The sequence below is a fragment of the Bacteroidota bacterium genome (genome assembly GCA_017303905.1).
Lineage (GTDB): Bacteria > Bacteroidota > Bacteroidia > B-17B0 > Aurantibacillaceae > JAHEYG01.
Genome location: JAFLBH010000003.1, coordinates 1 through 57,671 on the forward strand (window position 1 = coordinate 1; position 57,671 = coordinate 57,671).

The 57,671-nt window shown below is 37.4% G+C and carries 41 protein-coding genes (1 of these 41 running past the window's edge); 18 read left to right on the forward strand and 23 right to left on the reverse strand.

Features of this window, described 5'->3' with window-relative positions:
• From J0L69_10830 to J0L69_10890, 13 genes are all read right to left on the reverse strand, one after another.
• The coding region (locus J0L69_10830) for a hypothetical protein (GenBank protein ID MBN8693682.1) at window positions 1-3,137 on the reverse strand (3,137 nt) is incomplete at its 3' end.
• A 95-nt stretch (window positions 3,138-3,232) separates the two neighbouring features.
• On the reverse strand, window positions 3,233-5,914 hold the full coding sequence (locus tag J0L69_10835; protein ID MBN8693683.1) for an OmpA family protein: 2,682 nt from the start codon (window positions 5,912-5,914) through the stop codon (window positions 3,233-3,235).
• A 41-nt stretch (window positions 5,915-5,955) separates the two neighbouring features.
• Window positions 5,956-6,900 carry a type IX secretion system membrane protein PorP/SprF gene (locus J0L69_10840; GenBank protein ID MBN8693684.1) on the reverse strand — a complete coding sequence of 315 codons (945 nt, stop codon included), beginning with the start codon at window positions 6,898-6,900 and terminating at the stop codon, window positions 5,956-5,958.
• Between the two features lie 9 nt (window positions 6,901-6,909).
• On the reverse strand, window positions 6,910-9,789 hold the full coding sequence (locus J0L69_10845) for a gliding motility-associated C-terminal domain-containing protein (protein ID MBN8693685.1): 2,880 nt from the start codon (window positions 9,787-9,789) through the stop codon (window positions 6,910-6,912).
• Between the two features lie 3 nt (window positions 9,790-9,792).
• On the reverse strand, window positions 9,793-10,575 hold the full coding sequence (locus tag J0L69_10850) for a gliding motility-associated C-terminal domain-containing protein (protein ID MBN8693686.1): 783 nt from the start codon (window positions 10,573-10,575) through the stop codon (window positions 9,793-9,795).
• Between the two features lie 10 nt (window positions 10,576-10,585).
• Window positions 10,586-12,661 carry a hypothetical protein gene (locus tag J0L69_10855; protein MBN8693687.1) on the reverse strand — a complete coding sequence of 692 codons (2,076 nt, stop codon included), beginning with the start codon at window positions 12,659-12,661 and terminating at the stop codon, window positions 10,586-10,588.
• Window positions 12,662-12,663: 2 nt separating this feature from the next.
• A complete protein-coding gene (locus J0L69_10860; protein MBN8693688.1) occupies window positions 12,664-15,090 on the reverse strand; it encodes a hypothetical protein in 2,427 nt (808 codons plus the stop codon).
• 1 nt (window position 15,091) lies between these two features.
• Complete coding sequence (locus J0L69_10865) at window positions 15,092-16,948, reverse strand: hypothetical protein (GenBank protein ID MBN8693689.1); 1,857 nt, start codon at window positions 16,946-16,948, stop codon at window positions 15,092-15,094.
• Window positions 16,949-16,952: 4 nt separating this feature from the next.
• The gene (locus tag J0L69_10870) at window positions 16,953-19,718 is read right to left on the reverse strand and encodes a hypothetical protein (GenBank protein MBN8693690.1); all 2,766 of its coding nucleotides are present in this window, start codon (window positions 19,716-19,718) and stop codon (window positions 16,953-16,955) included.
• 149 nt (window positions 19,719-19,867) lie between these two features.
• Window positions 19,868-20,263, reverse strand: coding sequence for a nucleoside triphosphate pyrophosphohydrolase family protein (locus J0L69_10875; protein ID MBN8693691.1), 396 nt, complete (start codon window positions 20,261-20,263; stop codon window positions 19,868-19,870).
• A 5-nt stretch (window positions 20,264-20,268) separates the two neighbouring features.
• Window positions 20,269-20,913, reverse strand: coding sequence for an OmpH family outer membrane protein (locus tag J0L69_10880; GenBank protein MBN8693692.1), 645 nt, complete (start codon window positions 20,911-20,913; stop codon window positions 20,269-20,271).
• 30 nt (window positions 20,914-20,943) lie between these two features.
• Window positions 20,944-22,032, reverse strand: coding sequence for a hypothetical protein (locus J0L69_10885; GenBank protein ID MBN8693693.1), 1,089 nt, complete (start codon window positions 22,030-22,032; stop codon window positions 20,944-20,946).
• 61 nt (window positions 22,033-22,093) lie between these two features.
• Window positions 22,094-22,636 carry a C40 family peptidase gene (locus J0L69_10890; GenBank protein ID MBN8693694.1) on the reverse strand — a complete coding sequence of 181 codons (543 nt, stop codon included), beginning with the start codon at window positions 22,634-22,636 and terminating at the stop codon, window positions 22,094-22,096.
• A 160-nt stretch (window positions 22,637-22,796) separates the two neighbouring features.
• Here J0L69_10890 and J0L69_10895 point away from each other — a divergent pair, with 160 nt between their 5' ends.
• The 3 genes from J0L69_10895 (at window position 22,797) to fumC (ending at window position 27,802) form a co-directional block, all read left to right on the forward strand.
• Window positions 22,797-24,887, forward strand: a complete 2,091-nt coding sequence (locus J0L69_10895) for a tungsten formylmethanofuran dehydrogenase (GenBank protein ID MBN8693695.1) — start codon at window positions 22,797-22,799, stop codon at window positions 24,885-24,887.
• On the forward strand, window positions 24,888-26,339 hold the full coding sequence (locus J0L69_10900) for a hypothetical protein (protein MBN8693696.1): 1,452 nt from the start codon (window positions 24,888-24,890) through the stop codon (window positions 26,337-26,339).
• Window positions 26,340-26,404: 65 nt separating this feature from the next.
• The gene (gene fumC / locus J0L69_10905) at window positions 26,405-27,802 is read left to right on the forward strand and encodes a class II fumarate hydratase (GenBank protein ID MBN8693697.1); all 1,398 of its coding nucleotides are present in this window, start codon (window positions 26,405-26,407) and stop codon (window positions 27,800-27,802) included.
• A gap of 63 nt (window positions 27,803-27,865) precedes the next feature.
• Here the strand turns inward: fumC and J0L69_10910 are convergent, their stop codons facing one another.
• Window positions 27,866-28,408, reverse strand: a complete 543-nt coding sequence (locus tag J0L69_10910; GenBank protein ID MBN8693698.1) for a Crp/Fnr family transcriptional regulator — start codon at window positions 28,406-28,408, stop codon at window positions 27,866-27,868.
• Between the two features lie 62 nt (window positions 28,409-28,470).
• The gene (locus tag J0L69_10915; GenBank protein ID MBN8693699.1) at window positions 28,471-29,172 is read right to left on the reverse strand and encodes a DUF1275 domain-containing protein; all 702 of its coding nucleotides are present in this window, start codon (window positions 29,170-29,172) and stop codon (window positions 28,471-28,473) included.
• A 69-nt stretch (window positions 29,173-29,241) separates the two neighbouring features.
• Here J0L69_10915 and J0L69_10920 point away from each other — a divergent pair, with 69 nt between their 5' ends.
• A complete protein-coding gene (locus tag J0L69_10920) occupies window positions 29,242-29,937 on the forward strand; it encodes a 16S rRNA (uracil(1498)-N(3))-methyltransferase (protein MBN8693700.1) in 696 nt (231 codons plus the stop codon).
• A gap of 53 nt (window positions 29,938-29,990) precedes the next feature.
• On the forward strand, window positions 29,991-32,090 hold the full coding sequence (locus tag J0L69_10925) for a T9SS type A sorting domain-containing protein (protein MBN8693701.1): 2,100 nt from the start codon (window positions 29,991-29,993) through the stop codon (window positions 32,088-32,090).
• Here the strand turns inward: J0L69_10925 and J0L69_10930 are convergent, their stop codons facing one another.
• Window positions 32,091-32,798, reverse strand: coding sequence for a (d)CMP kinase (locus J0L69_10930; GenBank protein ID MBN8693702.1), 708 nt, complete (start codon window positions 32,796-32,798; stop codon window positions 32,091-32,093).
• 99 nt (window positions 32,799-32,897) lie between these two features.
• Window positions 32,898-35,351, reverse strand: coding sequence for a T9SS type A sorting domain-containing protein (locus tag J0L69_10935; protein ID MBN8693703.1), 2,454 nt, complete (start codon window positions 35,349-35,351; stop codon window positions 32,898-32,900).
• 135 nt (window positions 35,352-35,486) lie between these two features.
• On the opposite strand from J0L69_10935, the gene J0L69_10940 reads away from it, so the two are divergent.
• The gene (locus tag J0L69_10940) at window positions 35,487-38,636 is read left to right on the forward strand and encodes a SpoIIE family protein phosphatase (GenBank protein MBN8693704.1); all 3,150 of its coding nucleotides are present in this window, start codon (window positions 35,487-35,489) and stop codon (window positions 38,634-38,636) included.
• Window positions 38,637-38,694: 58 nt separating this feature from the next.
• On the opposite strand, the gene rplT is transcribed toward J0L69_10940, so the two are convergent.
• From rplT to thrS, 4 genes are all read right to left on the reverse strand, one after another.
• Window positions 38,695-39,039: a 50S ribosomal protein L20 gene (gene rplT / locus J0L69_10945; GenBank protein ID MBN8693705.1), complete on the reverse strand. Its 345-nt coding sequence runs from the start codon at window positions 39,037-39,039 to the stop codon at window positions 38,695-38,697.
• 113 nt (window positions 39,040-39,152) lie between these two features.
• On the reverse strand, window positions 39,153-39,353 hold the full coding sequence (rpmI, locus tag J0L69_10950) for a 50S ribosomal protein L35 (GenBank protein MBN8693706.1): 201 nt from the start codon (window positions 39,351-39,353) through the stop codon (window positions 39,153-39,155).
• A gap of 29 nt (window positions 39,354-39,382) precedes the next feature.
• Window positions 39,383-40,012 carry a translation initiation factor IF-3 gene (infC, locus tag J0L69_10955; GenBank protein MBN8693707.1) on the reverse strand — a complete coding sequence of 210 codons (630 nt, stop codon included), beginning with the start codon at window positions 40,010-40,012 and terminating at the stop codon, window positions 39,383-39,385.
• A gap of 15 nt (window positions 40,013-40,027) precedes the next feature.
• On the reverse strand, window positions 40,028-41,974 hold the full coding sequence (gene thrS / locus J0L69_10960) for a threonine--tRNA ligase (protein MBN8693708.1): 1,947 nt from the start codon (window positions 41,972-41,974) through the stop codon (window positions 40,028-40,030).
• Between the two features lie 182 nt (window positions 41,975-42,156).
• Between thrS and J0L69_10965 the strand changes: the two genes are divergently transcribed.
• The 8 genes from J0L69_10965 to J0L69_11000 all read left to right on the forward strand — a co-directional run bounded on the left by J0L69_10965 (window position 42,157) and on the right by J0L69_11000 (window position 54,104).
• A complete protein-coding gene (locus tag J0L69_10965; GenBank protein ID MBN8693709.1) occupies window positions 42,157-44,898 on the forward strand; it encodes a T9SS type A sorting domain-containing protein in 2,742 nt (913 codons plus the stop codon).
• Window positions 44,899-44,908: 10 nt separating this feature from the next.
• On the forward strand, window positions 44,909-47,635 hold the full coding sequence (locus J0L69_10970; GenBank protein MBN8693710.1) for a T9SS type A sorting domain-containing protein: 2,727 nt from the start codon (window positions 44,909-44,911) through the stop codon (window positions 47,633-47,635).
• A gap of 92 nt (window positions 47,636-47,727) precedes the next feature.
• Complete coding sequence (locus J0L69_10975) at window positions 47,728-50,493, forward strand: T9SS type A sorting domain-containing protein (GenBank protein ID MBN8693711.1); 2,766 nt, start codon at window positions 47,728-47,730, stop codon at window positions 50,491-50,493.
• A gap of 32 nt (window positions 50,494-50,525) precedes the next feature.
• Window positions 50,526-51,176 carry an NAD(P)-binding domain-containing protein gene (locus tag J0L69_10980; protein ID MBN8693712.1) on the forward strand — a complete coding sequence of 217 codons (651 nt, stop codon included), beginning with the start codon at window positions 50,526-50,528 and terminating at the stop codon, window positions 51,174-51,176.
• A gap of 86 nt (window positions 51,177-51,262) precedes the next feature.
• Complete coding sequence (locus J0L69_10985; protein ID MBN8693713.1) at window positions 51,263-51,715, forward strand: winged helix DNA-binding protein; 453 nt, start codon at window positions 51,263-51,265, stop codon at window positions 51,713-51,715.
• A 41-nt stretch (window positions 51,716-51,756) separates the two neighbouring features.
• Window positions 51,757-52,635, forward strand: coding sequence for a pirin family protein (locus J0L69_10990; protein ID MBN8693714.1), 879 nt, complete (start codon window positions 51,757-51,759; stop codon window positions 52,633-52,635).
• 31 nt (window positions 52,636-52,666) lie between these two features.
• On the forward strand, window positions 52,667-53,200 hold the full coding sequence (locus J0L69_10995) for a YceI family protein (GenBank protein MBN8693715.1): 534 nt from the start codon (window positions 52,667-52,669) through the stop codon (window positions 53,198-53,200).
• Between the two features lie 55 nt (window positions 53,201-53,255).
• Window positions 53,256-54,104: a pirin family protein gene (locus J0L69_11000; protein ID MBN8693716.1), complete on the forward strand. Its 849-nt coding sequence runs from the start codon at window positions 53,256-53,258 to the stop codon at window positions 54,102-54,104.
• On the opposite strand, the gene J0L69_11005 is transcribed toward J0L69_11000, so the two are convergent.
• Together J0L69_11005 and J0L69_11010 are read right to left on the reverse strand one after the other, a co-directional pair.
• The gene (locus tag J0L69_11005) at window positions 54,101-54,391 is read right to left on the reverse strand and encodes an antibiotic biosynthesis monooxygenase (GenBank protein ID MBN8693717.1); all 291 of its coding nucleotides are present in this window, start codon (window positions 54,389-54,391) and stop codon (window positions 54,101-54,103) included. The two genes, J0L69_11000 and J0L69_11005, sit on opposite strands and share 4 nt — an antisense overlap.
• Window positions 54,384-55,202 (reverse strand): SAM-dependent chlorinase/fluorinase, encoded by an 819-nt coding sequence (locus J0L69_11010; protein ID MBN8693718.1) that lies wholly within the window; start codon window positions 55,200-55,202, stop codon window positions 54,384-54,386. Before J0L69_11010 ends, J0L69_11005 begins: the two co-directional genes overlap by 8 nt.
• Window positions 55,203-55,300: 98 nt before the next feature.
• Between J0L69_11010 and J0L69_11015 the strand changes: the two genes are divergently transcribed.
• The 4 genes in view from J0L69_11015 to J0L69_11030 are tightly spaced (at most 33 nt apart) and all read left to right on the forward strand, a layout consistent with a single transcriptional unit that may run on beyond the window.
• A complete protein-coding gene (locus J0L69_11015; GenBank protein ID MBN8693719.1) occupies window positions 55,301-56,245 on the forward strand; it encodes a PhoH family protein in 945 nt (314 codons plus the stop codon).
• A 33-nt stretch (window positions 56,246-56,278) separates the two neighbouring features.
• Window positions 56,279-56,860 (forward strand): D-sedoheptulose 7-phosphate isomerase, encoded by a 582-nt coding sequence (locus J0L69_11020; protein MBN8693720.1) that lies wholly within the window; start codon window positions 56,279-56,281, stop codon window positions 56,858-56,860.
• 12 nt (window positions 56,861-56,872) lie between these two features.
• Window positions 56,873-57,598, forward strand: a complete 726-nt coding sequence (locus J0L69_11025; protein ID MBN8693721.1) for a nucleotidyltransferase family protein — start codon at window positions 56,873-56,875, stop codon at window positions 57,596-57,598.
• Window positions 57,573-57,671, forward strand: partial view of an HAD family hydrolase gene (locus J0L69_11030; protein ID MBN8693722.1) — the beginning only. The gene runs 447 nt beyond the window's last position; only the first 99 of its 546 coding nucleotides appear in the window; it begins with the start codon at window positions 57,573-57,575; its stop codon lies off the right edge, out of view. The genes J0L69_11025 and J0L69_11030 overlap by 26 nt, the downstream gene beginning before the upstream one ends.

The window sequence follows — 57,671 nt, forward strand, 5'->3', positions numbered from 1 at the left end:
TTTCCACTGTTTCCACTGTTTCCACTGTTTCCACTGTTTCCACTGTTTCCACTGTTTCCACTGTTTCCACTGTTTCCACTGTTTCCACTGTTTCCACTGTTGTTATTGTTGTTATTGTTAGAAGGAGCGCATTCGCCTTTAGTATCGCCGTGAGCTTGATGCGCCGGCCATGCGCTTTCAGGAATCTCAATCGTTTGAGGATTGCCTGCGTTTCCGGGAGGAATGTGACAAATTGTTATTTTCTTTTCGGGAGTGTTTCCTCCTCCCGAATTATTATTGCCGCCACCTGTATTTCCGTTAGGGAATCCACCGCCCATACTTCCACTGGTATTACAAATACCATTGTAGTCGCCATGAGCCTGATGTGCCGGCCATGCACTTTCAGGAATTTCAATAGTTTGAGGATTAGCAGTATTTCCAGGAGGAATATGGCAAATTGTTATCTTCTTTTCTTCTGCAGGAGGTGAAACTCGCGGACAAACTCCCATTTCATCTCCGTGCGCCTGGTGTTGTGACCATTGACTTTGTTTAATTGTCAGTGTTTGCTTACCGTTATTTCCATCATTATGACAAATCACGATATCAGGATCAGGAGTTGTGTTATTCGTATTTCCTACTGCTTTCGGACAAGGACCTTTTGAATCACCATGGGACTGATGTTGTGCCCACTGACTTTCTTTAATAGTCATAGTAATTGGTTCTCCTGTTAACTCAATATGACATATCACAATATCCGGATCAAATACAGGTTCCGCGTTTACCACTTTAGGACATGTTCCCTGAACATCGCCATGCGCCTGGTGTTGTGCCCACTGACTTTGCTTAATTGTAATTGTTTGTTTTCCTCCATTACCATCGTTGTGGCAAATAACAATATCCGCATCTTCAACTTGACCCGGATCTTTTACCGGCTTGCAAGCACCTTCGTAGTCACCGTGTGCCTGATGTTGCGGCCATTCACTCACATTAATTGTTATGGTCTCGTACGAAATTCTACCTGTACGATGACAGATAACCATTGTTTGAGTTGTTTGTCCGATTACCTTTTGCTCGTGTTTTACAATGGCACTTGCCGTATTAGAACCATTCGGATTAGTCACTTTTACTTCAAATAGGTTATTACTATTCGGATTAAGTGTGGCATTATATTCGATAAAACCTGCATTGTAAATAAAATTGCTTACAATGGCGCCGTTAAATTTAACCTCCGCCTGTGATGCATTATCAATGAAATTGGTAGTTGCTTTAAACAGATAAGTTAATGCACTTGTAGTGTATGGTGATGGCTGAGGATTTGTTATAACAACTGAAGGGGGCGGAGACTTCTTAATAATCTCATAATTAATAATAACAGATTTCGCATCGGCAGAAACACTATTCTTAGCGCTTACAACAATGCTGTTATTGCCTTGCATAAGATTTACCGGAAAAGTAACATTTCCTGCATTATAGTTAAACGGAATTGAAGCTCCATTTAATGAAACGGTAACTTGAGCAGCTGAAGTTACACCGGTAACCACTGATACAACATTGTAGGAAGGCGAATTTACTTTGGTAGGTGAAGTGGCAGGGTTTGTTATGGTTACCTTAACAGGGCGTGTTGTTACACCCGTATTTGTACCAACAGCGATTGGTTGATTATAATTAATCACCATTAATTTATTGTCGCTACCAAATTTATTTACAGCATTAATCTCTAAAACATTACTTCCCTTTTGAAGTGGTAACATTACAGAGAATTGTCCGTTTAAGGTACTATAAGAATAATTACTTAATGGCGAGTTATTGAACTTAACTGTTACATCGTAATTGGATTTCACATTATAAATGGTGGCATTCACTTCTGTTTCTGCTACCGTTGTTAAATAAGGATTAGCGGCAGGTTTGGTGTAAACAATCTGCGGTGGTTGCCCTGCTAAACTTATGATGGTTGTTTTAGAATCTGTACCTGCCTTATTGGTTGCTTTTACTGTAACTGTATTATTACCCGGTACTAATAGCGCTTCAAAATTCACATCCTTACCCGAGAAACTGAAATTATTTACCGGTACACCGTTCACGGTTACAAACACCTGAGAAGAATTTGTTACATTGAATACGTTTGCCAACACGTTATACGACTCTAAACGTTGTTCACTGTAAGGAGAAACGGATGGATTTACAAAATTCACAATTGGAGGATTTACCTGTTGCGCATTCGTATTAGTAATAGTTTGTACCGTGTTTGTTGGCTGAGTGGTTAATGAATTAGTTGGAGGCGGAACATAATTATTATTTGTAGTTGAAGTAGTTTTGGTTTTACCTTTTCCTAATGTAAATAACAAGTTCAATCCGGTATAGTGATAGTAATCGTTACTTCCGACAATGAAATAATTGTTTTTACCTACAATTCCATCCATAAAGTCGGCATTCGCCCCCATTGGCCAGGTTATTTTGTATTCATAAACAATGGCAAATCCTCTCGAGATTTGATAACCTAATCCAATTCCTGCCGATGGAGCAAACGTAATTAAATCACCACGCTTACTTCCGTTCGCATACGACTCATATGATTTATCCAATAAGTTTTTATGACTTGAAAGAATTGATGATGAACCGCCCGTAGAATCAACTAAAGCATAATTATACATTAAACCATCATTCGTTAAATTTGTTTTAGCTCTAAATCCTGCAATCCCTACTCCTCCCCATAGATTTAAGATGACGCGTGTTTTCTCGCGCAAGCGATTAAAACTTATTTGCAACTCGAGAGCACCTTCACTTACTTGTGTTAAATAATTATTATATACATAAGGCACTTTTAAACTTGTATCGGCGTAATTAATATTAGGGTCATACGTTCCGTTTAATGAAGGATTGTTTGATACATTATAATTTCTTTTTGAATCCAATCCATATGTATTCCCAAAAAGACCACGTCCGCGTATTGCCAGACTAAAAAAGTTCTCGGGTTTTTCGAAAAGTCCTTTTTCAAGAGTAAAACCTCCTGCTACACCGGCTGTACTTCTTACGTCGGATGTTTGCCACATCCCGCCTATATTTAATCCAAATCGCCAGGAATTATATTTATAGCTTATAGATTGAGAAAACAATTCAGCTACAGCTAAAACAAAAATGATTGTAAATATTTTTTTCATAGTACTAAGTTTTAAATAAAAAACACAGAAAGAATCTGTGCTTTTCATACCAATTATTTTGCCAAAGTCTTTTTAATATGTTAAAAGACGTTAAGCTATAATTTTGGCGCCTCAACAATTTTAAACTCGGTTCGTCTGTTCTTTGCGTGTTCTTCATCCGAACATTCTACATTATTAGAACAATTATTCAGCAGTCTTGTTTCGCCGTAACCCACCGCCTTTAATCTTTTTTTATCAACGCCCTTTGCAATCATATAATCAACAGCTGTTTTAGCGCGTTTTTGAGATAATGCCAAATTAAATTGATCACTACTGCGAGAATCGGTATGAGAGCTTAATTCAACCATTAAGTTCGGATTTGATAACATTACAGCAATTACCTTATCCAATACTTTTTGTCCGGCTGCATCGTATTTATGGTCACCGAAAGCATATAGAATGTTTTCTACAATGGTAATTGAATTAATACTATCCTGTTTGGCTTTGTTCTTCATTTCTAAAACCTGTAACCATGGATCATCAACTGTATATTCTCCCATAGCCACTTTATCAACCGACAATACTTTAAACTCAAACTTTCCTTTTAAGGTTTTTATGAGCTCTTTATAAATTCTTCCTTTGTTATCTGCGATGTATAACTTCTTAATATTTGCCAAACGAGAATCAGATTCATCCACATCGAATAAATAATCTAAGTTTGCCTTGAGATTTTTAAACTCGAACTTACCGTTTCCATCAGTAGTAATTGTTTGGTTCAATTCATTATTGGTGTTATACAATTTGAGTTTTGCATTACCAAACGGTTTTTTATCCTGATCGTAAACATAACCATAAAGCTGCATAATTAAATCAGCATCGCTTACATCCAGATCGGTTAACATCACTTTTTCACTTGCTAACACATTAAACTTAAACTTACCCTGACCGGTAAAGAAGCTTTTAATTTCCTTTCCGCTTTTATTTGTTAAGGTAATTTTAGTATTAGAAGGGAATTCCAAATCCGACTCTACTAAACTGATGATATAATTCTGGTCGGAAGGAAGGCTTCTAAAAGCAAAGGCACCGAATTCGTTTGTAGTTGTCGTCTCTATAACATCGCCCGATTTATTTGTTATGCTGATTTTTGCATTCTTAATTGGCTTACTTGGATTTTCACCAAACAATAAGTTACCGGCAAGTGTTAAATCACCATCCGCATACAAATCAGGCAATCCATTCGGATCTAAAGGTAAATTTTTAAAGGCGTATTTATTTCCGTTTACATTATTAGTTACACGTGAAATAACACCATTTGAGTTTGCCATGTAAAAACGTGCCTTATCTTTGAACATAGGATCATCAGAATCAACTGCCGCTAAATATTTCTTATCTGAATCTAAATTCTTGAATTCAAAATAACCCTTTTGATCGGTACGTGTTGAATCCATTTTTTTCTCATCCTGACCCAACAAATACACTTTCACATTTTTAGCAGGATCGTTGATGTTTTCAGTTAATAAAATGGTTCCGTTGACACTAATGTATTTATTTGTGTATTTAAACCAATAAATATCATCTTTACCCTTACCACCTTCACGGTTAGAAGTAAAGTATCCGGTTGAATCATTCAAGAAACATATCGAAAAATCATCAGCCTGACTATTTAATAACATACTTTCATTACGGCTCACAATCCATTTACCTTCCTTTTCCTTCGCTGAGAAAACATCCAATCCTCCAAATCCGGCTAAGCCATTCGAAGAGAAAAACAAGGTTCCGTCTTTACGCATGTAAGGGAACATTTCGTCGCCACTTGTATTAATATCAAATCCTAAATTCACGGGCTTATCCCATCCATCACCATTCTTTTTACAATACCACAAATCTTTCCCACCTTGTCCTCCCGGCATATCAGAAGTAAAAAACAAATAATTACCATCCGCACTTAAACATGGATGCGCTACAGAATAAGCATCGCTATTGTATTGAAATGGTTTGATCTTTGACCAATTAGTGCCTTTTCCGTTTGCAAAATAAATCTTTGCTCGGTTCACAAAGTCCTTGTCTTTCTTTTTTGTAATATATTCAACTCGTGTGAACAAAAGTGTTTTTCCGTCTGCACTAAAATTAACCGGACCATCATGATAGTTCGTATTAATTTTACTACTGAATGATTTTTGGCCTTTTGATTTATCTACATCCACTTTAGATATAAACACATTCATATAAGGTTGTCCGTTTGCTTCATCTATAGGATATTCAATAAAATCAGCTTGCTTTTCACCCACAAAAACAATTTTATTATCAAGTATAGCAGGACTAAACTCTGAACGAGGTGTATTGATGCCTTCCACATTTTTTATTTCGTACTCAATAGCTTTAGTTTGCCAATATTTAATTTGCTGACATGAACGAATAGCATTTTTTGCTTTAGAATCATTTGGTTTTTCCTCTAGATAAGCATAAAACTGATTCAGGGCTTCGTTATAATTATTATTTGTCTTCAGAACATACCCATAATGATAATGAACATCAGCAGGTAAGTTACCTTTAAGATCCACCGCCTGCTTATAGCTGCTTTCTGCCTTTTTAAATTCATTTAATAGACGGTAGCAATCACCCAGCTTAACTAAGGCATCTTGCTTATCCGGTCCATTCTTTTGAGATGCTTTTACATACAACGGAATTGCTTTCGCATACAATCCTTTGGAATAATACGCATCCGCTTTACCCTTTTGCGCCATTATAACTCCCGTTGCTAATACCAGTGTAACTATTACTAAGAACTTCCTACTCATATAATCTCTGTTTCTATTTTTAAAATTGTAATATTATTTTTTTATAAAGTACGTGGTGACACCATTTTTGATTTATACTTTCCAAAATCAAAACCTAACATGATTTCGTGTGCACTACCTAAAACTCTTTGTTTTCCTAAGCCAGCGTCAAACGCATAACCTATACGTAATTGTTTGGTAGCGTACACCTGAAACAAGGCTCCAAAACCATAACCCTGACGAATAAAACCACCTAACCAAACACGCTTGGCTACAAAGAAATTCAGATTTAAATCTGCTGAAGTTCTTCCTCTCACCGTCTTTACCATTAATGAAGGCGCGAACAAAAAGTTTTCATTGATTACAAAAGAATATCCCATTGTTAAGAACATATGAGGACGCAATACATAACTTACCGAATAATCATTGGTAACACCATTGGTATCTAAAGCCTGGAAATTCCCTTTATAAATTTGCCCGTTATTTAAGTGAGTGGCACTTAAGCCAACAAAGAATTTATTGGTGCGCAGGTATAATCCGGCGTCCACATCTAATGAACCTCTATTGGCATTATTTAAATCCGTATATGCTGTTTCATCGGCATCCTTATACTTTACTTCATTAAAATTGAATTTATACATAGCATACCCGGCGCGTGCTCCAAAAGCTAACTTTGTAGTATTTCCGATCTTTAAGATATAAGAAATGTTACCATAAAATGCGCTAACTGTTTTCGCTCCGATTTTATCGCTTACAATATTTAAGCCTACACCTAGCTTATTATTCATAATCGGACTATGCACACTGAAAGCTGCTGTGGTTGGCGCGCCGTCGATTCCTGCCCATTGTTTTCTTACATCTGCAACAATTGCAATAGCATCGCGAGCTCCTGTGTAACCCGGATTAATTACCAATTGATTAAACTGATACAAACTGTATTGAGGGTCTTGCTGCGCAAAGGTTTTTACAGTTGCAATAATTAATATTAAAATCAAGTTCTTCTTCATATTCACTTCTTATTTCAATGTTAGTTCTATATATCCTTTTAATGGTTCATTACCGTTTTTTAAATCAATTAAATAATAATATGTGCCGGCAGGAGCATTCACTCCGTTGTTATACATATTACCATTCCATTTTCTGTTTACATTATCGTAATTTTCAGCTTCAAATATCACCTGACCCCAACGATTGAAAATGCGCACCATGTTATTTGGGTACTGATCAATGTTCTTAATAAAGAAAACATCGTTTTTCCCATCACCATTTGGTGTTAAGCCATTAAACACTGTAATTTCACATAATGGATCAACCTCCACATTAATTGCTTGTACAAATTTGCATCCATACGAATCAATCGCATCTACCATAAAAGTTTCTGCAGTAACCGGACTTACTACAATTGAGCTATCATTGCTACCGTTACTCCAGGTATAAGTGATAGCACCGGTTGCCGATAAGGTTACTGATTGTCCGTTACAGATAGTAGTAGAGGAAGCTACAGCATTAAAGTTACTTGGCCAAACGTTTACGGTGATAAAATCAACTGCATCACATCCCGCTACTAATGATCCGGTGACAGTAAACACCGTATTAGCACTGACGTAAATTCCTACCGAAGCACCTGTATAGCCACCCGGCTCCCACGTATAAGTTCCGGCACCGCTTGCATTAAGCGTTACCATATCATCTTTACAAACTGTATTACTAGAACTAGTAACCGATAATGTAGGAGTGTTAACGACCGTTACATTCACTAAATCGAAATTACCACAACCTATGGCATCAATTCCGTAAACAGTGTATGTTATTGTTGAAGCAGGAGAAACTGTTTGCGCTGCTCCTATTAAATTCCCAGGCAACCATAAATAATTAACTCCACCGGAAGCGTTTAAACCTATGCTTTGTCCACTACATATTGTTGTTCCGGTAAGATTTGCAGAGATGGTTGGTGCAGGATTCACATTAATCGTAATGACTTCATCATCCTTACATCCTGTTGTTGATTCACCATTTATTGTATAGGTAGTTGCAATTAGCGGGTTTACTGAAAAAGAACTTCCGGTTTGAGCACCGGGCTGCAAAGTATAGGTTGCGGCTCCTGATGCTGTCAGAACAGCAATAGTACCTTGACATATAGTTGGAGTATTAGAACTAATAGCCACTGTTGGTGCACCGATAACGTTTAGCGACATAGTTGTACTTGTTTTACAACCGTTAGCATCTGTACCATAAACCGTATATGAATTTGCCGGCGGATTTACAACAGGAGAAGCACCATTATAATTCCCGGGCTGCCACGTATAAGTTACGGCGCCGCTTGCATTAAGAGTTACAGGTGCATTTGAACAAACTAAACCGGCAACGGCTGTAGTTGTTAAGGGTGTTGGGTTGTAACCTGCAACGTTAATTGTATCGGATTTAATGTAACAAGATACAGTTCCAAAATTAATTGAATAGGTTACAGAAACCGAGCCTGAAGTAGTGATCCAATTAGTCACGGTAGTGTCGCCTGTTGACCAATTATATGTTACAGTGGAAGTATTATTTGTTGTGGCAGTGAGTTGCACTGAATCAGGTGAACAGAAAAAAGGATTTAATGGAGAAATACTTAACGAATACGATTTATTACTGATGTAAATTAATTGAGAATCTCCACCATCCACTTCTCCCGGATTAAAAATAAAATCTTTATACCCGTTTCCATTAAAATCATAAATATGTGTGAATTGAGGGCCAACTGAATAGGGTAATGTATTAGTTATTGTATCAAAGTAAGGGACAGAATTACTCTTTCCTACATATAAAGCAATTCCGCCCCAATTAATTCTACCAATTAATTCGTTCTTCCCATCATTATTTAAATCATCTATTTCGAAGTATTCACAAGAAGCGCCTAATGGCAAATTGTAATTAAGGGCGGCGGAGCTATATGAAAATGGCGTTGTAGTTGCGTAGTGGAAACGAATACTTTGTTGTCCTGCCGCGTTTTCAAATAAACACAAAATATCAGGTTTAGCATCCGCGTTCATATCCTTAACATAAACACGCTTTACATAATTGCCGGAAATTCCTGTAACAGGCATTTTTATTTCCGTAAGAGCAAAACTACCAACGCTGCTATTATTTCTTAAAACAGAAACCGTATCATTTCCCGAAAAATCATGAAAAGAAACAACAAAATCCTTTTTTGAATCTCCGTTTAAATCGGCCATTGCATATTCAAAATGCCCACCAAAATCTTTTATACTCTTTGTGTTGAAACCTGTATAAACAGGATTAGTTGTATTAAAAACAAAACCTCCGTTGTTTGGTACAAACTTAATTTTATATCCTATAGCTCCAATTGCCGCATTTTGATCATAGGCCATTTCAATTAAATCAACTTGTCCGTTTCCATCAAAATCACCAGCTTCGAGATGAACTGAAGGAGAAGTATATTGCGGACCCGCGGGGACTTTGCAAACAAATGTAGCTACATTGGTAAAACTAATTGTACCAATAGTGCTGATGTTTTTATAAATTGAAATTGTAAAACTTGTATCTATAATGGCATAATCCGGTTTTGAATCGCCATCAAAATCACCTACAGCAAAATCAACTCCATTAAATGAATTTGGTGACGGAATTGAATTTGAATATGACAAGGTAAAGGTTGGGAAAATCCCTCCCGTATTTCTGTATGCCTCCACATCATTATTAGAGAAATGTAAAGCCATGAAATCCATTTTACCATCACCATCAAAATCACTAATTACAGATTTTGACCAAAAACCGGCTGTTGAAGATGGGTATTCTTCAGTACTAAAACAAAATCCTCCTGAATTGAATACACTTTGCCCATTAAGCGTAATTATAGCTATTAAAACAAATATTATACTATAAATATATTTCATCAATTATTTATTTAATAATTCAATCCAGCCTTTAATAGGCTTGGAACCATTACCTAAATCAATTACGTAAAAATAAGTTCCTGAAGCAACGACTTGACCGTTGGCTACCCCACTCCACTTTCTATCTGCGTTATTATACCCATCCATCTCAAAAATAATTTGTCCCCATCTTGTATAAATTCGAACTGAATTCTTCGGATACTGATCTATATTCCCAATAAAGAAAAAGTCGTTTTTATTATCACCATTTGGTGTTACACCATTAAAAATTTCCAACAAACATGGCTCTGTACTGTCGTTGATAGTAATATTATTAACTTCAACGGTATCTGATTTTGTTCCAAAAGTCGCTATAACGGTCACCGAATATACCCCAGCGTTTAGATTACTTACACTCTGACAATCGTTAGTTGAACAAAGCGTAGATGGCGTCCAGAAATACTGATAACTTGGAGTTACTGCAGTACTAATACCCGAAACCGTAGGTGTTAGAACAATGGCTCCATCTGTTTTACCCACGCAACTCACATGATTGATTGCGGTAGTAACACTCAAACCAAAATTGCCTAATACATCGGGTTGTAAAAAACCTTGCGTTATCGTATTAGAAGAACTATTTATGGTATTGATAACAGTTTCACCAATATTATAATAAATGGTAGTAGTTCCGGCAGTACCTTCTCCTCCTGCCGAATTGATGACCTTATTACTTATTGTTGGTTGTGCGAGAGAAATAAAACTCCAGCCCAAACAAACTAGCATTATTGAAAATACTTTTTTCTTCATTATCATTAATTTATTCAATTACTATATAATTAAATTCAAATGGCGTAGCTGTATTAACCGGCACACCTGAATTAGATTGATTTCTTACATGAATCACAAAACCCGCGTTACCGGCCATGATGGTTGTAAAATAAGTAAGACCCATAATGTCGTTTTTTGGACTCACCACTACTGTTGGAGGATTTGCATAAGGGCGATTGAAAAGAACAGTCATGGAGAGCTCATCCGATGAAGATGAATACATTTGAAACACTAAAGAAAACGTATTAACAGCTCTTAAACTTCCTTTAATATCATTGTTATTTCCTCCGGTTAATGTTGCCGTAAAAGGGAATGATGTTAAGTTTGTGCCGGATGTACTTACTGAAACTGTTGGAGTTGGTCCCGCAGCTTTTAGATGTCCGTCAAAAACAATACTGGCTTGTGATGGTCCACTTACAATTAAATCATTCGTTGCTCCGGGTCCTCCCTTGATAAAACCCAAACCTGTAGCAACACCATCACTGCCGGGATAAAATTCGCCTGTTTTCTTAAAAGTAAAATAATGATTTGTTACAAGTGAAGGGTCGCTTATGCGGAAGTATTCTTGTACACCGAGTTTTATATATCCCAATCCAACACCACTCCCCGTTCCTTCTCCTAAAAACATTCCGGCAGGACCGGTACCTGAACCTGATAAATTAACCAGTTTCAAAATCGGACGTGAGCCCGCAGTTAAAACTGAATCGTATACAACAAGCTTAGACAAAGAAGAAGCTGACGGTGGTACTTTTCCTAAATGCAATGAGCCAATATTCCCTTCATGATTCAAGACTAATTTTCCGCCAACACGGTAAGATAAGTTATTGTTAGAATTATCAAAACTCATAAAGGCATGGCTCCAATTTGTGCTCTCTCCAAACACTAAACCAACACGGCCGAAATTGCTCGACGTAGATAGATTTATATAAGCGTCGCCGCTTGTATTATGAATATGAACTTTTTCATTAGCAGAAATACCGCTTGGCAAACCAATGTTTAATAAATCAGAATTTGTGTTAAACTGCACATTTTGACTTCCTGAAATTAAATTGCGTACCCAAGGACCAGCGCCACCAGCTCCCCAATATGCTTTTCCTCCTACACCGCGAACCAAAACATCACCAACCGAACCTGCAATATCATATTGCAAGGAGTCGCGAATAATTACTTTTCCTTTCTCAAAAATAGCGGCGTATGAATTATAAGTATTGGTACCGACAGCTGTAGCGTATAAACCTACAGAGATTCCTGATGCAGTTGAGCTAGAAGATCCTATTGCAACTAAACCTACCGCATCACCCGACGGAGAAGTACCCTGACTTAGCACACCAAGCGCTGTTCCCGAATTATTTCCATTGTATCCAACAAAATGTCCTCCCATAATCGGGTTAATTGTAATGGAACCTGAATTAGCCGAGTTTCCTGATGCTATACCTCTAACGGCCGCCGCATTGCCGTTACTGTTTGCTTTATAAGCTAAAATGGCGGAGCTATCTGCCCCGCTATAACTTACTACTTTTAATTTATTATTTGTGATAAACGGATCTCCAATGGTCACCTTATTACCGTTATTTGATAAATTATTATCTACCTCCCACTTATTTCCTAATTGATTCCAATACATAGTTTGACCGGTTGTTGTACCGGTAGGCATCGCTGAACCTCCTCCGGCTTTTGCGGCATACAAAGCATATGGTACTGATAATAATTGTGAAACACCAACAACAGAATAAGATGTTCCTCCCGCAGGATCAACACTCACTTCAATATAATAAGGGCCATTCGCCCAATCCACTGTTGACATAGAACCACTCACAGGAGTTCCGGCGCCAATGGCAACAGTAAATATACCCGACGAACTTGAAGTTGCGGTATTGGTTTCCTCATAAGATACACTGCCTGTTGGTGTACCTTGAATGATTTTAAATTTAAGACCAATATTTGCAGAAGCAATGATAGTACCACTTGCATCACGCGCTATAGCTTGATAATTAATTAAGTTTGGAGATTGGGAAAACATTCCCAAACTAATTGCACATAATATTAATATGATAAACTTTCTCATAGTTATTTTGTTTCTATCACTATATAATTAAAACTGTGTACTGTACTAGCGCCTGGCGCAGTATTATAAGTGATGGTAAATCCGGTGGTAGTAGAAGTTACGTGAAAATTTGCTTGAGAGGCAGAAGCTGATGTTGGAGTTAAAATAACAATTGGTGCAACCGTATAAGGTTTATTAAAAACCACTCCGGCGTATGTTGCAGCGGTAAATGGACCGGTTCCAAAGTTTATTGTGAGTCTTCCGGCAACATCTGTAGATGTGGAAAGAAGTGTTGCTGTTCCGCCAACTAAAGAAGTAATAACAGTTGTTGTTGGTACAGTACCAATAGAAGCTACGTGACCTGCTTCTAACAATAACGCTAAGGCTGAAGTAGCGCCAGGTCCGGAAGCTGCATGCACCGCTGCACCTTGTCCATTTGTAGATGAAAACAAAGCATCTGCTGTATTGGTAGCTACTTGATTCTCTATACGAGCTACTATACCACTTCCTGCGCTGGCATCCTTTCTTGCTAAAAACGCAATACCGGTATGGGTGTTAAAACTATGCGCAAACATTCCAATTGAATTTCCGGCAGTCGCATCGGCTTGTACACCAATGTTAGTTGTTCCTGTTCCCAATGTTAAGCCATAAACGCCGGCCGTTCCTGTAAATGTAGTGGCGGTACTAATTCCTGAAACCCCATTTCCTCCTCCGGAATGAGTGGCATAAACCGCGGCAGATGAATTACTAGGATTACTTGCAGAAGCGAATATTCCATGAGAGGAGCCAACAGCAGTAGCATTATAATTATTGATGGCCCCAATAGCAGCATTGGAATTTGTTTCAACAACATGCAATTTATAAGAAAGTGTTGTAGTTCCTAAACCAATTCGTTCACTTACAAAATCACCATAAATTAAATTAGTTGTTGGTGTGTTTGCAATGATAAATTTATTAGAACCCGTTTCATTTTGACCTGCTTTGTACCCTAAAAAAAGATTACCAGAACCATTATTAAATTGTCCGGCGGCAAAACCAACAGCGGTATTATTTATTCCATTTACATTAGTAGAAAAAGTTGCATTACCGATTCCAACATTAGCTGTACCTGAGGTAGAACCTATTAATGCCTCAGCTCCGATTCCAATATTAAAGCCGGCATTATTATTTTTTAAAGCATTGTATCCGAAAGCATTTTGGAAAAGACCTCCTCCATTAGAGGATAAAGCAGAATAACCATAAGCAGCGTTATACGAGCCTGTTGTTGCCCCCAACATGGCTAGCGAACCAACAGCAGTGTTGGCGAATCCGGTAGAAAGATTTCGCATTGTCCAATTTCCCATAGCAGTGTTATCGCTACTGTTATTATTTTGTAAGGCATAGGCGCCCAAGGCCGAATTATAATTACCGGATGTGTTAGCCAATAAACTATTATAGCCAAATGCCGCATTTTCGAATCCGGCTGTATTATTTCTTAAAGCATTAAATCCATAAGCCGCGCCTGCAGTACCGGTTGTGTTGGCCATTAAAGCTTGATATCCTACAGCAGTTGAACCCAAATCCGTATTGGATAATCCTGCCTTGTAGCCTAAATGCGTTCTTCCAATTGTATCTACACGTCCTGCCTTTACATTATTTACTCTCAAATTGAGTGGCTGATTATCCGTTGTTCCCACAAAGTTGGTACCATCAGTAGTTCCTGCATTCCCTAATATTGACCAGCCGCTAACGCCTGATGCAGGAGTGCTGATAGTATAAGATGGAAATACCCCACTAACGGTTGTCGAGCCTACCCCAACTAAACTAGGCGTTTGAACAGCCACATTAAATGTGTTTGTTCCGGCTGCTGTTACAGTTGCGATTCCTGTACCTGTAACACTTGTATTCGGAACGGATGTAGATGCCGATCCTGTGCTAGAAATTGTATAGGAAGGATAGGAGCCGGAAACTGCAATGTTCGATCCTGAAGTGATGCTTACAGTTTGATTAGGTGCGGAGTTACTTAATGTACCCGATGTAAGTGATAAACCGTTTCCGATACTTAAGTTTAAGTTCCCCGCCTTCTCTGCATACAAAGCATAAGGAACCGAAAGCAATTGGGTAGTTCCCACAACAGAATAACTGGTTCCGCCCGCAGGATCTATGCTTACCTCTAAAAAATATGGACCGTTTTGCCAAAGTATTCCGGAAAACGCACCACTTACAACCGATCCGGCACCAATCCCAACATTAAAAACTCCGGCTGTTGAAGGAGCCGTTGTATGCGTTTCTTCATATACTAAAGTTCCACTTGTGCTTCCTTGAAGAATTCGGAATTTAATCCCGATTGAATTGGTGACAATATTTCCGCCAGCATCACGAGCAATGGCTTGGTAGTTTATCACCTGCGGTGCTTGAGCAAAAACACCAAGTGATAAAAAAACAATTAGTAATAGTAAAACTCTTTTCATTCTATCTTAATAAATAGCCGGTGAAATAATCCATTTTATTCGTTTGCGGATACGCGTTGGAAATTGTTCCAGCTGTGGCAGTTGATCCCATTACGCGCAAAATAATAATATCGTTCTTTGTAAGAGTATAGGCGGTGCCGGTTTTCAAAACTGTATTCATTGTGCTTGCATTATCAGGATTTGATTGCATAGTTCGTGATAAAATGGTTGCGGTTGTTGAATTATAAATTTCAAGGGCAACATAATTATTACCTGTGGCAGATGAGTTAATGGCCACCATTAATGAAGCCTCTAAAAAATAGACACCTGTTTCAGGAACTGTAAACCGCATGCCGCTGGTTAAGAAAGAAATTCCACCTGTTGGTGCATAATTAAAAACTGCACCACTTGAATAACCACCTGCTGTATTACCGATATTGGATTGGACTACGGTTGAAATGGCAATTGGTGTTGCAGGAGCAAACTCACCTCTAAAACTTATGCCTGCCGACCACTTCGCATTTCCGATATTATCACGCGATACAAGAACGGCTCCTGTAGTTGGAGTACCTGAACCGCTAATCTGAATACTATCAGTGATTGTCTTACCTGTGACATCAAGAGGTGCAGATGGCGCAATATTCCCAATACCTACAGCTCCTGTTGGAGAAATGAATACACGTGTACTATTACTGGTTCTGAAATTTAAAGGTTGTGCATCGGTAGTTCCAATAAAATTTACAGAACCATTGGTTGCGGTATTTCCATTGGTATTCCATGCAGTGCTAGTGCCGGTTGAACTAATTCCCATTGAAAATGCGGGATAAGAACCTGAAACAGTAACACCATTCGTACCTGTGAATGAAGGTGCGGGTACATTGATATTCATATTGTTCCCTACAGTTGGGGTAACCACAGCAATACCTGAGCCTGTTATTGTTTGAGCCGGCGGTGCAGGTAAGGTAACGGAATTACCACCTGATATGCCAAGAATGTTCCCTCCTAAGGATAATGTTTGTGCCGGAACCGTTACATTAAAATTTGAACCGGTTGTTGGTGTAACTGTTGCCAGACCTCCGCCGGTTATTGTTGTAATGGGTGCAGTTGGTAATGTCACTGCATTTCCACCTGAAATACTCAAAACACCGGCAGATAAGCTTAATGTTTGCGGTGCAACTGCAATGTTAAAAGTATTCGTACCCGTTGTTGTTACGGTTGCGTTCCCGGTAGTTGTTATGCTCGTATTGGGAGTTGCAACGAATGTACCACTACTTGGAATTAAGACACCATTACCACCACTTATACTTAAACTGTTTCCGGTAATTGCTAAGGAAGGCGTTGAATTAACTGTAAAGTTTGGATAGGCTCCATTAACACTCACATTCGTTCCCGGTGCAAGAGTAACAGTTTGGTCGGGGGCGGAATTAGTAATACTTCCTGAAGAAATTGAAATACCGTTTCCTGCCAAATAATTTGTTGCATTACCGGCTTTTTCGGCATACAATGCGTAAGGAACAGAAACCAATTGAGTCGTTCCGATTGTAGAATAACTTGTACCTCCTGCAGGATCGATATTTACTTCTAAGTAATAAGGTGAGTTTTGCCAATTAATGGTCGAGAAATTTCCGCTAACAACCGTACCGGCCCCAATACCTACATTAAATATTCCGGCCGATGACGGAGTTGAAGTATGCGTTTCTTCATACACCAAAGTGCCACTGGTGCTTCCTTGAAGAATTCGGAATTTAATCCCAATAGAATTGGTGACAATATTTCCACCGGCATCCCGCGCGATGGCTTGATAATTTATGACTTGTGGAGTTTGTGAAAATGACAAACTCACAAATAATAAAAATAATATGGATAATTTAAATTTCATAAAACTAATCTGCATAAACTAAATGTCCGCTAAAAGAAGACTTATCGTGATAGATACTGCAACCACCTCCTGTACCTGTGCTTACTTCAATAAAAACATATTCTCCCGGATTAAGATGAACACTTGCATGCAGGTTGCCGGAATACCAGTTAGCCGCAATACTATTGAAAGATCCGTTATGCTCAATAATAGTAGCACCTGAACTATGCTTTAGTTTAATTGTAAAAAATGGAGAAGTCCCCCCTGCAAATACCAAATTTGCATTAAACTGATATACACCACCTATCGGAGCTGTGAAACGACCTGTCGCAGCTGTATATGCACCACCTTGATTAAAAGCAAAAGTAGATGCACCTGAGTTAAGTAAAAGTGTAAGCGTAGTATTATTTGCCAAAGCCGTGCTTGTACCACTAGTTGGGTGTGCTCCGGCAAAAAAAGCAATTTGATTAGTTTTCCAAGTTGCATTACCGACAGCGTCAGAGGTTAACACTTTGCCGGCACCTTGAGAGCCATCTTGTAACTGCAAAGCATAATTTAAATCCGCACCGGTCGCTAAAACTTTTATTCCCACGTTGGGCTGACCCGTTGTTGGTGCCCAAGAACCGGTTGAATTAACTTGTAATCCTATTTTAGTACTTCCTGAACCTCCTGCCTTTGTAACAAGATTATTTACAATAACTGCACTATTACCAATACTTCTTTGTCCGGTTGAATTAAAAATGGCAGCGCCGGCATCAATAGCACCCGCATTATTACTTGTAACTAATAAGGAAGAACCATTCATTGAAGCGTCTGTAATTTCCAATTTACCGTTTGGTGTATTAGTGCCGGTTCCAATACCAACGCTACCACCAGAGCTAATCCGCATTCTGTCGATTCCTGAAGTATAAAATGCCATTGGAGCCACATTGGGTTGTTCAATTCTCATTTCGGTGGTTCCTCTTCCTCCTGCTTTTAATAATGAAATGCCTGGTGATGGTGTTGCAATCAACCAACCTTCATCGGCCGATAAATTACCGGCAGCAATTCTTAAATAACCAATTAAATCCAACTTCTGTTGTGGGGACGTTGTTCCAATACCAACATTTCCTGTTGTGTTTTTGATAGTCACAGCATCTAAAGAGTTTCCACTTGCAAAAGGTGCATTAGATGGGGCACCTGAGCTAAATACGGCGAATTTCAAATCACTACTTGATTCATAAATTCCGGTATAACCTGAATTAATACCCCCTACGGCTCCTAAAAATATACGGCTTCCTCCTAAACGCAAACTACCATTCACATCTAATTCAGAAACCGTAGTTGTATAACCTATGGCTGTTCTTCCGCTTTGGTCAAAGAATAAACGATTCTGAATATTGTTACTGGTAAATGACATATTATTAGTTCCTGTATGGTAACTAATTCCTCCTAAAAAATGATTTACATTTGAACCAAGGTTCAAAGTTGCACGATTAGAACCGGTGGCTACGATTGAAATATCTGCATTCGCTCCACTTTGTACCTGTAATATTTCTGTTGGAGAAGTTGTTCCTATTCCAACATAATCAGAAGTATTTGAGAGTGTAGTCGCAGTAGCGGTTAGTCTGCTCCAAAGTCCGGTTCCACCAATTGTTGTGGTGTTAGACCCTACAGTTAAAACATTATTGGTGAACGTAACATTTGGACTAATATTTAGTGAATTAACTCCCGGTGCGGGAGAATAACTTAAAATTCCGGTCGCAGGTGTGAAGCTCATTCCAACAGGAGCAACGTTAATCGTATGATTATTTGCCGCTGTTGTAACGGTTGCAGTTCCTTGTCCGATAAAATTAGGTGCAGGTGTTACAGTTGGTAAAGGAGCTGCTATTGTAAAGTTCGGGTAGGTTCCGGTAACAGTTGTTGAACCTGCACCTGTAATGGATACTGTTTGATTAGGTGCTGTGTTAATGATAGAACCCGAAGCAATTGAAATTCCAGCACCGGCCGAATAAGTCGTACTAGTTGACGTAATGGTGAAATTAGGCCAAGTGCCCATTACCATAGTTGCTCCTTGTCCGGTTATTACCGGTGATTGCACGTTTACAGTAAAACTGCTTCCTGCCCCTGCGGGTGAAACGTTTGCGATGCCGGTTCCTATCATACTCACTGTATTACTACCGGAGCCGGAAAGTGTAGCTGTTGATGAAGTTCCTCCCTGAGTAATTGTTAATTCACTTGTACCGGTGTTATAATTCAATTTTGGCGAATCAACATTAACTGTATAACTAGGATAGGTTCCACTAACGGTTGTTATACCTGCGGCATTTAAGGTAACCGTTTGATCAGGTGCCGAGTTTGTAATACTACCTGATGAAATAGATATTCCGTTTCCTGCTGAATAATTGGTGGCATTTCCGGCTTTCTCGGCAAATAAAGCATATGGAACAGAGACTAGCTGTGCTGAACCAACAGTTGAGTAGGATGTTCCTCCGGTCGGGTCGATACTAACTTGCAAAAAATACGGGCCGCTTCCCCATGCAATAGTTGAAAAATTACCTACAACAGGAACACCTAATCCGATTCCAACATTAAAAACACCGGCACTACTTGGTGTTGCTGTATTAGTTTCCTCATAAACTAAAGTTCCTCCAACACTACCCTGATAGATCTGAAATTTAATTCCAATAGATGTTGTAACAATATTACCACCCGCGTCACGCGCGATGGCCTGATAATTTATAGACTGCGGTGCTTGTGACTTTACAAAAAATGAAATGAAAACGAAGGTTAAAAGTATATGATATCTCATTCTTTAAAAATTTATTAAAGATACTAAATAAACGCATAAAGACAAAAGGCTCAGTATGTTGAAAAACAATCAATTACAACTTTAACAAATAAAAATAGCGACCAAATTGGTCGCTATTTTAAGGGCATTTATAGGGCAAAAAACAGGATTTATTCTGCGTCCAAAACCGATTTAATATTGGGTTTAAAATACAAATTGCTTTTTAAAATTTTACCGTCTTCTCTAAAGATGGGCTGACCCTTTTCATCCAACTTACTCATATTACTTCTATGAATTTCGTCATACACTTCTTCGATTTTATGCTGGAGTCCATGTTTTAAAATGGTGCCAAACAAAATATATAATTGATCGCCCAAGGCGTCGGCTATCTCGTGTATATCTCCATTTTTACAAGCCTCCAAATATTCTTCGTTTTCTTCCTTAATAAGATTATAACGCAAAGTGTAATCACGTTCACTGATTAAAGTAATGCTCTTAGCATTTCCTATTTGGAAAACATCGTGGAACTCTTCCACTGACTTAATTTTTTCGTATAATTTCGACATGATAATTATTTACCTGATTTCTTATTTTTATATTCCGTATTAAGCGCATCTAATACTTGAGCGGTAATCTCTAACTTAGGATTGGCCAATAAAATTGTAGGTACTGTATTCGTATATGCCATGATATAATCGTACTTCCCATCATTAAAACGAATTAAAAAATCTTTAACCTGCTGTTGTAATTCCTCATTTTTTTCTTGCATCTCAATCGCCAATTTATCCATTTGAATTTGCTTATTTTCGAGTTCTCTTTGCTGTCTCTCTAGGTCGCGTTTTTTATTTTCCAATTCGGCCGGAGGCATAATTCCTGACTGCGCGGATTGCTGCGCCGATTCATAATCCTGTTGGAATTTAATACTCAAACTTTCCAATTGCGATTCTAAAGCCAGACGTTTATTTTTTAAAACTTTTACGTAATCGCTTATAAAAAGATAGTTCTCATTCAGCGTATCAATATTTACAAAAGCGATTCTGGCTTCAGGCAATTTTTCTGATGAAGCATCCATCACAACCGGCTTTTTTACAGTTTCTACATTTCCCTTCGGCTTTACATCACCGGAAACTTTTGCTTTTAAATCTTGTACCTGATAAAACAGCACACCAATACACAATGCTAATACGGCTATCACCGCGTATAAAATATTTTTCATAAGAATAAATTAAAGGACAAATATACCAAGCTACGGTTGGCCTGCAAAGATTTTTTGCTTCTCGATATAAACAAGTTTTACATCCTCGGCAGAGGTTGATGTGAGCTTTTGCAAATGGTATGTTACTTTATCAAAGATGCGGCGCTCAGGATACATGGGTGCATTTAACTCCTCTAAACACCATCTTTTAGGATATAATATATATATATCACTTTCTCTTTTCACATAATGCTTTATGTATAAAGGTAAATTTTCATAAGCTTTATTACTCAAAATAATTTTGCCATCGTGATTGTTGCCTGAATAAAGCGAAAAAGATAAATAGGTTTCCCACTTGTTAAATAAATTGAATGCCGGCATTATCCAAAACAATACAAGCACCAAATAAAATACCGGCAACTTAAATAAATGTGAAATGGCAAAATACCGCTCGGTTGTTTTACCCGAAAAGAGCAATATCACTAAAAGAATCATGAAAATATTCCAGGGCCATACCACCGAATTATAATTATTACCAAGCGGACCCATTAAAATAACGATTGCCAAATGCAAACAAATTGTCATTGGTATTGCGATATAACGTATAGGTTTAATGAGTAACATAAGTCCTAAAGCAATTTCGTAAAATGGAATAACATACCCTGTTTTATTTAACGAAATCATTTGACGCTCACTAAAAACAGCTTGTAAAGGTTTGATAAACCAAGGATAAGTTTCTTGAATAAAAGCAGGATTTAATTTCTGAAGTCCACTATAAACATATACAGCCGCTAAACATATTTGAAGGATTATAAAAAAAGAATAGTAATTGTTTACATTATCTATTCGCCAGTTATAAAAAAACAAAACTAGAAGCATTATACTGTAAATGTAGAACCAAGGTTGTAAGCGATTTTGATCCAGTAAAATCCAAACTATATGCAATACTAATACTAAAAATATATACAGCCTTGTTTGCGGCGCAATAAGCAACAACAACAAAAGAACAATTTCGAGACCAAATAAAATGTAATCATAAGGAGGGGCTACATAAAAATCCTGAATTAAAGAACAAGTTGGAAACCATCTTTGTCCGGCCCATAAATTATGAGAAAATAAAATGGAAAATAATAACCCCAAAGCAAGAACAGACTTAATTAGCTTTAATCGCGTGAATATTTTTAACTGCAATCCTTCCAATCTATTTTAACCGGCCAAATGTGTAAAAGTATTTCTTGAAATACGGTTCATTTAAATCACTTATCATCACTCCTTTCTTTGTAGAGGCATGTATAAACTTATTATTTTTCAAATAGACTCCTACGTGAGTAACATGCTTACTTTCAATTTTAAAGAATACCATGTCACCCTCCTCCACTTTCGAGGAACTCAACTTATCACACATCTTCATCATTTCATCGGCTGTACGGGGTAAATTTTTCTTAAATACTTTCTGATATAGATTAATGGTTAAACACGAGCAATCGGTTCCTTTTATATCACAGCCTCCGTACTTATAAGGGGTGCCATACCAGGCCGCAATGAATTTATACAAATCTTCATTCTTAATTTCCGACTCCTTTACACCAAGCAAATCGGCTACATTCTTCATTTTTGAGGACGAAACATTCGTTTCCGTTTTTGGTTTTTCACCAGATGTACTTTTTGTTTTGCTTTTAGAATGACAAGCAATTAGCCAACTTCCTACGGCAATTAACAGAACTATTTTAAAATACTTAATCACATTTTGAAGTTATTTCATTATTAAGCGTCGCTAACCTCGAAGGATTGTTTATTTTATACATTGTATTGTTAACAAATGGGAGATTTCCCGCAATAAATTTGGCTTTTCCATCTGAACAAAAAGTAAATAAATTCTTATATTTAAGGCTTGTATATTAACAATGGCAACCATCCTCGAATCACCCACTGTGAAAACAAAAATTACCACAGATATTTTATTTAAGGCTTATAAGCTTATGTGCACTGCCAAAAGCTTAAGTGAATTATACGAAGCCAATAAAGAAATAACCGCAAAATATGTTCATGCGACTTCACGCGGACATGAAGCTGTGCAAATTGCATTAGGCTTACAGTTGTTACCGCAGGATTTCCTGAGCGCCTATTACCGCGATGACAGTATTTTACTCGCCATAGGTATGGAGCCTTATGAACTAATGCTCCAACTATTAGCCAAGCGTGACGATCCGTTTTCGGGAGGAAGAACGTATTACTCCCACCCGAGTTTACGTCGCGATAACATGCCGAAAATTCCGCATCAATCCAGCGCTACCGGTATGCAGGCTATTCCAACAACAGGAATAGCGATGGGCTTACAGTATCTCGAGAAAAACAAAATGGCTAAAGATTACAAAGGACAAAATCCATTGGCGGTTTGTTCATTAGGCGATGCTTCCTGTACAGAAGGAGAAATTGCCGAAGCATTCCAAATGGCGGTACTGAAAAAATTACCGATTTTGTATTTTGTTCAGGATAATGAATGGGATATCTCAGCTAATGCAAAGGAGATTCGTGCGCAGGATATTACAGAATATGCTAAAGGTTTTAAAGGATTAGAAACACGTACCATTGATGGTACAGACTTTTCACAATCGTTCAATACGGTAAAAGAATGTTTAGACATCATCCGTAAGGAACGCCGACCAATGCTTATACACGCTAAAGTTCCATTATTAAATCACCACACATCCGGTGTGCGTAAAGAATGGTACCGCGATGATTTGGAAGAAGCAGCAAAACGTGATCCGCTTCCTCGTTTAAGAAATCAATTGTTGGTGGCCGGTGTTGACGAACAAGATTTAAGAAAAATAGAAACAGAAGCCCGATTACTTGTTGAGGCTGATTATCATAAAGCTTTAGCGGCCGAAGATCCGCAACCGGAAGATTTATTATTGCACGAATTTGCTCCTACACCAATTACAGAAGAAAAAGGACAACGCGAACCTGTGGGTAAGGAGAAGACCGTTATGGTCGACAGCGCTTTATTCGCCATCCGTGAATTAATGGCTAAGCATCCGGAATGTTTATTGTACGGACAAGATGTTGGCGCTCGACTTGGCGGTGTTTTTCGTGAGGCAGCTACTTTAGCGCAGCAATTTGGAGATCACCGTGTATTTAACACACCAATACAAGAAGCGTTTATCGTAGGCTCTACTGTTGGTATGAGCGCTGTAGGTTTAAAGCCAATTGTAGAGGTGCAATTTGCAGATTATATTTGGCCAGGCTTAAATCAATTATTTACGGAAGTTGCCCGCTCTTGTTATTTAACCAATGGAAAATGGCCGGTGAGCATGATACTTCGTGTTCCAATTGGCGCTTACGGCAGCGGTGGACCGTATCATTCAAGTTCTGTTGAAAGTGTATTGGCGAATATTCGCGGTATAAAAATTGCGTATCCAAGTACAGGTGCCGACTTAAAAGGATTATTAAAATCCGCATATTACGATCCAAACCCTGTGGTTATGCTAGAACATAAAGGTTTGTATTGGAGTAAAATTAAAGGTACGGAAGACGCTAAAACCATTGAACCGGATGAAGATTATGTGATTCCATTTGGAAAAGGTCGTTATGTTCAACAATCGGATAACGATTTAGCTGAAAGTGGTAAGGCGATAACCGTTATAACTTATGGAATGGGTGTTTACTGGGCGAAGAATGCAGCAAAAAATTTCAAAGGTCAAGTTGAAATTGTTGATTTGAGAACCATCTTCCCGGTTGATGAAGAAATGATTTTTGAAAGTGTTCGTAAAAACGGACGCTGCATAGTTTTAACCGAAGAGCCTGTGTTTAATGGCTTCGCGCAAAGTATTGCAGCTCGTATCAGCGAAAATTGTTTTGAATATTTAGATGCTCCCGTTAAAGTGATCGGTTCTGAAAACCTTCCTGCCATTCCGCTTAATTCAACTTTGGAACGAACCATGTTGCCAAACGCTGACAAAGTAGAGTCGGCCATTGTGCAATTATTAGCATACTAAATGAAAGAATGGTTAAAACATATTGTGGTAATAGCTTTACTAGTGCCACTTTTGTTTTTTAACATAAAAAACACACACGATTGGGGAGACGATTTTGCTCAATATCTTTTAGAGGCAAAGAATATAAAAGAGGGAAGACCAATCTCCTATACCAATTTTGTTGAGAATCCAAATTATGTTCTTGGTCCAAATTTTTATCCTCCCGGATTCCCTATTATTATTGCATTAACATCATTTGATGTTCAAAATCTTAATCTGTTAATGTCATTTTTTTTATTGTGCATTGCTTACTTTTCATTTCTTTTATTCAATAAATGGTTTCATTTTCCGACAGCATTAGTACTGTCAATGATTATAGCCTATAATCCGTTATGTTTAGGATTTAAGAATGATATTTTGAGCGACTTTCCGTTCGTAGCCTTTGTACTATTGTTTTTTGTACTTTATCTGTCGGAAAATAAAAAAATTTGGTTTTTGTTATTGACGGGCTTTGTTCTAGCCTTTGCGATTGAAATCCGATTAGTTGGTTGGGTATTATTCATAGCCCTAATTTCCGAAACGATTTATAAAACAGGCATTAACTATTATCGTAAAAAAAAATACGATTTAAAACATATTAAACCTGATTTATGGATTGCCGGTTCAGCTATTTTTTTTTACGGGGCCTTTTACCTCTTATTTCCTCATAAGGTTATCTATTATCCCAACCCTGTTAAACAAAGCTTGTTTGAAATCATTTCTGTCAATGCCAATTACAATTATTCTGTATTAAAATATTTTTTCTCCTGCTATGATGAAGGGTTTCTTAATTATGTAGTTTCCTATGGGATAGTGTTTTCAGCTTTAATTGGGATTTTAATTTTTATATTTAAACCTAATCCTCTTAAACCAACCATTTTACTATTCTTTTTTGGTGTTTATCTGATTTCAATTTTACTTCATGATTACAGCAACTATGGATTTAGAATGCTATTACCTGTAATACCACTTATTTTGTTTTTTGCGACATACGCATTGTTCGTTATGCTTGTTATTGTACCATATAAGCACTACATAGTTTCTAGTTTGGGGATCTTGGTCTTGTTTTGTTATAAACAACCATCACTACAAGTTCTTTCTTCCGGCAACACCGTTCTACCAGGACCATATAGTTACGAAGCTGCTGCAACATTTTTATATATCAATGAGAACATTCCAAAAGACGCAAGCATCATGTTTAGTAAACCTCGCGCGCTTACTTATTTTACAGGACGCAAAACTTACGTAAATGTTGAAATGACAGCTAAGAATGTTATGGATAAAGAGATAGAAAAATTCAAACCGGATTATTTTTTGGTAAATCTTGAAGCGACTGACGACAGTTCAAAATCCTATTTTTCACGTCAAACACCAACACTTGATGTGGTATTTAGTAATAATAAATTTATCCTCATTAAATTAAATAACAAATAACTATTTAATATTAAAAAACAGTAAATTCACCCATTCAAAAGATCATAATTATGAAAACAGCAACTATGGATTATAGAATAGAAAAAGACACCATGGGCGAGGTAAAAGTACCGGCTCATGTATATTGGGGCGCACAAACAGAGCGTAGCCGAAACAATTTTAAAATTGGTCCTGAGGCAAGCATGCCAAAAGAAATTATTTATGCTTTCGGGTATTTGAAAAAAGCAGCCGCTTTAGCAAATCATGAATTAGGCGTGTTAAGTAAAGAAAAATGTGAATTAATATCTAAAGCTTGCGACGAAATTATCGCAGGTAAATTAGATGAGCAGTTTCCATTGGTAATTTGGCAAACCGGATCAGGTACGCAAAGTAACATGAACGCCAATGAAGTAATTGCATATCGTGCGCACGTAATGAATGGCGGACAATTAACCGACGAACCAAAAATATTACACCCGAATGATGATGTGAACAAATCACAAAGTAGTAATGATACTTATCCAACGGCTATGCATATTGCGGCCTATAAACAAGTGGTGGAAATTACTATTCCTGGCATGGAACGCTTACGCGACAGCTTACAAAAGAAAGCAAAAGCATTCGAAAGCATTATCAAAACAGGTCGTACTCACTTTATGGACGCTACTCCATTATCGTTAGGACAAGAATTTAGCGGATACGTTCAACAAATCAACATGAGCATTCGTGCATTAAAAAATGCATTAGAAGCCGTGAAAGAATTAGCCTTAGGCGGAACAGCGGTAGGAACCGGATTAAATACGCCAAAAGGTTACGATGTTTTAGTGGCTAAGAAAATTGCCGAGTTAACTAAATTACCTTTTGTGACTGCTCCAAATAAATTCGAAGCATTAGCTGCTCACGATGCGATGGTTGAATTAAGCGGTGCTTTAAAACGCAGTGCTGTCGCTTTAATGAAAGTAGCGAATGACATCCGTATGTTATCATCCGGACCGCGTTGTGGTATTGGAGAAATTATCATTCCTGATAACGAACCGGGTTCATCTATTATGCCGGGTAAAGTAAATCCAACACAACCGGAGGCTTTAACGATGGTTTGTGCTCAGGTTATTGGAAACGATGTAGCAGTAAGTGTTGGCGGAAGCATGGGACATTTTGAATTAAATGTATTTAAACCATTAATTGCAGCCAATGTTTTACAAAGCGCACGCTTAATTGGTGATGCTTGTGTAAGCTTTACTGAAAAATGCGCCGATGGTATTGAAGCTAATTTACCGGAGATTAAAAAACATTTAGAAAATTCATTAATGTTGGTAACTGCTTTAAATACGCACATTGGTTACGAAAAAGCAGCGAAGATTGCTAAAACAGCACACAAAGGAAATAAAACTTTACGTGAAGCTGCCATTGAATTAGGATATTTAACCAACGAGCAATTCGATCAGTGGGTTCGTCCCGAAGATATGATTGGAAGCTTGAAATAATTGTCAGTTCGAGCGAAGTCGAGAACTAATTCTTACAAAAAGGGAAGCGTTGCTTCCCTTTTTTTATACCTCTGCTCTAATTCTACTTAAAGTTTCTTGTGTAATTCCCAAATAAGAGGCTATTCTTCCTAAAGGTGCGCGCTTAATTAATTCGGGACGGTTTTTAAAAAGTGACTGATAACGCTCTTTCGCCGATTTAAACTGCACGGAAATCAAACGTTCTTCCAAACGAGAATAATACTCCTCTAAAATTAAACGTCCTGCCCTCTCTGTTTCCGGAAATAAATTATACAACTCGTTTATTTTTTCAAAACTAATTGCCTGCACGGTGGTTTCTTCCACACTTTGTATAGATTCATAAGAAGGTTGGCGTGAAATAAAACTGTAATAACTGGTTCCAAAATCACCCTCAATAGCTAACCAATTGCAAATTTCTTTACTCTCTAATAAGTAATAACCGCAAAGCATTCCCGATTTAATAAAGAACAGATGATTACAAACTTTACCGGAACGTAATACCTCTTCATTCTTTTTAAATGAAAGTTCAACGAGATTATCATTTAACCAATCGGCCGCTTCATTACTTAAATGCGTTAATTCAGATATTTTGGAAACCAGATTCAATTCTATCAATCAAATTTAACAATTCAATTAAACTAAAGGAACAATTACTTATTCTTTTCCGAACTTAAATAATCGTAAAGCAATCCAACGATTAATACAGTTCCTCCTAAATATAATAAATTAATACCGGCTGCATTATAAAAAACACCACCTGTTAATCCACCTACAAAAAAGAAACTAATAATTGCTAGGCGAAGTTTTATGGAAGAAAATAATTTTCTTCTCTGCTCGGTTGATTTATAAAAAAACAACTGAGATAATTCTATTCCCAAATCAGTAAACAAACCGGTAAGATGTGTTGTTCTTACTGAGGCATTGGATATTGTTGTAACAAAAGAATTTTGTAAGCCCATTGCAAATAATAAACTACAAGCAATAACATCAGGATAACTACTCACCATTTTACCTTCAAGCAGTGGAATCGCAAATAAAATTAAAATTTCGGTAATTGCCGGAATCAGATTACTCTTGTTGTATTTGTTTTTAAAACTCCATTCGATTACAAAACTGGATACGAATGAACCCAAAAAGAAAAAAAAGATATATAGGAAGTATACAAAACTCTTCGCAAAATTCAATTTAAAAACCTCATCCACAAAAAACGCAAAATGTCCTGTAACATTCGTTGTTAATTGGGCAACGGATAAAAAACCGGTTACATTAACCAAGCCTGCTACAAACGACAAAATCGACGCAATCTGAAGATTGTGCTTAAATGTTCGTTGACTGCCGGTGTGAATAAACATAGAGAGAATACGAGAACTAATTTACGAATGTTTGCGAGCTGAGTCAAAATTTAGCATAAATTTGTTGACATGAATATTTTCATTGCACATATTAACGGTCAACTAGCCGAACTGACACCCGAAGAATCCTGGCATTGTACCAAAGTGCTACGAATGAAAGCCGGAGAATCTATTCATCTCATTGATGGTTTAGGAAATTTTTATGAGGGAACATTATCAGTGTTGAATGAAAAAAAATCTATTGCTACTATTCAATCAGGACCAAAACAACAAAATAAGCATCCGTATTATTTACATCTTGCTATTGCTCCTACCAAAAACATCGACCGCATGGAATGGATGGTAGAGAAAGCTGTTGAAACCGGTATTGATGAAATTACTTTTGTTCGCTGCAAAAATTCAGAACGAACTGTTATTAAAGAAGAGCGCTTAATTAAAATAGCGGAGAGTGCTGTTAAACAAAGTCTGCAAGCCTACATTCCAAAAATAAACGGCCTAACAAATTTTAATGACGTGATTAAATCAGACGCTGATTTGAAATTTATAGCGCATTGCGAAGAGAATCATAAAAAAACGCTCAAAGATTTTGAATTAACCAATCGAAAAAGCCTGGTGTTGATTGGTCCGGAAGGAGATTTTACACAAGAAGAAATCAACTTAGCCAAAACAGAAGGATTCTCTGAAATTTCATTAGGACCAAACCGATTGCGAACTGAAACTGCCGGATTATTCGTTGTATCCACCTACTCAATCATTCACCTTTAATTTTACTTGTTTATTTTCTCATTTTTACTAAATTTGGATAAAGCTTTATTCAAATGAAAAAACTTATTTTTTTCCTATCGATACTATTTATTTCAAAAAGTATTCAAGCTCAAGAATGGACTTGGATGAAAGGCACAGATACTTTAACGAAACCCGGAATCTATGGCACCATGGGTGTTGCCTCTCCCTCCAACAATCCCGGCGCGCGACATGGTGCTGCAACTTGGGTGGATAACAATGGTGATTTATGGTTATTTGGCGGCGAGGGCGTAACAACAAATACAGTTTTATGCTGGTTAAATGATTTATGGATATACACTATAAGCACAGGTAACTGGACATGGATGGGTGGAACTAATTTACCCAATCAAAATGGCATTTATGGAACTCTTGGTGTTCCTTCCACAACGAATATGCCGGGTGCGCGTGAGTTCATGATGTATTGGACGGATGCCAGTGGGAATTTTTGGATGTTTGGTGGTGAAGGATTTCCCGCGGCAGGAGGCATTGGCGGTTTAAATGATTTATGGCGATACAATCCAACAACTAATGAGTGGACCTGGATGCACGGTACTAATATTATTGATGACCCCTCAAATTACGGCACAAAGAATGTATTTTCCTCTACTAATACTCCGGGAGCAAGACATGGATCAGGTAAATGTATTGATGGATCAGGAAATCTTTGGTTGTTTGGTGGATATGGATTAGCATCCACAACAATTAACGGAAATTGTAATGACTTATGGAAATATAACATTGCAACAAATCAATGGGCTTGGGTAAGTGGAACAAATGTAATTAATCAATATGGAAATTATGGCACTAAAGGAATTGCTTCTATAAGCAATAATCCTGGTGGTCGAGAATTCCCTGCCTGCTGGTTTGAAAACAACGGAAATATTTGGCTTTATGGTGGTGGTGGGTTTCCTGCCTCCGGCACTCAAGGTTACTTAAATGATTTATGGAAATACAATATATCTACTGATACATGGACGTGGAAGCAAGGAACAAATCTTGTTAATCAACAAGGAAATTACGGCACAAAAAACAGTTTTTCTCCAACTACTGCCCCGGGTGGAAGATTTGGAGCTGCAGATTGGGTAGACAATACAGGGAATCTATGGTTGTTTGGAGGAACCGGATATGCGAATAGTGTAGTACCCGGAAGGTTAAACGATATGTTTCGATATAACATTTTTACCGACGAATGGAGTTGGGAACATGGAATGAACAGCACCAACGCCAACGGAATTTATGGTGCTATGACAATTCCTGCACCTTTTACAACACCGGGTGCACGATATTATAATACTTGGTGGAAGCCAACTAACGGTTATTTTTGGCTTTTCGGCGGACTCGGGTTTAGTGCAGTTAGTGCTAGTCAAAACAACATGAATGACCTTTGGAGGTTTGGTCCGCCTTGTACGCCCGTACTTTTAAACGCTTCTAACTCTTTATCTTTATGCAGTGGTAATTCCATAACACTAACGGCTGCCAGCACTACTACAGGAACTATTAATTGGTATAGCTCTACATCTACAGTAGCTGTAGCGAGTGGTAGTGCTTTTGCAACTCCGGTATTTACCGTTAGCGGAGCATCTACTACTGAAACTTTTTACATTGAAAATTCTTCTTGTACAGGACAAACACCAATTACTCTAACAATTAACCCAACTCCCACTGTTTCCATTTTCACAGATAACCCATTAATCTGTGCAGGCTCAACCGTATCTCTTACAGCTAATGGCGCTTTTACTTACGCATGGAATACAAGCGCGACTGGTTCGGTAATTGCCATTTCGCCGAGCGTTACAACAACTTATACCGTAACCGGAACTGACACAAGTGGATGTACAAATACTGCTGTACTTACACAAAGTGTATCAGCATGTACAGGAATTGCTTCGATAAAAGACACTGAATGGAATCAGGCGATATATCCAAATCCGAATAATGGAGGCTTTAATGTGAGCTCTACATTTGAAGAAGCTGAATTTGTTTTATATAATTTATTGGGGCAGATGGTTCACAAAGAAAAAATAAACCGTGGTGAGAATCGTATTAAAACCGAAATCACAAAAGGCGTTTATCTTTATTCAATTGAACAGAAAAATAAAATTGTAAAGCAAGGAAAAATGGTGATTGAATAGTTAAGCTACAGTATCTTTAGTTAACTGCATATCCGCAATTAACTTGAGAACAAACTCTAACTGCTGTTCCTTATTTAAATCGGTATTATCAAGGACGATGGCATCCTTGGCTTTTGTAAGAGGATTTTCTTTACGGTGTGTATCCTCGTAATCACGTTTATTTAGGTTCAATTTAACTTCTTCCAAAGTAAAATATTGTCCTTTGCTACTGTATTCATCCAAACGGCGCTGAGCACGGATATCGTTATCTGCTGTCATGAATAATTTTAATTCGGCATTTGGAAAAACATTTGTACCAATATCACGACCATCCAGAATTACTCCCTTATTCTTTCCCATCTCACGTTGTAGAGCCACCATTTTTTCACGCACCTCATGAATCGTACTCACTTTACTCACATTATCAGAAACCTCCATGGTCCGAATATCATGCTCTACATTTTCATCATTTAAAAAAGTTTCAGAAACCTTCGATTGAGTATTAAACTTAAAATCAACTTTTATTTTTTTAAGTGCCTTGATTAAAGCTTCGTTATCAATATTTCTTTTAGCATCAATTAATCCATGACGGAGCGCGTATAAAGTTACTGCCCTATACATAGCACCTGTATCGATATAAGAATAATTTAAGCGCTGAGCTAATGCTTTTGCAATTGTACTCTTTCCACAACTGGAATAACCATCAATGGCTATGGTAATTTTGGGCATGCTGTAAATTTACTAATCTTTCGTGAAATTTTGGAGGTGATATTGCACATAAAAAAAGCCCCGTGTAAAGGGGCTTTTATATACTCAGGTAAAAAATAATTATTCCTTAACCAGTTTCACAACCTTAGTGGCATTAGAACCCGCTAAACGAATTGTATAAACTCCATTGGTCAATTGCGAAACATTTATAGCCTTCATGCTTAAGCCCGCTTCCATTTTATCGGATTGAACCAATCTGCCTAAAACATCGTGAACTTCAATTTGAATAGCTTCATTACTTGGCAACAGTTGTATAAGTGCAACATCTTTTGTAGGGTTTGGATAAATCCTAACAGTGGCTAAATCATTTTCCTTCACGCCAATCATTCGATTATTCTGAATATTACTACGTGAACGTGTAGCGGATTTACTTGCCATAATTTTTTGGGTGGCCGTACAAACATATCCTAAATCAGCTTCCACGCGCCAATCGGCAGTGGCAGAATACAAATGATAAAACGGATCATTTAATGTGCTTTGATTTCCTGTGGTTGTTCCAACCAACGAATAAGTTGGAGAAACTGTTGGATTCACACAAACCAATAAACTATAAGTTTGTACCGGGTTCGTAGGACCTTCAATCATGTAATTATTGGTCCAGATAAATGTACTTCCTGTATGCGTAAAATAAACAGTATTATGCCAATTACTTTTCGGTCCATAATTCCCGCACGTATCACGAACCTGAATTTTATAACGGTAAGTTGAAATATTAGGATCGCCGTTAGACGGACCAACGCTTCTTGCTGTATCAACCCACATACTCAACGCATTTTTAGAAACAGCGCCAATTCGTTTATAGTTATTAGAAATCACTTCGCGATAAATAATCATGGAGTCTAAGTTAGGATACTGTGTTTTATCCCAATAAATCTCATTATATTGATTTAAACTATCTACAGTTACCATGCAAATATCCGGTTTTGGAGTTTGCGGCACCCATGCTACTCCAACTGCCGTATTAGTACAACCGTTAGTTGCACCTGTAACCGTATAAACCGTAGTCACGCTTGGTGAAGAGGCAATGGTTGCTGTTGTAGCTCCGAAACTCCAGGTATATGTAGTAGCACCGCTAGCGGTTAAAACAATATTACTTCCGCCACAAGCCGTGATGGTAGATGTTACACTCACATTTGGAACCGGATTAATGGTAATAGTTTTTGAAATTGGCATACCTGATCCGTATTGGTTACTGGAAATCATGGTAATTGTTTTAGTACCCGGTGTGTTGTAGATAACGGTTGGATGTTGAGAAGTTGAACTGCCCGGAGTTCCACCCGGCATAATCCAACCCCAGGCATTTGGCATATTAGCGGAAACATCAATTAATTGCACCGACTCTCCAACACAACCTGTTAAAGGAACTGTACAATCTGAAATAGGGATTCGTTGTGAAGCAAAATATAGGTTATCTATTTTTAAATCTGAGCCGATATAAGATCCATGCATCGGCCATTTTGATGATTCAATGGTTATCATCACAGAATCTAAAGGAACGGCAATATTATGCGGAATAGAAACTTTTTTATACGAAGCTGAAATACCGATAAGATTCGCATAACCTCCAACAGGCACATTATTCTTTTTGAAAGTTACACTAATACGCGCACTGTCCATTGGTGTAGCCGGTAAATATTTGTAGTAAAACACTAAGGTATCTATTTGGTTTGTGTAAGGATGTCCTCCAATTGTATTCGATTGCGTTGGTGTGCCGGTTTGCGCACGACCTGGTGTCATTTGACCATTGGAGAATGATGCACCAATACTCTGTAACTCCAATGCGTAATTGCCGGAATAGGCATCAGTTGTTCTTTGAAAAGACCCCGAAGAACTCATAAACCAACCATTTAATTTATTAGATTGATATGAAGTCCAGTTTTCAAAACTTCCATTAAAATTAGCGGGTTGCGTTACAACTCCGGTAAAAGAAATATTATCAATTTGCAATGAATTACCAATTTGAAAACCAGAATTTAAAAACGCGTTACTGGATGCGGCGGCCACTATAAATGTGTCAGGCGCAACAGTTAAAGATGGTGTGAAGATTGGATTAAATAAAGTATAATTGCTTTGCGAAGCTGATATCTTATATAAATATTGTCCTATGTAACTTCCGGCTTTTTTAAACATCACCATTATCAAAGCAGTATCGTTTCCGACAATATTACTTTTATAATATAAACGAACACCGGTTGGTTTTTGAGAATAAGGAATTCCTCCGCTTGCCCCTGATCCACCTGGATTACCATTCGCGAAATATGCAAAATTAGGATTTGAAAACCCTGCCGTGGTTGTAAGCTTTATGGCGAAATTACCTGCTTGAGCATCGGTAGTTTTTACGGCATTAACTCCTAACTGATAACCATTTTTCATTTCAAGATTTGAGGTTTGAAATCCGTTAGGGTTTTCATATGTTGTGGATGACCAACTCTCGAATCCACCGTTTGGAATGGATTGAGCATTCAGTTGATTAACAAATAAAATTGATAAAAGAACGCGTAATATTTTTTTCATTTGGGTATAGTTTTGATAATTAAAATTAATAAAAAATACGTTGTAAGCAAGAGTAAAATTTCACATTCTTAACAAGTTATTTTAACATTTGAAGCGTTTTATAAAAAATAAATCTATTTTTATACTTCATTGCAGATGCTTCACTTTTCAAGACTCAAAATATTCGTTTTCCTATGGATTGCAGGCTTTACGGTTAACGCACAAAAAGGCAATTATTTCATACATAATTATCTTCCGTCGCAATATCAGGCAGCCGATCAAAACCGCAGCATACTACAGGATATGTATGGTAGAGTTTTTGTTGCTAATAATGATGGTTTTTTGGTTAATAACGGTGCCGAATGGGATAAGTATGGTTTACCATTTTTATGTTTATCGCTCGGAAAAGATGCCAATGAAGATATTTTTATTGCCGGAGATGGTGATTTCGGAAAAATCATTCAAAACAAAAACGGAGCATTCAAGTTTGAGTCGCTAAAAAATTTATACAAAGATTCCATAAAAAATCTCGGTCGTTTTTGGTCAATCATCACTCTTAAAGGGCATGTTTATTTTTGCAGTAACCAGGTTATATTAGACTACAATTACAAAAGCATAAAATCAATTTTTCCGGGAGAGGAAGGATTTCATACTTTCTTTAAAATTGAAGATAAATTTATATTACGTGAAAAAGGTGTTGGATTAAAAATTCTTTCCGCCGGCAACGAATTTACTTTACTGAAAGGTGGAGATATTTTTGCAGATAACGCGAATCCGGTTCGTGCAATTATCAAAGGCGAAAATTGCCATTATATTGTAACGCCACAATCACTATACAAATTTAATTTCAATAAGGTATTACCTGAATTATCTACCGTTGAAAAGATCAACTCTCCTCTCAATTCATGGTTATCAGAAAAAACAGTTTACTGTGCAGAATCCATTGGTAATTCCTATTTCGCATTTGGCTCTGTAAGTGGAGGTTTGCTCATTACAGATAAAAATTTCAACCCGATTAATCAAATCAATACCGGAAACACACTACAAGACGATGGCGTAAACTACATTTACAATGACAATCAAGGGCACATTTGGCTGGCACTTGCAAAGGGTATTAGTTTAATTGAGTTTAATAGTCCGATTACACGTTTTACAAAAAGTGAAGGCATCATCGGCACTATCGAATCATGTGAATTTTTTAATGACGGCGCATTTTTAGCTACGGATAAAGGATTGTTGTCATACAATAATTCTACTCAAAAATTTGAAAACACCAATATAACCGAAGCCTCCTGGTGCTTATACAAACTGAATGATTTTTTACTGGCCGGAACTAATTACGGACTGTATATCTATAATGGAAAAACATTTGATTTAATTTATGAAACACCCAGTGCTATTCATGCCATTTATTATCATTCGCCAACTCAATCGCTTTATTTGGGCACCGAAACCGGATTTGTAAGAGGTACGATTGAACAAAAGAAATTTAAAAGCATTAATGAAAACTTTGAAATCAACGGAGATATCAGAACAATTGAAGGAGATAACGACAATGTGTACATGGGCACTACCTTAAACGGAATTTATTATGAAAATTTAAAAAAGTCTGAGTTAAAACTACTCTCCAGGGAAAATGGCTTACCTAGTCTGAATGAAAATTATGTGTTTAAATACGGCAAAGAAATTTTAGTGGTAACAGATGCCGGTATTTACGCTATATCAAACAAAAACGAATCGATAACCGTAAAACCTGACGAACGCTTATTACGATTAAACAAAACATTCAGCATATCAAGAACTGCTTCTATTGACAAGGAATTATGGTTGACCGCAAAATTAAAAACAGATCCAAAAGCACCTGAAGCATTAATGTGTCTTGAGCTTAAGGGTAATGAATTCAAGATTAAACCCACACAACTTTCGCGTATTAAAGAATCTGATACCAAATCATTTTGTGTAGGTGATTCATTGATTTATATCGGAACAAACAATGGCTTATATTGCTATGACCTTAGCATTAAACCAAAATCATACGGATTAAATACATTTATTAATAATTTAAACTTCGGCACTGACACTACTCTGCATTTCTTTAACATTCACCCACTCACTCAACTTAATACTGTTCAGTTAAGTTATAACAGCTCTATTGAGATTCGTTTAGGCGCTTCTGATTACATTGACAAAAACGAATTATTGTTTTCATATTACTTAGTTGGTCGCGATACAGGATTCAGCGCCTTTTCAAACAATAAAAAAATCATTTTAGAATATTTACATGAAGGTGACTATACTTTCATTGTGAAATCGAAAAATATTTTGGGAATTGAAGGGCAAGAAATAAAAATAAATTTTCAGATTCTTCCGCCATGGTATCGTACCTGGTGGGCTTATACCATTTACATACTCGCTCTAATCGCGTTAATTTATCTCATAATAAAACTTAATCTTAAGCGCTTGCGTGAGCAAAATATTAAACTCGAAAATATCATTACCGACAGAACCAAAGAAATCAATGCGCAAAAATTATTGATTGAACATAAAAACCGAGAAATCACCGATAGTATCAATTACGCTAAGGGTATACAAGATTCCATCTTGCCAAGTATTAATGAAATTAAAAAAGTTTGGAAAGAGTTATTTATCTTCTTTAAGCCTAAAGATATTGTAAGCGGTGATTTTTATTGGTTTAAACAAATAAACGCCGATGAATTTTTAATTGCATGTGCCGATTGCACCGGACATGGCGTACCGGGTGGATTTATGAGCATGATTTGTTCGGACAAACTTAATGACGCGACAAGAGAATCTACTCAGCCGGATAAAATTCTTTATTTAGCTAATAACAGCATTAAAGAAACATTACGTCAGCAAAGTGAAGGAAAGAGCAAAGACGGAATGGAAATTTGTTTGATAAAAGTAAATGTAAAAACCAAAGAAGTTGTTTATGCGGGCGCTAATCGCCAACTCTGGATTATTGAAGCGGGAGATTCTGAAGTAAAGGAACTAAAACCAACAAAAGCAAGTATTGCCAGCTTTACGGAATTTAATTTTAAGTATGAAGCCTCTGTGTTAAAGTTGAAAGAAGGCGATTCATTGTATCTTACAAGTGACGGTTATCCTGATCAATTTGGCGGCCGCGACGGTAAAAAATACATGAGTAAAAATTTCAAAAACTATTTACTTAGCATTAACCATTTACCGATGCATCAGCAAGAAAAAATGGTGCGCGAAAACATCATCAACTGGATGGGAGATTTTGAACAAGTAGATGACTTGTTGGTGATTGGAATCAAATTATAAATCAATAAAAAACCCCGGCATTTCTGTCGGGGTCTTTTTGTACCAATAAATAGTGAAATTATTTTACTGAGTTAACTACAGCTTTAAAAGCTTCCGGGTGATTCATTGCTAAATCAGCTAAAACCTTACGATTTAACTTTAAACCTTTAGCATTTAATTTACCGATAAACTCAGAGTAGCTCATACCGTGTTCGCGAACACCGGCATTAATACGCTGAATCCATAAACCGCGCATAGTGCGCTTTTTATCTTTACGATCGCGGTAAGCGTAGATTAAACCTTTTTCTAATGTGTTTTTAGCAATGGTCCATACATTACCTCTTGCTCCCCAATAACCTTTTGTAAGGTTTAGGATTTTTTTTCTGCGAGCCCTGCTGGCTTCGTGATTGACTGAACGTGGCATTTTCTTTTCTTTTTTACTTTGGAATTCAGTGTCAGTTTTTCTGAGCTTATTGACTGAAATCCGGGTTAAACATTTGTTTTTTTAATTAACCGATCTCGATAATTTTAATTGGATTATTTACCTAAGCAAAGTAACATTTTTACGTTACCTAAGTCTTCTTTACTTACAATCGCCATCTTACCTAAACCGCGTTTACGGTCTTTTTCTTTCTTGGTAAGGATGTGGTTTTTGAAAGCCTTCTTCCTTTTAATCTTACCGGTTCCAGTGAAAGCGAAACGCTTTTTAGCACTGGAATTTGTTTTCATTTTTGGCATTTTCTCTTTTTATATTTATTTATTAGTACTTACTTTTTCTTTGGCGCAATTACCATTTGCATTTTCTTTCCTTCTAACACCGGCAATTGTTCTGCCTTACCAAACTCCTCTAATTCATTTGCAAAACGTAATAACAATAATTCGCCTTGTTCTTTAAACACAATCTCACGTCCGCGGAACATTACAATTGCTTTTACTTTACATCCGTCTTTTAAAAACTTGATAGCGTGATTCTTTTTAAAATTGTAATCATGCTCATCAGTATGTGGTCCGAAACGAATATCCTTTACTACAACCTTTGCAGCTTTCGCTTTTATTTCCTTGGCCTTTTTCTTTAACTCGTAAAGAAACTTACCATAATCTATCACTTTACAAACCGGCGGATCAACGTTAGGAGCGATTTCTACTAAATCTAAGCCTGCTTCACGGGCAATCTCTAATGCTTTTCCAATTGGATAAACACCCGCTTCGATATCTTCTCCAACAACACGAACTGTACGAGCTGTAATTCGCTCGTTAATTTTATGTTGTTCTTCTTTTACACCCGGCCTTTTAAAACCTTCTTTTAAGCCTCTCGGTCTTGGTTTTTGAAAAGGAGTTTCTCCCGGCTTATTCGTGCCTGGAGTTTGGTTTGGTGTTGGTTTTTTAAAGACGTTAATAGTAACCTCCGCTTTTTAGTTTAACTTTTGTTTAAAATCGTTTTCTATTGTTGTGTTAATCAATTTGGCAAACTCTTCAATGGTCATTACACCAATATCGCCTTTACCATGTTCACGAACTGCAACCTTTCCTTCCGCCTCTTCTTTTTCACCTACAACTAACATATAAGGAATCTTATTTATCTCATTGTCCCTTATCTTCTTACCAATCTTTTCGTTGCGGTCGTCAACAAGGCCGCGAATATCGGAATTATTTAGCAATCCTAAAACTTTTTTAGCGTAATCGTTGTACTTTTCGCTGATTGGTAAAATGGCTACCTGATCAGGCGTTAACCACAACGGGAACTTACCACCACAATGCTCAATTAAAACGGCAATGAATCGCTCCAAACTGCCAAATGGCGCACGGTGTATCATTACAGGTCTATGTTTCTGATTATCAGACCCAGTATACTCTAATTGGAAGCGCTCAGGAAGGTTATAATCCACCTGAATGGTACCCAATTGCCACTTACGGCCAAGGGCATCCTTCACCATAAAGTCTAATTTCGGACCATAAAACGCGGCTTCACCCTCTTCCACTACGGTTTTTAAACCTTTTTCGGCTGCGCTTTCAATAATCGCCTGCTCAGCCAAATTCCAGTTTTCATCGCTTCCAATATACTTGGTTTTGTTGTTAGGGTCGCGTAAAGATATTTGAGCGGTGTAATCTTTAAAATCTAAGGCATTGAAAACATACAACACCAAATCAATTACTTTACAAAACTCTTCCTTCACTTGATCCGGACGAACGAATAAGTGCGCATCATCTTGTGTAAATCCGCGCACACGGGTTAATCCGTGCAACTCACCATGTTGCTCGTAACGATAAACAGTTCCGAATTCAGCAAAACGCACCGGTAAATCTTTATAGGATTTAGGAGAGGATTTATAAATTTCACAGTGGTGCGGACAATTCATTGGTTTTAAGAAAAATTGTTCGCCCTCCTGAGGAGTATTGATAGGCTGAAAAGAATCAGCGCCATATTTTTCATAGTGACCTGAGCACACATATAAATCTTTCAATGCAATATGAGGCGTAACAACCGGCAAATACCCCGACTTTGTTTGCGCTTTTTGCATGAACTGAATTAAACGCTCACGCAACATGGCTCCTTTTGGTAACCATAATGGCAAACCCAATCCTACTTTCTCAGAAAAAGTAAATAACTCTAATTCCTTACCTAATTTACGGTGATCGCGTTTCTTTGCTTCTTCTAATAAGGTTAAATATTCTTTTAACTCCTTATCCTTTGGGAAGGTGATACCATAAACACGGGTCAGCTGTTTATTTTTTTCATCACCGCGCCAATAAGCACCGGCTACGCGCAATAATTTTACAGCTTTAATAAAACCTGTGTTAGGAATGTGTGGTCCGCGGCATAAATCGGTGAATTCACCTTGCGTATAGAAAGTAATGGAACCGTCGGCTAAGCCATCGATTAATTCCAATTTATAAGGATCTCCTTTTTCGGTAAAATATTTTATTGCATCCGCTTTCGAAACTTCCTTGCGGATGTATTCATTTTTCTTGGAAGCAAGCTCCATCATTTTTTTCTCTACTTGCTCGAGATGATCGGTAGAAAATGTTTTATCGCCGAAGTCGATATCGTAGTAAAAACCATTTTCAACCGGAGGACCGATGGCAAATTTTGCGCCCGGAAAAATGCTTTCAATAGCCTCTGCCATTAAATGCGCAGAGCTATGCCACATGGTTTCTTTTCCTTCGGCATCATTCCACGTTAATAAACTTAAGGTACAATCGGAGTTGAGCGGACGTGAAGCATCCCATACTTCTCCGTTAACTTTTGCCGATAATACATTGCGTGCTAAACCTTCGCTGATGCTCAATGCTACTTGCATAGAGGTGGTTCCTTTAGGATATTCGCGAACGGAACCATCTGGTAGTGTTACTTTAATCATAATGTTGGCCCCACTTACAACGTGGGTTTAAATTTAGGGTAACAAAGATAATATATTTTAGGAAACAGACATCAACAAAACAACCACTTATTTGAAATACCTAACCATATATTAGAACTGCTATAACTTCTAATAAAAACCAAAGTATAATTGTATAAGAACAATCTTTAAACCATCCTTATATGAGAAAACTTCTACTCCTTTTATTATTGGTTTCAGCGAAATTGGTAATAAGCCAGAATGGTTTTACCACCTACTCTACTGTACTTCCGGCAGGTGCACCACCATCCACTCAAAACTGTATTTATGTAGACAATGCCGGTAAAGTGTGGATTGGATATACTTCAGTTGCCACAGGTGCAGTTGCTTTTGCAGTTTATAATCCTACAACGACTGCCTGGACTTTCTACAATAAAACAAATACGCCTGCTTTACCTTCTAATGTAGTAAAATGTTTTAAAGAGGATAATCTAGGAAATATGTGGATAGGAACCAATTTGGGATTGGTTAAGTATGACGGCGCAAACTTTTACACTTTTACTATTGGCAATGGGTTACCTTCAAATTACATTTACAGTCTTGAATGGGTAAACAATATGCTTTACATAGGTACTTTTAATGGCGGGTTATCAAGGTATGATGGTAGCGTCTTTACAAATTACAATTCCGGTAATTCTCTCTTTCCGATAGGTACAATTCATTCCATAAAAGCCGAGAACCCAAATAAGTTATGGACTATTACTTCAAACCAACTTGTTGAATTCAATATTAACTCAACCTATACATCAACATCATATTCTATATCTGTTGCAACTCCAACGTCAAATATTTTTACTGATGTTTACATAGATGCTTTTGGAAATAAGTGGTTAGCTGGTTTCGATGGGCCAGTTAAATATAACAGCTCTGGTTTTACATATTTCAATAATATGTTTCCTGACCTTCCAAATACATTTAGCAGTGCTGGAAATATCGTAAAAGGCCCGAATAACGGAGCATTAGTTTTAGGCACTTATGACGGAAATTATCCTTATTTAGCAGAGTTCTTGTCAAATAATAAAATAGAATATTATACTCCGCCTTCGAATTTAAAGCCATTAAGATTCTTCTATAATTATTTCGGAAAAATTTATTTCCTAAATTCAATAAACACTGCTTCTACTACCAGTTTCATTGTTTTTGATAAAGCAAATTACTCTGCGATTAAAGCATTCGATCAAAACCCTATTGGGGTTACCAATAACAATTATAAATTCCTCGATATCAACCGCGTTAAGACGGGTATATACAACAGAGGAGATATGTTTTGGGATATTGCAGCCTACGGTACTGCGAATTATTTGGTTCCAACTCCAAATGTATTACCCTATGGGCCAAGCTCTGAATTTGCATCTGCTTTATGGATAGGAGGCTTGGATGCTTCCAATCAATTACACATTGCTGCTCAAACATACCGACAAAGCGGGAATGATTTTTGGCCAGGACCACTTGACACCATCAATGGTGGAGCTGATACATTGAGCGCCTTGAATTATGATCATATCTGGAAAGTGAGTTATACAGATATCAATAATTTTATCACACAATTCAATGCTGGGAATGTACCTCTTACTTATACTCCAACACCTGACATTGTAAACTGGCCCGCGCACGGTACAGGAAACAAAGCTAAAAACTTAGCACCTTTCGTAGATGTTAACGGAGATGGCATTTACAATTGGCAACAAGGGGATTATCCGAAAATTAAAGGCGATCAAACTCTCTATTTCATCTTTAATGATAAACTAGGCAATCATCAGGAGAGCGGCGGTTTACCATTGGGCGTAGAAATTCATTGTATGGCTTACGCTTATGGCTGTCCGAATGTCATCAATGGCCGCAATGAATTAGCCTACACCACTTTTTACGATTATAAAATTCATAACCGCAGTAATAATAATTACCACGATATGTATGTGTCACACTGGAGCGATGCTGATTTAGGAAATTACGTGGATGATTACATTGGAAGCAGCATACACGATAATTTAGGTTTTATTTATAACTCAGATGCAGATGATAGTGGGTTTTCTGGTGCCTCAGGTTATGATTTATATCCACCCGCTTGCGGTCGAACTATTTTAAAAGGTCCGCTTGCCACTTCAGGAGATTTGATTGATAATGATAACGACAGTATCATAGACGAACCGGGGGAACGATGCTTACTAAATGTGTTTAATTATTACAATAACAACATTGGTTCATTTCCTATAGCTACTACAAATCCTTCTAGTCCATATCACATTCATAATTATATGCGAGGCTATTGGAAAGACAGTACCAGTTTTACCTGCGGAGGCAATGCGTTTGGCGGTACAACTCCAACTAAATTTGTGTACCCGTGGATGAATTACCAAAACAACCCTTGTACAACTAACTGGACAGAACTCAGTGCCGGTAACCTTCCCGGAGACCGAAGGTACATAGTAAGCAGCGGTCCGTTTAATTTACCCTCCAAAGGACAAACTGAATTTGAAGTAGCTTTGGTTTGGTCGGTGGATAGTGCTGCAACCAGCAACAGAAACATTGCCAGTGCTAACAAACTGATTCAGGATGCGCGCAAAGTAAGAAGTTTTTACAACGGACCAATTCCGAATTGTTTACAGAAAATTAATATTGGCATAAAAGAAAATGAAAGTATTAATCATTTAATTGGCTTGTACCCAAATCCTGCGCAATCCTATCTGCAAATTTCAAGTGATGTGGAATTAGGAAAATGCGATTACAGTATAATGGATGTAACAGGACGTACCATAAAAACCGGACACCTGAGTGATTTGAGTCAGAGTACCATTAATATTAACGAGTTAAATGCGGGAATTTACTTTTTGAATCTTAACTTTAATAGTAACCAAAAAGCTATTAAAAAGTTTGTGAAGCAATAAACTTAAACCCATGAAAAAATACTTACTCATATTCTTCCTGATTTTTTCGAAATCATTCTTTTCGCAGAATGGTTTTACAAGTTATTCCACATCCATTCCTTCGTCTTCCTCGTTACCATCAAGATGCATTTACGAGGATAATTCCGGTAAAGTTTGGATGGGATATCAGGCTTCATTGTCTGCCTCAGTTATAGTTTCTGTTTATAATACAACTACAACAACCTGGACTATCTATAACAAAACAAACACTCCAAGTCTACCGGCACCAATTTCTGTGAATTGTTTTAAAGAAGATAATTTGGGAAATATGTGGATTGGCACTACGAGAGGTCTGGTAAAATTTGACGGTACTAATTTTACGAATTATACAATTGTGAATGGTTTACCGGATACAGTTATTTATTCGTTAGAATTTAACAGTAACATGTTATTTATCGGAACGAATCGTGGTTTATCCAGATTTGACGGCACCAACTTCACAAATTACAATATCTCGAATGGCTTGTTTCCTACAAATTCAGTTTGGAGTTTACGCGCAGAAAATCCCAATACAATTTGGGCTTGTAACTCCAATAGCATCGTGCAGTTTACGTATAATCCTACATTCACTTCAACGGGTTTTACCACTGCTGTTTCTACAATTACAACAGGTATTAATTTTTCTAATCTTTATATCGATAGCAATGGTGACAAATGGCTAACAAGCAGCTATGGCCCAACGAAATTCAGCGGAGGGATTTTCTCCTACTTCAAAGACTTGTATCCCGACAATAATTATAATGGTTATGGCCAAGGAGGCTTATGTAAAGGTCCAAATGGTGGAGTAATGTATATCGGAGAAAACGCACTAAGTCATGCTTTTTTGGTTGAATTATTACCCGGCAACCGTATAAATTATTTTCACCCTAAAAAAGGAACTAATTTACGAGGTTCACTATTTACAAATGCTTCCGGTAAAATTTTAATTGCATCCCTGCAATCTACCATGTTATATCAAGGAATCATTCATTTTATCAATTTTGATGAAACACTTTATTCGGAATTAGAAGCGTTCAGGAATAATGATTTTATCATTAATCAACATAACGCCAAAAATCTTGACATCAATCAGGTAAAAGCAAAGATTATGAATCGCGGCGACATGCATTGGGACGTTACTGCAGGGAGTCCTATGTATGAAGTACCAAAAGGCAGTGGCGTACATTCTGGTTTGTGCAATTCATTTTGGATTGGTGGTTTAGATGCATCGAATCAGCTCCACTTAGCAGCTCAAAGATACAGAATGAAAGGTTGCGATTTTTGGCCTGGGGCATTGGACACGCTTAACGGTGAAGCCGACACCTTAAACGCGTTTAATTACGATCATATCTGGAAGGTAAGTTATACCGATATCAATAATTTCATTACCCAATTTAATTTGGGTAATGTTCCGCTTAGCTACACACCGACTCCCGACATGGTGAACTGGCCCGCTCACGGAACAGGAAACAAAGCCAAAAACTTAGCCCCCTTTGTGGATGTAAATGGTGACGGTATTTATAACTGGAAACACGGTGACTATCCTAAAATCAAAGGCGACCAAGCCCTCTATTTTATATTCAATGATAAATTGGGCAATCATACAGAGAGCGGAGGTTTACCATTGGGTGTTGAAATCCATTGCATGGCATATGCCTATGGTTGTCCGAACATTATCAATGGCCGCAACGAATTAGCTTATACTACTTTTTACGATTATAAAATTTTTAACCGGAGCAACAATAACTATCACGAGATGTACATTTTAAATTGGAGTGATCCGGATTTGGGGAATTATGTTGATGATTATGTTGGTTGCAGCGTACATGATAATTTGGGATTTGTTTATAATGCAGACACACTGGATGAAACCTATGGTGGTGCATACGGCTATCAAAAATTCACCCCTGCAACCGGACATATTGTATTAAATGGTCCATTGGCAACTGCCGGAGATTTGATTGATAATGATCACGACAGTATCATTGATGAACCCGGAGAAAAATGCTTGATGAGCGCCTTTACTCATTCTACAGGTGGTATTTACCAATTTCCGCCTAATCATTTAAAGTATCCATACAGGTATCATAATTACATGGAGGGTCGCTGGTATGATAGTACAAATTTCACTTGCGGAGGTAATGCCTACGGCGGAACAACACCAACTAAATTTGTTTTCCCATGGATGAATTACCAAAACAATCCGTGTGCGGGCAACTGGTCAGAATCCAGTGCTGGCAATTGGCCATCTGATCGCACTTATCATATAAGCAGCGGTCCTTTTAATTTACCGTCCAAAGGACAAACTGAATTTGAATTGGCTTTGGTTTGGTCGGTGGATAGCGCTGCAACCAGCAACAGAAACATTGCCAGTGTAAACAAACTGATTCAGGATGCGCGTAAAGTAAAAAGCTTTTATAGTGGCGCGATTCCAAACTGTTTACAAAAAGTAAACATCAAGGAAAATGAAAGCATCAAACACTTGATTGATTTGTATCCGAATCCTGCTCAAACTTATATACAAATCAAAAGCGATATTGAGTTTGGAAAATGTACTTACAACATAACAGATGTATTGGGAAGAAACATAAAAAGTGGTCAACTCAATAGTTTAAGTCAAAGTATCATACATATCAACGAACTCAACGCCGGTGTATACTTTTTGAACATTAACTTTAACAGCAATGAGATTGTAGTGAAAAAGTTTGTGAAACAATAAAAGCTGCCACTTATTTAAAATTGTGAGCCACTTATGATTTTCGTTACCTAAAGCCTGATTTTGTTGTAATTTAGTATAAGCTTCCTCAACACATGAAAAAATCTTTATTCATATTCTTCCTGATTTTTTCGAAATCATTCTTTTCGCAAAATGGCTGGAACGCTTATTTAGGCGGTGCCTCGTCTTCATTTCTTACCGGACCCGAAACTTGTATTGCGATTGATAAAAACGGCAACAAATGGATAGGATTTACAAGTTCGCTTGCTTCATCGCCTGCAGCTTTGGCACGCTACGATAAAATTACCGGGTTCTGGACCTATTTCAACACTGCTAATACACCTGTTATTCCCAACAATCGTATTAGCTCCATCGCATGTGATAATACGGGCAATGTGTGGGCAGGCACTTCGGCCGGATTACTGAAATACGACGGTGCCAACTGGACTTGCTATACAACGGCCAATGGATTGCCAACCAACAATATTATTTCACTAGAATGCAATGGTAATAATGTTTATATCGGAACTACAAATGGATTATCCCGCTTAAATGGCGGCGTTTTCACCAATTACAACACTTCCAATGGTTTATTACCAAATGATACGGTTAACTGTATCAAATCACAAAGTGCTACGCAAATATGGCTGGGAAATTACAATCGAATTATTGAAGTTAATTTTAACACAAGTTTTACCAATTCCAGTTATAACATTCACCAAATTCCTTTTGTAACAAACAAGATTAATTGCATTTTCATTGATAACCTCAGTAAAAAATGGTTGGGCACAGTCTCCAAAGGTTTGGTTGAATTTGATAATTCCAACTTTACTCTCGCCTCTTCAACATATTCTGATATCATTGGAGTAAACACACCAACAACTAATTGTCTTGATATATGCCAGGGACCTAATAACGGGCCAATGATTTATGCCACTTGTACAGCTTACGGTCCAAATACCCCCGGCAGTAACTCAACATGGTGTTTATTGGAGTTATTACCTAATACTGAATATAAGGCCTATTATGTCCCAAATAACAATTACACCATTGGCGATTTTTTAGAAAACGATCCGAACGGTGAAATTTATATCTCCAACAAACAACTTGTTCATTTAGGCGGCTTCTTAAAATTTATGTTTTCCTTTAAACCTTCCGATTATAAAACTACTTTTCAGGGGCCGGGACAAGGTGTAACTAATAAAAACTACAAATACCTTGACATTAATCGTGTGCGTGCCGGAATTGCAAACCGGGGCGATATGTTTTGGGACGTAGGTGGAAGTGGAAATGCTAAATACGAAGTTCCAAAAGGAAGCGGCTCAAATGCGGGATTTTGCAATTCATTTTGGATTGGCGGACTCGATGCCTCTAATCAATTACATATTTCGGCTCAAACATACAGACAAAGCGGTTGCGATTTCTGGCCCGGACCATTAGACACAGTGAATGCGCTATGTGACACGAACACTTTTATTAATTATGATAAAATATGGAAAATCAGTTACAACGACATTAATGATTTCAGAACAAACTTTTTGAACGGCAACATTGCCAATAATACGTATACACCAACCATCGATATTATCACATGGCCCGCACATGGTAATGGAAAATATTCACGAAACCTTGCACCGTTTGTAGATATGAATGGAAATGGGATTTATGACCCGTTAACAGGTGGAGATTATCCAAGAATAAAAGGCGATCAAACACTTTATTTCATTTTTAATGATGATTTCGCTCCACACACAGAAGCAAAAGGCGCGCCCATGGGTATTGAAGTACATTGCATGGCTTACGCGTATGGTTGTCCGAATTTTTTAAACGGTAAAAACGAACTAGCCTACACTACTTTTTACAACTATCGTATCATTAACAGAAGTCATCTTAACTACCACAACGTAAAAATCGCTTTGTTTGATGATGTGGATTTAGGAAATTATCTGGATGATTACATGGGCTGCCATGTGAGTTCCAATTTAGGTTTTTCATACAATGCCGACGGAACAGATGAAAATGTTACCGGAATCATTGGTTATGGTAATTACCCTCCCGCTACCGGAAAATGTTTTCTAAAGGGGCCCCCGGCTCCACCGAATGACGGATTAGATAATGACAATGATGGGATGATTGACGAATTGAATGAAGAGAGCCTTTTAGATGAATTTGTTTATTATAATCCAAATATAAATCCTAACCCAACACCTACACACCCTCCTACGGGACCCTATGAATTTTTCAATTACATGAATGCACGTTGGCGTGACAGTTCATATTATACGTGCGGAGGAAATGGTTATGGCGGCACAACGCCAACACGTTTCTTATATCCCTGGACATTTTACAACGGCATGCCGTGCTCTATCTGGTCGGATAATGTAAATCCAAAAGGCGACCGTAGAAATATGATGGCAACAGGTGCTTTTAATCTAAATTCAAAATCTGAAGTTGAATTTGAATTTGCTAAAGTTTGGTCGGTAGATAGCACCAACGCAAATGATAATATTGGCGCGGTGAATAAATTATTGAGTGATGTACAGAAAATAAATACATTTTATAAAAGCGGGACTCAATCCACATGTCTTCCAAACATGGCAATAGGCATTAGCGAAAATCAACTTACCATATTAGAAGTTGAAGTCTATCCTAATCCAACACAAGAAAAACTTCAAATTAAATTAGCCCGTGAAGAAAAATGTGAAATGAGTATTAAGGATGTAATGGGTAAAACGATTTTCAGTAAACGATTTGAAGGTTACTCCACCATTATTGACGTGAAAGATTTATCACAAGGCGTCTACTTTATCCATTTACGGCAAAACGGTGCCCAAGCTGTTAAAAAAATCATTAAGCAATAGTCCGCTTTTTATGTTATGTTTGATTTAAATAAATCAACATGAAAAAAATTGGGATATTAGGTTCAGGTGCTGTAGCAAAAGTATTGGCAACAGGTTTTCTTAAACATGGTTATGAAGTAATGGTTGGCAGCAGAGATGTTAGCAAATTAGCTGAATGGCAACAGAAAAATTCAAACGGAAAAACAGGAAGTTTTAAAGACACAGCGCAATTCGGAGATATAATTGTTTTAGCTGTAAAAGGAAGTGTTGCCAAAGATGTGTTAACTATGATTGGTGTCGAAAACGTGAATGGAAAAACTATTATTGACGCAACCAACCCAATAGATGCCGCGCCTCCGGTAAACGGTGTTATTCAATTTTTCACAGATTTAAAATCATCACTGTTAGAAATTTTACAAACTGCCTATCCCGGTGCAAATTTTGTAAAAGCCTTTAATTCGGTAGGAAGCGCCTTTATGGTTAATCCTGATTTCGGAGGAATAAAACCAAGTATGTTCATTTGCGGTAACAATGAAACCGCGAAAAATGAAGTGAAAACCATTCTCGATAAATTTGGTTGGGAAACAGAAGATATGGGGAAAGCCGAAGCAGCCCGTGCTATTGAACCACTCTGTATCCTTTGGTGCATACCCGGTTTCCTTGAAAATCGCTGGACACATGCCTTTAAACTCCTTAAAAAGTAAAATTTAAATCATTTATTTTCAATAAATTATCCAATTTAACACTTTTTATTTGTTGTAACAAATATTGTTATCACTATATTTGTGGTATGAAAATTGAACAAGCCATAAAGCAAAGTAAGTTTGAAAGTCCGTTTCAGAAAGCTGTGATTAATATTATTTATACTGCCAACTGGTTACGCGATCAACAAACCGAACTATTCAAAAAGCACGATATATTGCCACAACATTACAATGTACTTCGAATCGTAAATGGTAAACATCCTAAATCTGTTTCTCCCGGCGATATTAAAGAGGTAATGCTGGATAAAGGAAATGATGTAACTCGTTTGGTAGATAAATTAGTGAAGATGGATTTATTGAAACGTTCACTTTGCGAAGAAAACCGCCGGAAAATTGACATCAATCTAACTGATAAAGGTGTTAAATTTTTAAAGGAAATAAACGAACCCATGCGCAAACAATATCTGAATATGAAAAAATTTCTGAGTGAAAAAGAAGCTGAAACACTCAGCAACCTATTGGATAAATTACGCGATTAATTTTTTTACCCTAACATTTGTTGCAACAAATATCTAAAACTATGAAAAGAGAAGATTTTATAAAAAAAGGATTACTGGGCGCAGCTTTTACAGCGGCCTCCTCCTCTGCTCTCGCGAAATTATTTGAGAACAACAACGATGAGCTTGAGCCTCTGAATATAATTGGATTTAATCATATACCTAACACAAAACCGGAAATCATGTCAAATACAATCTTACACAAAGCCGATACACGTGGTCACGCTAATCACGGATGGCTTAACTCACACCACACATTTAGTTTCGCAGGTTATTACAATCCCGATCGTATGCACTTTGGTGTGTTACGTGTTTTAAATGATGATACCGTTGCTCCGGGAATGGGCTTCGGAACACATCCGCACGATAACATGGAAATCATTTCCATTCCTCTGGAGGGAGATTTAGAACACAAAGACAGCATGGGTAACACCCAAATTATTAAGCACGGTGACATTCAGGTGATGAGTGCCGGCACAGGTATTACACACAGCGAATACAATAAAAACAAAGATTCAGAAGTGAAGTTTCTTCAAATTTGGGTTTTCCCGAATAAGAAAAACGTTACGCCACGCTATGATCAAATTACCTTAAACGTTAATGACCGACACAATAAATTCCAACAAATACTTTCGCCTAATACAGATGATGAAGGCGTATGGATTCATCAGGATGCATGGTTTTTCTTGGGAAAATTTGACAAAGACAAACAAACGAATTACGCCATCAAACAAAAAAATAATGGCGCCTACTTTTTCATCATCAACGGTGAAGCCAGTATAAACGGACAATTATTAAACAAACGCGATGGCTTCGGTATTTGGAATTCCGACAAAATTGAAATTACTTCTCATTCCGACAATACGGAAATATTAGTAATGGATGTACCAATGATTAAATAAATAAATAATTAACTAATAAAAACAATACGAAATGGAAACAACAAAATGGGCTTTAGACCCAATGCACAGCGAAATTAACTTTAAAGTTAAACACATGATGATTGCCAACGTAAGTGGCAGCTTCAATAAATTTAATGTGGATGCAACTACCGAAGGTCATGATTTCACCAAAGGAAAAATCAATTTTACAGCAGAAACTTCGTCGATCGACACTAACAACGAACAACGTGACGGACATTTACGTTCGGCCGATTTTTTTGACGCTGAAAAATTCCCGCAGCTTAAATTCGAAGGCACATCCATGGAAAAGAAAAGTGACGAAGAATATAAATTAAATGGTAACTTAACCATTAAGGATGTAACAAAACCTGTTTCGTTAAATGTAAACTTTGGTGGAATTGGTAAAGATCCTTATGGAAATACCAAAGCCGGTTTTACCATTGATGGTAAAATTAACCGTAAAGATTTCGGGTTAAACTGGAATGCAGCTTTAGAAGCAGGCGGTGTTTTGGTTGGAGAGGAATTAAAAATCCATTCCGAAATCCAAATGGCAAAAGTTCAATAATTCAATAACACTGCGGAGGAAAAAAACCTTCGCAGTGTTTCAAAAACATTTCATCATGAAAACAAGAAGCATTCATAAAATAATTCCGGCCCGTATGTATAACATGGGCGATTTAAAAGTTCGTCAGCCTCTGCCCTCTCCTGAACTGGATTATCTTGATCCGTTTGTGTTGTTGCATCACGGACACATGATTCATGATGAAAACATACCGCTAAATAAAACAGGTGTTGGTCCGCACCCGCATAAAGGATTCGCTCCGGTTACTTTTCTTTTTACAGGAAGCTTAAACCATCGTGACAGTCGCGGCAATAACAAAACCGTTAGTGCCGGCGGAACACAGTGGATGCACGCAGGAATGGGCATCATTCACAGTGAGCGTCCGCAATCATTAGAGCAAGAGTTAATTCAAATGTGGATTAATTCTCCTGCCAAAAACAAAAACGATCAACCGTACTATCATCCCTTAACAAAGGAGGAAACACCTTCATACACTTCTGAAGACGGAAAAATAACGGTAAATGTTATTACAGGAGTATTGAATGAAGTAAAAGGACCAATTCCAACTTTAACGCCCATTAATTCGGCTACTATTCATGCGCAAGCCGGAGGAAAAATAAAAATTCAACTCCCGCCATCACATAATGCTTTCTTGTACTTATTGGATGGCGCCATTGACATGGAAGGAAAAGAAATTCCCGGAAAAAACTTCATTGCTTTTCATAATGATGGTGATGGCATTGAAATAAATGCCATTGAAGCTACCCGCTTTTTATTAATGAGTGGAGAGCCTATTGGAGAAAAAATCGTAACGCAAGGTCCGTTTGTGATGAACACGGAAATTCAAATTATGGAAGCTTACCGCGATTACCGAATGGGGAAAATGGGTGTTTTGATTGAGGATTAAAATTGCAGTTGATTAACGGTCCACGCTTGTGGTTTATCGTTAAATAAAATTTTGGTGCGCGACCAAACGGAGTTAAATAAATCAGATTCGCGGTATTTTTCAAGAGAAGATTCTTTATCCCAAATACTGTAAGTAAAAAATACATTCGGGTGTAATTGATCTTGCAATAATTCAACGTGACTACAGCCCTCAAATCCTGCAATACGCTGCCAGTTTTCTTTAAATATGGTTTTAAAGTCTTCTACCTTCTCCGGCTGAAAACTCATTTTCACAATGCGCTTAATCATTAAACTCTATGGTTAAATTAAAATCAAACTGACGCCCAACATCGCGCGGATAAAGCATTTTGTAGGCCGACTTACCATTCATGGCAATTTCCAAATAGCCAAAGCCATTAAACAAAACAAGGGCATCCCCCACTTTCACATCATCATACGTTTCAGAGATTTTATTGATGGTAGTACCGGGTAAAACAATTCTAAACTTTCGCTTGCCTAACGCTTTGTAAAATTGTTCTTTCGTGATGTTTAAAATAATATTCCCAAAGTCATCAATATAAATTGATTTACCCTTCATGTTATCAGGGTTGGAAAAACTTGAAAATTGAAATGCTTTGTAATAATCAGATGTTTCAACCCCAATCTCCTCTAATTTTTTTCCTTCACCAATCTGGGCTGCTACATCAATAAATACATTCTTTAAAAAAAAATTATGTTGCGATGGATTTTCAAAATACACTTGATACACTTTTTCTGAAAAACCCTCATCAAGTAATGTGATTAAACCGTTATCCGGACAAACCACAAATTGCTTTTTGTATTGCGTTACCAAATACCGGGTATTATCAATGTTTTGTTGCGCGCCTAATGTTTTACCGCCTGTAATAAATTTTACTCCCACTAAGTGAATAGTACCCTCCGGAAAATAGTCAATTGAGTTTTTCAGGATAAAAGCCGCATCCGAAATATTATTGTCTTTGATGTCGCAACTTAAATCGATAATCTTAACCTCCCTTACTTTTTGAAGTAAACCTGCCTTCACTATCGCCAGATAGGGGTCGCGATAGCCTAAATCGGTGGTTAAAGTTACTATAGGCATAGAGGGTAATTGTTCAAAAATAGCTAATTATTTACCGTGTGTTTTTTATAAAATTGATGTTTGATTAACAGCTTTATAAACATTCTAATTTTTATACTTTGACAGAGAAGATTATTGTACTGGAGAGCATTGAACCGGTTGAGATATATGGGGTTAACGACGTTAAGTTAAACATCATCAAAAAACATTTTCCTAAACTCAAAATCATTGCGCGCGGTTATAGCGTAAAAGTGCTGGGCGAAGAGAATGAAATTCAGAATTTCGAAAAGAAATTGAATCTCTTAATCGATCACTACCATAAAACAGGATTACTGACCGATACGGTGATTGACCGTCTTTTAGGGCCAACCGGAGATAACATCATCGAAAGTCAGGATTTACAAAACGATTTGATTTTGTTTGGGAATAATGGTCTGGTTGTAAAAGCCAAAACCGAAAACCAGCGCAAAATGGTAGCCTCCATTGCTAAAAACGACATGATATTTGCAATTGGTCCTGCTGGTACCGGTAAAACATATACTGCTGTAGCCTTAGCAGTACGTGCCCTAAAAAACAAAGAAGTTAAACGGATTATCTTGACCCGTCCTGCAGTTGAGGCCGGAGAAAATCTTGGCTTTTTACCGGGCGATTTAAAAGAAAAACTCGATCCTTACATGCAGCCATTATATGATGCATTGTCGGATATGGTACCTGGAGATAAACTCAATCAGTACATCGAGAACCGTGTGATTCAAATTGCACCTTTAGCCTTTATGCGCGGTAGAACTTTAGATAACGCGTTTGTCATTTTAGATGAAGCGCAAAACACCACCGAAAGTCAAATGAAAATGTTTTTGACCCGTATGGGGAACAACGCTAAATTCATTATTACTGGTGATGCCACGCAAATAGATTTACCGAGTAAACAACCTTCCGGATTAATTCAGGCCATTCGTTATTTGAAAAAAGTGGAAGGAATTGATTTTATTGAATTAGACAACCGCGATGTGATTCGTCACCGCTTGGTAAGCGCTATCATTCAAAGTTATGAGGGTAATAAATAAAAAATGAATACTTTTATAATCTAATTCCAATACATGAAAGATTTCATACAATCTAAAATAAAGACATCGGTTGATTTAAAAACTTCATTACTTTCCAATGATGCTATTTTAACTGCCATTGAAAATATTGTGAAGGATTCTGTTTCGGCTTATAAACGCGATGGAAAAGTATTATGGTGCGGTAACGGAGGCAGTGCCGCGGATGCACAACACTTAGCAGCTGAATTAAGTGGTAGATTTTATTATGACCGTCCGCCTTTATTTTCGGAAGCTTTACACGTTAATACAAGTTATACAACGGCTGTTGCCAACGATTACAGCTACGATGAAATTTACGCGCGTTTAGTAAAAGCCATGGGCCGTAAAGGAGATGTTTTAATTGGTTTATCTACCAGCGGTAACTCAGGAAATGTGGTGAAAGCTTTACAAGTTGCCAATGAAATAGGAATGGTGACAGTTGGCTTTACAGGAGAAACCGGAGGGAAAATGAAAGATTTATGTAAATATCTGGTAAACATTCCTTCAAAAGATACGCCGCGCATTCAGGAATGCCATATGCTACTCGGACATACAATTTGTGAATTAGTAGAAATGGAATTGTTTCCGAAAAAATAATCAAACAATCATTTGGTAAAAGAAGCCATCATATTAGCCGGCGGGTTTGGAACACGCTTACAAAGCGTAGTCAGTGATTTGCCAAAACCTATGGCTGCAGTAAATAACCAACCCTTCTTAAATTATCAATTAAATTATTTAAAAAAATACGGCGTTACTAGAGTGATTTTATCGGTAGGTTACTTACACGAAAAAATCACCGCGTACTACAAATCGGAATATAACGGTCTGCAAATTGACTACAGTATTGAATCAGAACCTTTAGGTACAGGAGGAGGAATCAGAAAAGCGATAGAGTTATGCAACAATAACACTGTACTTGTTTTAAACGGCGATTCATTTTTTGACATTGATCTTCACTCCTTCTCCAATCATCACATAACTTTCAATGCCGATTGCACATTGGCATTACGTGAAGTTGAAAATGCTTCTCGTTATGGAACCATCGAGTTATCACCCGGCGAAGGTAACAGGGGAAGAAAAATAATCTCGTTTAAAGAAAAAAATAATTCTCCGGGAAAAGGCACCATAAACGGTGGGGTTTATTTATTGAATAAAAGTACTTACCTGCAAAAAACGCCCGCCAATAAGAACTTTTCCATCGAAAAAGATTTCTTCGAAACCAAATTACAAGAGTTAAACATCTTCGGCTGTATTTATAATAATTACTTCATTGATATTGGCATTCCGGAAGATTACGCAAAAGCACAACATGACTTTAAAGAACTTAAATATTGATAAAAGCTGGACCTTGTTTTTAGATCGTGATGGAGTGATTAATAAAAAACTTGAGAACGATTACGTAAAACAT

Bases quoted from the DNA above. Each gene is read 5' to 3' on its own strand.
- J0L69_10835 (MBN8693683.1), bottom strand. From the start codon at position 5,914: ATGAGTAGGAAGTTCTTAGTAATAGTTACACTGGTATTAGCAACGGGA.
- J0L69_10840 (MBN8693684.1), bottom strand. From the start codon at position 6,900: ATGAAGAAGAACTTGATTTTAATATTAATTATTGCAACTGTAAAAACC.
- J0L69_10845 (MBN8693685.1), bottom strand. From the start codon at position 9,789: ATGAAATATATTTATAGTATAATATTTGTTTTAATAGCTATAATTACG.
- J0L69_10850 (MBN8693686.1), bottom strand. From the start codon at position 10,575: ATGAAGAAAAAAGTATTTTCAATAATGCTAGTTTGTTTGGGCTGGAGT.
- J0L69_10855 (MBN8693687.1), bottom strand. From the start codon at position 12,661: ATGAGAAAGTTTATCATATTAATATTATGTGCAATTAGTTTGGGAATG.
- J0L69_10860 (MBN8693688.1), bottom strand. From the start codon at position 15,090: ATGAAAAGAGTTTTACTATTACTAATTGTTTTTTTATCACTTGGTGTT.
- J0L69_10865 (MBN8693689.1), bottom strand. From the start codon at position 16,948: ATGAAATTTAAATTATCCATATTATTTTTATTATTTGTGAGTTTGTCA.
- J0L69_10870 (MBN8693690.1), bottom strand. From the start codon at position 19,718: ATGAGATATCATATACTTTTAACCTTCGTTTTCATTTCATTTTTTGTA.
- J0L69_10875 (MBN8693691.1), bottom strand. From the start codon at position 20,263: ATGTCGAAATTATACGAAAAAATTAAGTCAGTGGAAGAGTTCCACGAT.
- J0L69_10880 (MBN8693692.1), bottom strand. From the start codon at position 20,913: ATGAAAAATATTTTATACGCGGTGATAGCCGTATTAGCATTGTGTATT.
- J0L69_10895 (MBN8693695.1), top strand. From the start codon at position 22,797: ATGGCAACCATCCTCGAATCACCCACTGTGAAAACAAAAATTACCACA.
- J0L69_10900 (MBN8693696.1), top strand. From the start codon at position 24,888: ATGAAAGAATGGTTAAAACATATTGTGGTAATAGCTTTACTAGTGCCA.
- fumC (MBN8693697.1), top strand. From the start codon at position 26,405: ATGGATTATAGAATAGAAAAAGACACCATGGGCGAGGTAAAAGTACCG.
- J0L69_10915 (MBN8693699.1), bottom strand. From the start codon at position 29,172: ATGTTTATTCACACCGGCAGTCAACGAACATTTAAGCACAATCTTCAG.
- J0L69_10920 (MBN8693700.1), top strand. From the start codon at position 29,242: ATGAATATTTTCATTGCACATATTAACGGTCAACTAGCCGAACTGACA.
- J0L69_10925 (MBN8693701.1), top strand. From the start codon at position 29,991: ATGAAAAAACTTATTTTTTTCCTATCGATACTATTTATTTCAAAAAGT.
- J0L69_10930 (MBN8693702.1), bottom strand. From the start codon at position 32,798: ATGCCCAAAATTACCATAGCCATTGATGGTTATTCCAGTTGTGGAAAG.
- J0L69_10935 (MBN8693703.1), bottom strand. From the start codon at position 35,351: ATGAAAAAAATATTACGCGTTCTTTTATCAATTTTATTTGTTAATCAA.
- J0L69_10940 (MBN8693704.1), top strand. From the start codon at position 35,487: ATGCTTCACTTTTCAAGACTCAAAATATTCGTTTTCCTATGGATTGCA.
- rplT (MBN8693705.1), bottom strand. From the start codon at position 39,039: ATGCCACGTTCAGTCAATCACGAAGCCAGCAGGGCTCGCAGAAAAAAA.
- rpmI (MBN8693706.1), bottom strand. From the start codon at position 39,353: ATGCCAAAAATGAAAACAAATTCCAGTGCTAAAAAGCGTTTCGCTTTC.
- thrS (MBN8693708.1), bottom strand. From the start codon at position 41,974: ATGATTAAAGTAACACTACCAGATGGTTCCGTTCGCGAATATCCTAAA.
- J0L69_10965 (MBN8693709.1), top strand. From the start codon at position 42,157: ATGAGAAAACTTCTACTCCTTTTATTATTGGTTTCAGCGAAATTGGTA.
- J0L69_10970 (MBN8693710.1), top strand. From the start codon at position 44,909: ATGAAAAAATACTTACTCATATTCTTCCTGATTTTTTCGAAATCATTC.
- J0L69_10975 (MBN8693711.1), top strand. From the start codon at position 47,728: ATGAAAAAATCTTTATTCATATTCTTCCTGATTTTTTCGAAATCATTC.
- J0L69_10985 (MBN8693713.1), top strand. From the start codon at position 51,263: ATGAAAATTGAACAAGCCATAAAGCAAAGTAAGTTTGAAAGTCCGTTT.
- J0L69_10990 (MBN8693714.1), top strand. From the start codon at position 51,757: ATGAAAAGAGAAGATTTTATAAAAAAAGGATTACTGGGCGCAGCTTTT.
- J0L69_10995 (MBN8693715.1), top strand. From the start codon at position 52,667: ATGGAAACAACAAAATGGGCTTTAGACCCAATGCACAGCGAAATTAAC.
- J0L69_11000 (MBN8693716.1), top strand. From the start codon at position 53,256: ATGAAAACAAGAAGCATTCATAAAATAATTCCGGCCCGTATGTATAAC.
- J0L69_11005 (MBN8693717.1), bottom strand. From the start codon at position 54,391: ATGATTAAGCGCATTGTGAAAATGAGTTTTCAGCCGGAGAAGGTAGAA.
- J0L69_11010 (MBN8693718.1), bottom strand. From the start codon at position 55,202: ATGCCTATAGTAACTTTAACCACCGATTTAGGCTATCGCGACCCCTAT.
- J0L69_11020 (MBN8693720.1), top strand. From the start codon at position 56,279: ATGAAAGATTTCATACAATCTAAAATAAAGACATCGGTTGATTTAAAA.